This is a genomic window from Caballeronia choica (assembly GCF_001544535.1).
Classification (GTDB): domain Bacteria; phylum Pseudomonadota; class Gammaproteobacteria; order Burkholderiales; family Burkholderiaceae; genus Caballeronia; species Caballeronia choica.
This window is the reverse complement of the sequence record NZ_FCON02000018.1, coordinates 57,672-100,712: the sequence shown is the minus strand read 5'-3', so window position 1 is coordinate 100,712 and position 43,041 is coordinate 57,672. Positions and strand designations below refer to the sequence as shown.

41 protein-coding genes (1 of these 41 cut by a window edge) are annotated in these 43,041 nt (G+C 63.4%); 7 read left to right on the top strand and 34 right to left on the bottom strand.

All coding sequences use genetic code 11. From position 1 onward, the window contains the following. Positions 1-667 precede the first annotated feature (667 nt). From AWB68_RS11220 to AWB68_RS11175, 10 genes are all read right to left on the bottom strand, one after another. Positions 668-1,525, bottom strand: coding sequence for a glycine betaine ABC transporter substrate-binding protein (locus AWB68_RS11220; protein ID WP_087644414.1), 858 nt, complete (start codon positions 1,523-1,525; stop codon positions 668-670). A 123-nt stretch (positions 1,526-1,648) separates the two neighbouring features. Beyond that, a complete protein-coding gene (locus AWB68_RS11215) occupies positions 1,649-2,827 on the bottom strand; it encodes an FAD-binding oxidoreductase (protein WP_087644420.1) in 1,179 nt (392 codons plus the stop codon). 35 nt (positions 2,828-2,862) lie between these two features. Next, the gene (locus AWB68_RS11210; RefSeq protein ID WP_087644413.1) at positions 2,863-4,176 is read right to left on the bottom strand and encodes an aromatic ring-hydroxylating oxygenase subunit alpha; all 1,314 of its coding nucleotides are present in this window, start codon (positions 4,174-4,176) and stop codon (positions 2,863-2,865) included. A gap of 68 nt (positions 4,177-4,244) precedes the next feature. Further along, positions 4,245-5,015 (bottom strand): drug:proton antiporter, encoded by a 771-nt coding sequence (locus AWB68_RS11205; RefSeq protein WP_087644412.1) that lies wholly within the window; start codon positions 5,013-5,015, stop codon positions 4,245-4,247. Then, entirely contained in the window at positions 5,012-6,172 is a 1,161-nt protein-coding gene (locus tag AWB68_RS11200) for an electron transfer flavoprotein subunit alpha/FixB family protein (protein ID WP_087644411.1), read from the bottom strand. The genes AWB68_RS11205 and AWB68_RS11200 overlap by 4 nt, the downstream gene beginning before the upstream one ends. Before the next feature lie 4 nt (positions 6,173-6,176). Next, positions 6,177-8,093, bottom strand: a complete 1,917-nt coding sequence (locus tag AWB68_RS11195; RefSeq protein WP_087644410.1) for a (Fe-S)-binding protein — start codon at positions 8,091-8,093, stop codon at positions 6,177-6,179. A gap of 2 nt (positions 8,094-8,095) precedes the next feature. Beyond that, positions 8,096-10,159: an NADH:flavin oxidoreductase gene (locus AWB68_RS11190; protein WP_087644409.1), complete on the bottom strand. Its 2,064-nt coding sequence runs from the start codon at positions 10,157-10,159 to the stop codon at positions 8,096-8,098. Positions 10,160-10,195: 36 nt separating this feature from the next. Next, positions 10,196-10,732: a DUF5943 domain-containing protein gene (locus AWB68_RS11185; protein ID WP_087644408.1), complete on the bottom strand. Its 537-nt coding sequence runs from the start codon at positions 10,730-10,732 to the stop codon at positions 10,196-10,198. Between the two features lie 30 nt (positions 10,733-10,762). Next, entirely contained in the window at positions 10,763-11,734 is a 972-nt protein-coding gene (locus AWB68_RS11180) for a dipeptidase (RefSeq protein WP_087644407.1), read from the bottom strand. A gap of 17 nt (positions 11,735-11,751) precedes the next feature. Further along, positions 11,752-13,026: a serine hydroxymethyltransferase gene (locus AWB68_RS11175; RefSeq protein ID WP_087644406.1), complete on the bottom strand. Its 1,275-nt coding sequence runs from the start codon at positions 13,024-13,026 to the stop codon at positions 11,752-11,754. Positions 13,027-13,445: 419 nt separating this feature from the next. Between AWB68_RS11175 and AWB68_RS11170 the strand changes: the two genes are divergently transcribed. Further along, entirely contained in the window at positions 13,446-14,441 is a 996-nt protein-coding gene (locus AWB68_RS11170) for a GlxA family transcriptional regulator (protein WP_087644405.1), read from the top strand. An 816-nt stretch (positions 14,442-15,257) separates the two neighbouring features. On the opposite strand, the gene AWB68_RS11165 is transcribed toward AWB68_RS11170, so the two are convergent. The 8 genes from AWB68_RS11165 to AWB68_RS11130 form a co-directional block, all read right to left on the bottom strand. Then, on the bottom strand, positions 15,258-15,542 hold the full coding sequence (locus tag AWB68_RS11165; RefSeq protein ID WP_087644404.1) for a hypothetical protein: 285 nt from the start codon (positions 15,540-15,542) through the stop codon (positions 15,258-15,260). Then, positions 15,523-15,966: a dihydroneopterin aldolase gene (locus AWB68_RS11160; RefSeq protein ID WP_087644403.1), complete on the bottom strand. Its 444-nt coding sequence runs from the start codon at positions 15,964-15,966 to the stop codon at positions 15,523-15,525. Before AWB68_RS11160 ends, AWB68_RS11165 begins: the two co-directional genes overlap by 20 nt. Continuing rightward, positions 15,963-16,619: a sarcosine oxidase subunit gamma gene (locus AWB68_RS11155; RefSeq protein ID WP_087644402.1), complete on the bottom strand. Its 657-nt coding sequence runs from the start codon at positions 16,617-16,619 to the stop codon at positions 15,963-15,965. Before AWB68_RS11155 ends, AWB68_RS11160 begins: the two co-directional genes overlap by 4 nt. After that, on the bottom strand, positions 16,609-19,611 hold the full coding sequence (locus AWB68_RS11150) for a sarcosine oxidase subunit alpha family protein (protein ID WP_087644401.1): 3,003 nt from the start codon (positions 19,609-19,611) through the stop codon (positions 16,609-16,611). The genes AWB68_RS11155 and AWB68_RS11150 overlap by 11 nt, the downstream gene beginning before the upstream one ends. Continuing rightward, the gene (locus tag AWB68_RS11145; RefSeq protein ID WP_087644400.1) at positions 19,608-19,907 is read right to left on the bottom strand and encodes a sarcosine oxidase subunit delta; all 300 of its coding nucleotides are present in this window, start codon (positions 19,905-19,907) and stop codon (positions 19,608-19,610) included. Before AWB68_RS11145 ends, AWB68_RS11150 begins: the two co-directional genes overlap by 4 nt. A gap of 100 nt (positions 19,908-20,007) precedes the next feature. After that, positions 20,008-21,252: a sarcosine oxidase subunit beta family protein gene (locus tag AWB68_RS11140; protein WP_087644399.1), complete on the bottom strand. Its 1,245-nt coding sequence runs from the start codon at positions 21,250-21,252 to the stop codon at positions 20,008-20,010. A 64-nt stretch (positions 21,253-21,316) separates the two neighbouring features. Continuing rightward, positions 21,317-22,711: an L-serine ammonia-lyase gene (locus AWB68_RS11135; RefSeq protein WP_087644398.1), complete on the bottom strand. Its 1,395-nt coding sequence runs from the start codon at positions 22,709-22,711 to the stop codon at positions 21,317-21,319. A 239-nt stretch (positions 22,712-22,950) separates the two neighbouring features. Beyond that, on the bottom strand, positions 22,951-23,361 hold the full coding sequence (locus tag AWB68_RS11130) for a hypothetical protein (protein ID WP_125482912.1): 411 nt from the start codon (positions 23,359-23,361) through the stop codon (positions 22,951-22,953). A gap of 133 nt (positions 23,362-23,494) precedes the next feature. On the opposite strand from AWB68_RS11130, the gene AWB68_RS50775 reads away from it, so the two are divergent. From AWB68_RS50775 to AWB68_RS11120, 3 genes are all read left to right on the top strand, one after another. Continuing rightward, positions 23,495-23,623 carry a hypothetical protein gene (locus AWB68_RS50775; RefSeq protein ID WP_268810922.1) on the top strand — a complete coding sequence of 43 codons (129 nt, stop codon included), beginning with the start codon at positions 23,495-23,497 and terminating at the stop codon, positions 23,621-23,623. A 162-nt stretch (positions 23,624-23,785) separates the two neighbouring features. Beyond that, on the top strand, positions 23,786-24,865 hold the full coding sequence (locus tag AWB68_RS11125) for a GlxA family transcriptional regulator (RefSeq protein ID WP_087644396.1): 1,080 nt from the start codon (positions 23,786-23,788) through the stop codon (positions 24,863-24,865). Positions 24,866-24,966: 101 nt separating this feature from the next. Continuing rightward, positions 24,967-25,737 carry a class II aldolase/adducin family protein gene (locus AWB68_RS11120; RefSeq protein ID WP_087644395.1) on the top strand — a complete coding sequence of 257 codons (771 nt, stop codon included), beginning with the start codon at positions 24,967-24,969 and terminating at the stop codon, positions 25,735-25,737. Positions 25,738-25,816: 79 nt separating this feature from the next. Here the strand turns inward: AWB68_RS11120 and AWB68_RS11115 are convergent, their stop codons facing one another. The 7 genes from AWB68_RS11115 to AWB68_RS11090 form a co-directional block, all read right to left on the bottom strand. Further along, positions 25,817-26,752: a choline ABC transporter substrate-binding protein gene (locus tag AWB68_RS11115; RefSeq protein ID WP_087644394.1), complete on the bottom strand. Its 936-nt coding sequence runs from the start codon at positions 26,750-26,752 to the stop codon at positions 25,817-25,819. A gap of 144 nt (positions 26,753-26,896) precedes the next feature. Then, positions 26,897-27,889 carry a GlxA family transcriptional regulator gene (locus tag AWB68_RS11110; RefSeq protein ID WP_087644393.1) on the bottom strand — a complete coding sequence of 331 codons (993 nt, stop codon included), beginning with the start codon at positions 27,887-27,889 and terminating at the stop codon, positions 26,897-26,899. Between the two features lie 9 nt (positions 27,890-27,898). Further along, positions 27,899-28,801 carry a choline ABC transporter permease subunit gene (gene choW, locus AWB68_RS11105; protein ID WP_087644392.1) on the bottom strand — a complete coding sequence of 301 codons (903 nt, stop codon included), beginning with the start codon at positions 28,799-28,801 and terminating at the stop codon, positions 27,899-27,901. After that, complete coding sequence (locus tag AWB68_RS11100; protein WP_087644391.1) at positions 28,794-29,972, bottom strand: quaternary amine ABC transporter ATP-binding protein; 1,179 nt, start codon at positions 29,970-29,972, stop codon at positions 28,794-28,796. The genes choW and AWB68_RS11100 overlap by 8 nt, the downstream gene beginning before the upstream one ends. A gap of 297 nt (positions 29,973-30,269) precedes the next feature. Then, a complete protein-coding gene (locus tag AWB68_RS11095; protein WP_087644390.1) occupies positions 30,270-30,887 on the bottom strand; it encodes a flavin reductase family protein in 618 nt (205 codons plus the stop codon). 290 nt (positions 30,888-31,177) lie between these two features. Next, positions 31,178-31,330 (bottom strand): hypothetical protein, encoded by a 153-nt coding sequence (locus tag AWB68_RS48845; RefSeq protein WP_200828673.1) that lies wholly within the window; start codon positions 31,328-31,330, stop codon positions 31,178-31,180. A gap of 377 nt (positions 31,331-31,707) precedes the next feature. Next, entirely contained in the window at positions 31,708-32,391 is a 684-nt protein-coding gene (locus tag AWB68_RS11090; protein WP_087644389.1) for an MgtC/SapB family protein, read from the bottom strand. Between the two features lie 166 nt (positions 32,392-32,557). Between AWB68_RS11090 and AWB68_RS11085 the strand changes: the two genes are divergently transcribed. Together AWB68_RS11085 and AWB68_RS11080 are read left to right on the top strand one after the other, a co-directional pair. Next, on the top strand, positions 32,558-33,667 hold the full coding sequence (locus AWB68_RS11085) for an AGE family epimerase/isomerase (RefSeq protein ID WP_087644419.1): 1,110 nt from the start codon (positions 32,558-32,560) through the stop codon (positions 33,665-33,667). A gap of 126 nt (positions 33,668-33,793) precedes the next feature. Next, entirely contained in the window at positions 33,794-34,231 is a 438-nt protein-coding gene (locus tag AWB68_RS11080) for a PaaI family thioesterase (protein WP_087644388.1), read from the top strand. A 91-nt stretch (positions 34,232-34,322) separates the two neighbouring features. Here the strand turns inward: AWB68_RS11080 and AWB68_RS11075 are convergent, their stop codons facing one another. Then, positions 34,323-35,090: a transporter substrate-binding domain-containing protein gene (locus tag AWB68_RS11075; protein ID WP_087644387.1), complete on the bottom strand. Its 768-nt coding sequence runs from the start codon at positions 35,088-35,090 to the stop codon at positions 34,323-34,325. Then, positions 35,087-36,268: an amidohydrolase gene (locus AWB68_RS11070; protein ID WP_087644386.1), complete on the bottom strand. Its 1,182-nt coding sequence runs from the start codon at positions 36,266-36,268 to the stop codon at positions 35,087-35,089. The genes AWB68_RS11075 and AWB68_RS11070 overlap by 4 nt, the downstream gene beginning before the upstream one ends. A gap of 100 nt (positions 36,269-36,368) precedes the next feature. Between AWB68_RS11070 and AWB68_RS11065 the strand changes: the two genes are divergently transcribed. Then, positions 36,369-37,262 carry a LysR family transcriptional regulator gene (locus AWB68_RS11065; RefSeq protein WP_160109996.1) on the top strand — a complete coding sequence of 298 codons (894 nt, stop codon included), beginning with the start codon at positions 36,369-36,371 and terminating at the stop codon, positions 37,260-37,262. A gap of 36 nt (positions 37,263-37,298) precedes the next feature. On the opposite strand, the gene AWB68_RS11060 is transcribed toward AWB68_RS11065, so the two are convergent. The 7 genes in view from AWB68_RS11060 to AWB68_RS11030 are tightly spaced (at most 51 nt apart) and all read right to left on the bottom strand, a layout consistent with a single transcriptional unit that may run on beyond the window. Beyond that, a complete protein-coding gene (locus AWB68_RS11060) occupies positions 37,299-38,147 on the bottom strand; it encodes an ureidoglycolate lyase (RefSeq protein WP_087644384.1) in 849 nt (282 codons plus the stop codon). A gap of 50 nt (positions 38,148-38,197) precedes the next feature. Then, complete coding sequence (locus AWB68_RS11055; RefSeq protein ID WP_087644383.1) at positions 38,198-38,941, bottom strand: SDR family oxidoreductase; 744 nt, start codon at positions 38,939-38,941, stop codon at positions 38,198-38,200. Positions 38,942-38,992: 51 nt separating this feature from the next. Further along, positions 38,993-39,835, bottom strand: a complete 843-nt coding sequence (locus tag AWB68_RS11050) for an amidohydrolase family protein (protein WP_087644382.1) — start codon at positions 39,833-39,835, stop codon at positions 38,993-38,995. Next, positions 39,832-40,881: an aldo/keto reductase gene (locus AWB68_RS11045; RefSeq protein WP_087644381.1), complete on the bottom strand. Its 1,050-nt coding sequence runs from the start codon at positions 40,879-40,881 to the stop codon at positions 39,832-39,834. Before AWB68_RS11045 ends, AWB68_RS11050 begins: the two co-directional genes overlap by 4 nt. A gap of 10 nt (positions 40,882-40,891) precedes the next feature. Next, on the bottom strand, positions 40,892-42,181 hold the full coding sequence (locus tag AWB68_RS11040) for a UxaA family hydrolase (protein WP_087644380.1): 1,290 nt from the start codon (positions 42,179-42,181) through the stop codon (positions 40,892-40,894). A gap of 49 nt (positions 42,182-42,230) precedes the next feature. After that, entirely contained in the window at positions 42,231-42,545 is a 315-nt protein-coding gene (locus tag AWB68_RS11035) for a UxaA family hydrolase (RefSeq protein WP_374729568.1), read from the bottom strand. Positions 42,546-42,555: 10 nt separating this feature from the next. After that, on the bottom strand, positions 42,556-43,041 hold the end of the coding sequence (locus AWB68_RS11030; protein WP_087644378.1) for an ABC transporter permease. It continues 555 nt past the right edge of the window; the window shows 486 of its 1,041 coding nt (coding positions 556-1,041); the start codon falls outside the window, past its right edge — the gene reads right to left on this strand; its stop codon occupies positions 42,556-42,558.

The following is a 43,041-nucleotide window of genomic DNA, read 5'->3' as shown; positions in this document are numbered from 1 at the left end:
CCCCTGTCCGGGGCGGGACTCACTTTCTTTGCTGCTGCAAAGAAAGTAAGCAAAGAAAGCAGCTTCCCACCGCCAATCCTTGCCATGCGCCTCCAGACCGCGCCCTCGGAGTGGTCCAACCGGGGGAGTGTCCTTAGCGGGGTTTCATCGTTGTTGGCATGTAGAAAAGGCGCGCACATCGCACCGCTACAGGGAGGGGAACAGCAGTCATTCATCCGTCATGGCACTTCGTGCCCGACGACAGGTTCGCTAAGCGGTGAATTGAAGCATGTGGCAAGCACGAACGCGGGATGTAGATGTGGCGACGGTTTCGGGTTTCAATTTTGCCTGACGGGTGAGTGCGTAGCGCGAAGCCGGATGTATGACTGCTGGTCCACTCCGTATTGCGGTGCGATGCCCGTGCCTGTTCTACATGCCAACAACGGGGAAACCCCGCTAACGACACTCCCCCGGTTGGACCACTCCGAGAGAACGGGCTAGCGGGGCATGGCAAGGATTGGCGGTGGAAAGCTGCTTTCTTTGCTTACTTTCTTTGCAGCAGCAAAGAAAGTGAGTCCCGCCCCGGACAGGGGCAGAGCTAATAAACCAAAAACAAAACAAGTTCCATAGAAGCACAAGCGCATCAAACGGCGTAAACACCCCAACCGCAATCCCAAGCGCCAGCGACTTATTTAACCCAGCTATCCACCCGATCCGTATGCGCGCCAATCCACGCATCGGCCGCGGCGGTCGGCTTCTCTCCATTCTGCGTTGCAAGCATCACACTATCGATCTCGCCCGGCTTCCACTGGAACTTCTTCAGGAACGCCACCACCGGCGGTGCCTTCTTTTCCAGTTCTGGATTCACCACGCTGTCCACATGCTCCGCTTCACCGAACACCTTCTTCGGATCTTCGAGGAACTTGAGCTTGTACTTCGCGAACATCCAGTGCGGCTTCCAGCCCGTCACGATGATCGGCTTGCTCGCCGCTTCCGAGCGCGCCAGTTCCGCCGTCATCGCGCTGCCCGAACTCGGCATCAACTGATAGTCGAGCTTGTAGGCCTTGATCGCCTCGCTCGCCTTCTGCATGACGCCCGCGCCCGCATCGATGCCGACGATGCGCGAGCCGAACTCCTCCTTCTTGGCCTGCAGATCGTCGAGGCTCTTCACGTCGACGTTGTCAGGCACGATCAGCCCAATCTTCGCATCGTTGAAATTCGGCCCGAGGTCCACGACCTTGCCCTTGAAGTTGTTCCAATACGCGCCGTGCGTCACCGGCAACCACGCGGACAGCGTGGCGTCGAGGTCGCCGCGCGCCACGCCCTGCCACATCACGCCGGCCGCGACCGGCACGAGTTGCACCTGATAGCCGAGGCGCTTCTCGATGATGCGCGCCGCCACGTTCGACGTCGCGACGCTGTCGTCCCATCCTTCCACATAGCCGATCTTGATGGTCGGTTTGGCATCAGCCGACACACCCACGCTCGTTGCAGCCAGTGCCGCGCTCAATGTGCTCAACACCAGTAATTTTTTGATCAGTCTCATCGTCGATCTCCCTTTCGCGGTCCAAGCCGTTGAGCACTCAGAATCGCCAGCCACAATTGGCGTGTAGCGTTGAATTACGACATCGAGTTGTCAGGATGCGACCTCCGACCCCGACCACTCGTCTTACTTATCGACGACGAGATCGCTCAACGGCTTGCTGCAGCACAGCAGCACCATGCCCTGATCGATTTCGCGCTGACGAATTCCGCCCGCATGCTTCATGTCCACTTCGCCCGACACCAGCTTGACCTTGCAGGTGCCGCACATGCCCTGCGTGCACGATGCGGCAAGCCGCACGCCGGCTTTCTTCGCGGCGTCGAGCACATGCTGGCCGCCGCCGCATTCGATCTCGCGATTGCTCTTGGCGAAGCTCACCTTGAACTTCGTCTCGACCGGCGCGGGCGCGAAACCGACCGTGGCTTCCTCGATGTGACCGTTGCCCTGCAACGCGTCCGCGACATGAGCGGTCGTCAGTTGCGCGGCGACTTCGGCAATCGTCTCGAACGAAAAGCTCTCTTCGTGATAGTGCTTGCGATCGAACCCGCCTTCGTCGAGCAGGTCGCGCACCGCCTTCATGTACGGCGCCGGACCACAGGTGAAAATCTCGCGTTCGAGGAAATCCGGCGCGATCAGCTTGAGCAGCGGCAGGGTCAGAAAGCCGGTGATGCCCGGCCAGTTCGTGCGCGCGCCCACCCGTTCGCACACGAATGCCGTGCGGAAATTCGCCTGGTTCGACGCGATCAGATCGAGTTCGCGGGCAAAGATGATGTCGTCGGGCGTGCGGGCGCTGTGCACGAACATGATGTCGCTGTCTTCGCCGAGTTCGTGATGCGCGCGGCTCATCGACATCAGCGGCGTCACGCCCGACCCCGCCGACAGGAACAGGAACTTGCGCGCCGGATGGCGCGCGCAGGTGAATTCGCCGGACGGCCCAAGCACGCGAACCTTCGAGCCCGGCCGCAGGTTGTCATGCAGCCAGTTCGACACCTTGCCGCCCGGCACGCGCTTGACGGTGATCGAAATGGTATGAGGACGCGTCGGCGGCGAGGAGATCGTGTAGCAGCGGTTGATCGTCTCGCCGTCGATCTCGAGTTCCAGCGTGATGAACTGGCCCGGCTCGAAGACGAACGCGCGTTCGCCCGGCGCGCGAAAGAAAAAGCTCTTCACGTCGTGCGTTTCCTGCCGCACCTGACAGCAGACGAGCGTGTCGTCGGTATCGCTGTCCCAGCGCGCGGGCAGCGTCCCCCAGAATTGCGGCTGGGTGACACGGCTCGTGCTCTCGAAGACCGCCTGATCGCGCATCATTTCTCTCTCCCGCTCATGGTTCAGGCGGCGCGTCAGCGCATGAAGGACACGACTTTCTCGCCGTGCGATGCCGGCGCTGCGTCGTTCGTCGCTTGGGTGTCGGGCGTATCGGCGTAGTCGGCGAGACGTGCGATGTACCACTCGCAGAATTTTTCGACGAGACCTTCGGTGAACGGCGAATACGGACCCGGCTGATATGCGCTGCTCGTGGCGCCGCGCTGCGAGTACTCGACGAGCGTGCGGTCCTGGTCGTTCGTCGCGCGCCATACGGCGGTGAGGTTGTTCACGTCGTAGTCGATGCCTTCGCGCGCGTCCTTGTGCACGAGCCACTTCGTGCGCACGAGCGTCCTGCCGGCCGCGAGCGGGATCACGCAGAACGTGACGATGTGATCGCTCATGAAGTGATGCCACGAATTGGGCTGCGTCCAGAACGACAGCCCGCCGAGATCGGCTTGCTCGAAACCGCCGAGCAGTTTCTTCGACGCGACTTTCGCGTCGAGCGTCTGCGATTCTCCGTCGCGGTCGAGCGGCAGGCGTTGCGTGCGAAAGCCGGTGACGAGATCGGCGAGCCGCTCGATTTCCGCCGACGGCAGGTTCATCGCTTCCCACTGCGCCGTGCGGCGCGCGACCGTCTCTTCGAACGCGGCCATGCCTTCTTCATTGGCGGGCGTGCGTTGATAGCCGAAGCCGTATTCGTAGAGGGAAATCGTGAGTTCGGGATGGTTCGCGACGCAGTGATAGCACTCGCGATTGTTCTCCATCGTGAGCTTCCAGTTGCCTTCCTCCACGATGTCGATCGATGCCGCAATCTTGCAGTCGGTGAGGCCGTGCGGCAGCATGTACGGCTCCATCGCGGCGCGCATCACGCCGAAATCGGCGGGCGGATTTTCCGCGAGGCAGATGAAGATCAGGCCCGCCAGATTCTCTACGTGAACGCGCTTGAGGCTGTGCTTGCAGCGGTCGAACTGGTCGCCCATGTGCTCGGCGAACATCAGGTCGCCGTTCAGGTTGTAGGTCCAGCTGTGATACGGACACACGATGTTGCCAAGCGACCCTTTTTCGGCGTTGCACAGGCGCGCACCGCGATGGCGGCAGACGTTGTGAAACGCGCGGATCTGCATGTCGTCGTCGCGCACGATGAGAATCGAGTCGTTGCCGATCTCGACGGTCACGTAGTCGCCCGGTTCGGGCACGTCGGGTGCCACCGCGACCTGAATCCAGTGCTGCCGGAAAATCGCGTCGAGATCGAGCGCGTGGATTGCCTCGCTCGTATAGAACGGCGCTTCGAGCGTGTAGCCCTTTTTGCGGCGTTCGACCATCGCGCGAACGTCTGCCGAAACTTTCATCGTGTGCTCCGTTGTGCCTGGGTGACCCGCGCGCGCACTTTTGCCGGCAGGTTTTTCGATCGGAAAAATCAGTAGTCGATGAGTTGATGCTCGCGCAAATAGGCGAGAATCACTTGTGCTTTTTCGACGGAACTCCCTTCAATTACGACGCTGCCGCCGCGGCTCTCGGTCGTCGTCGCGGAAAGCATGCGCGCGTGGCCCGAGCGCTTTTCGGCGGCAGCGAGGCGCACGGGTTTGGCGGTCGCGGGCTTCACGGTCCATTGGAGGTTTTCCGCATCGGCCGGGGCGCGCGTGACGACCGGGGCGATCGTGCCTTCGCGCAGGCGTGCGTAGGCGTAGCGCGGCGCGGCATTCGCCATCGGATGCACGGCGACGAGCGCGGGCAGCGACGCCTGCACGCGGCGGCGCAGTCCCTTTGGCATGAACTGCCGGACTTCGACATCGCCGTCCTTTACCGCGACGTCGACGGCCGAGCCCACGAGCGCGATGCCGAGCGCATCGGCGAGACGATACGGCAGCATGCCGCTGTCGAATGCGCCTTCGGCACGCGTGCCGGACAGCACGAGGTCGTAGCCTTTCAGGCGCGCGGCCAGTGCCGCGATCGCGTCGCCACCGCCGTTGCCGCCCATGTCGAGCACTTCCACCCGCGCGGCACCGAGCGCGAGATATTCCTGCAGCGCCGGATTCGACGGGTCGCCCGCATGCAGCACGTCGAGCGTGGCGCGGTGTTCCTTCGCGATCGCGAGCGCCATCGTCAAAGCGGCGGCGTCGTTGCGGCTGTAGCGCGCGGTGCCGCTCACCGGATGTCGTCCGATGGAAACGAGTACGGCAATCTTCATGCGAGTGCTCCTTCTGCAACGGGCGCTGAATTCAGCAGCGCAGCGCCTCTGCCGCGCGAACCGCGCGCGGCGGCCGCCGCGTCGGTCAATGCCGCGATCGTCTCCGCTGTGTCCGCGACGATCGTCAGGTTCGCGCGCTTGGCGATAGGCGCGCTGGCGTCGAGGTTCACGGCGATCACATGCCGGCAATCCTTGATGCCCTGCAAGTGCTGCACCGCGCCCGAGATACCGAACGCAATGTAGACGCTCGCATCCACGGTCTTGCCGGTTGCGCCGATCTGCTTGTCGCGCGCGAACTTGCCGTCGTCCACGGCAACGCGGCTTGCGCCTATCGCGGCGCCGAGTGTTTGAGCGAGGCGTTCGAACGAAGCCACATCGGCGACACCATTTCCCGCCGATACGATGAAATCCGCTTCTTCGAGTGCGACTTGGGCAGCGTCGATCTCCTCGATGCCGAGATCGCGGTAAGCCCCTTTCGACGCCGCGAGTCCGATGCCCTCGACACGCTCGCCCGCGCCCACGAACGGCAGCTTCGGATCGACCGCGTTCGGCGCGAGAAGAATCACTTCGGGCAGGGCGCGCACTGCGTACGCCTTGCCGCCTTGAACATGAACCGAGACGTGCTTCGCATCGATCTCGACAACATGGGTGGCGACGCTCGCATTCGCTCGCGCTGCGTATCGGCGGCCGAGGTCGCCGTCGCCAGTTGCGTTGTCGGGCAGGAAGAGGTGCGCCGGCGCATACGCGGCGACGTAGGCCGCGAGCGCGTTCAATTCGTCTTCCGGCGCGAAGCTGCGCCGGTCGAATGCGGGCAGTGCGACCAGCCTGTCGGCGCCGAGTGCCGCCGCGTCGTCGTTGAATTCGCCGAAGACGAGCAGCACGACTTCGGTCTGCGCATCCGCGATCAGCGCGGCGGCGGCGAGCGTCTGGCGCGCGTGGTCATCGAGCGCGCCTCGATCCGTGTGCGCCGCGACCAGCAGCGTGCGTTGTGGCGCGGCCGTCGTGCGGCGCGGCAACGCGTGCTCGCGATGGCCTCCAGCCACCACGAACGCCATCGTCCCGCCCCCGCCCGTTACGCCGAGCGTGATGCGCCTGAGTCCTTCGGACGTGATCGTGAATGGCCGGCGCGGATCGATTCGTTTGATGTTGTCGTTCATCGCGTCACTCCAGCGCCGCAGCAACGAGTTCGGCCACGTCGAGCACTTCCGGACGCGGACCCACGACGCCTTCCAGCATCGCCGTGCAATTCGGGCAACCGACCGCGACGATCTCCGCGTTCACCGCACGCGCATCGGCGATGCGGATATCGGGAATGCGCTGTTTGCCGGGGATATCGGTAAGCGGCGCGCCGCCGCCACCGCCGCAGCAGCGTCCGCGCATGCCGCTGCGTTCCATCTCGATCACCTTGATGCCGATGGTCTTCAGCAACTGGCGCGGTGCTTCGGTCTCGCCGTTATAGCGGCCCAGATAGCATGGATCGTGATACGTGATCTTCTTCTCGGCGAGCGCGGCGGCGGCACGCGGAGAGAGTTTGCCGCTCGCGACGATCTCGGCGATCAGCGACGTGTGATGCTGCACTTCGTAGAACCCGCCGAGCGCGCGATACTCGTTGCGCAGGCTGTGCATTACGTGCGGATCGGCGGTGACGATCTTCCCGAACGAATACTGCGAAAGCGTGCCGATCAGTTGCTTCGCGAGTTGCTGGAACGTGGCTTCGTCGCCGAGACGCCGCGCCGTGTCGCCGGTATCCGTCTCCACGCCGCCGAGCACGGCGTAGTCGATGCCCGCCTTGTTCAGCACTTTCACCAATGCGCGGAGCGTGCGCTGATAACGCATGTCGAACGCGCCTTCGCCCGCGATCAACAGCACGTCGACCGGCCTTCCCGGCTGCGCCACCTGCACTTGCAAATCGACCGCCCAGTCATAGCGCGCGCCGATGTCATAGCCATTCGAACTGCCCGTTTCGCGCAGGTTCGCCAGCGTGATCGGCCCCTTGCCCGGCACGATGCCTTCGACGAGCGTCTGGTTGCGCCGCATGTCGACGATCGCATCGACGTGCTCGATCAGCATCGGGCACTCCTGCACGCAGGCGCGGCAAGTCGTGCAGGACCACAGCGTATCGGCTTCGATCAGGCTGGAGATCAGCGGCTTGCCCGGTGCGCCGCCGTGCTTGCCCAGCGGAATTCCAGGCGTCGGGCTGCCGGCATACGCGGCATCCGTTCCGCCGACCATGCCCGTCACGAGATCCTGGATCAGCTTCTTCGGATTGAGCGGCTGGCCCGCCGCGAACGCCGGACAGGCCGCTTCGCACTTGCCGCACTGGACGCAGGCATCGAAGCTCAGCAACTGGTTCCAGCGAAACTCCACCGGCTTGCCGACGCCGTATTCCTTGGCATCGAGCGCGGGCATCTTGAGCGCCGTCGGGGGCACGACGTCATGTTCGTGGCTCTTGCCCGTGAAGCGCTCCTGACGCGGATGGAACGCGAGATGCAGCAGACCTGCCATCGCGTGCTTCATCGGACCGCCGCGCGCCGCGCCAAAGGTCATCGTGAACGCGCCCGCCGCGATCAGCAACGCGATGATGATGGCGAACGCACCCGACATCGCGCCGGCCGGCAGCGCGACGAACAGCGCGAGACCGAGCGCGAACGATCCGAGCAACAGCGGCAGGCTGTCCCACGGGCCGCGCGAGAGCCGCGCGGGCACGGCCTTCGCACCATGCCGGCGGCGCCAGACGAACACCGCGCCGACGAGCATGATCAAGGCAGCGAGAAAGATCAGCTTGTCGAGCCACGGCGAGTAGATCGCGAGGCCGTAGTTGACGAACACGAGCGCCATCGCGAGGATCGCGCCGCCCGCCGTGGCGACGTGCGTCTTCGCGATATACGGATCGCGCGCAACCACATGATGCAGGTCGACAAAATAGCGCTTCGGGATCGACAGCAGGTTGGCCCAGCCGTAGGCGCCCGCGGCGGTGGCCCGTCCTTCGCGCCAATACGCCGCCCGCTTCGCGACCGCAAAGGCGAGTCCGGCCACCGATACCCACAGCAAGACGGTGATGACAAACACGGGGCTCATCGTCAAAAGTCCTTGCAAAGACGCAGCGCGTCGTAGATCGCGCCGTGGATGTTGTGCATCGAGATGCAATCGCCCACGCGGAAAAGGAGGAAGCGGCCATTGCCGAGCGTTTCACTCAGCGACGGCTGCGGCTCGGAAGCAAACAGCTTGTGCACGTCGACTTGTCCGCGATTGACCGACTCGCCCTTCAGCTTCCAGTACAGCTCGTCATTCGGCGTGCTGCCGTTCTCGATCACCACCTGGTCGACCGCGCGCTCTTCCTGCTCCTCCGTGTACTCGTTGCGGATCACGGCGATCTTCTTGCCGTCTTCCTCGTACACCTTGTCGAGCCAGTAATTCGGCGTATGAATCACGCCCTGCGCATAGAGGCGCCGATAGAAGATCGGGAAAGTCGTGCCGCCGACATCGTCCGCGACCTTCACGTCCGGCGTCACGATCTCGACATTCGAACCACGGCTCGCCATGAAATCCGCGACGCCCGCGCCAGCGTGCGTGCTGACGCCGTCGTAGACCAGCACGTTCTTGCCCGGTTCGACCTTGCCCGACAGGACATCCCACGCACTCACGGCGAGCCCCTGATCGACGCCCCACGCCGGCACTTGCGACGTGAACGCCGAACCACCGGTCGCGAGCACGATGATGTCGGGCTTCTCGGCCATGATGGTCTTGTCGTCGGCGGCGACACCGAGGCGCCGGTCCACGCCGAGGCGCTTCGTCTCCATGTCGAACCAGCGCACGATACCGGCCATCTGCTCGCGCTGCGGCGCCTTGGCGGCCAGCATGATCTGCCCGCCGACGTAATCGTTCTTCTCGAACAGCACGACATCGTGACCGCGCGACTTCGCCACGCGCGCCGCTTCGAGACCTGCCGGGCCCGCGCCGACCACGACCACCTTGCGCTTCGGCCCGCGCGTCTTTTCGATCACATGCGGCATCGTCTCTTCACGCGAGGTCGCGGCGTTCTGCACGCACAGCACGTCGAGCCCGTTGTACTGCCGGTCGATGCAATAGTTCGCGCCGACACACTGCTTGATCTCGTCCTCGCGTCCGTCGCGAATCTTGATGACCATGTGCGGATCGGCGATCTGCGCGCGCGTCATGCCGACCAGATCGATCATGCCGCTCGCGAGCAAACGCTCAGCCTGCCCCGCGTCGCGAATGCTTTGCGCGTGCATCACCGGCAGCTTCACCACTGACTTGATGCCGGCTGCAAGATGCACGAACGGCTCGGGCGGCAGCGCCATCGGCGGCATGCAGTTGGCGAGCGTGTTGTGCGTGTCCGCGCCCGAACCGATCACGCCGACGTAATCGATCAGCCCCGACTCCGACATCGCCTGCGCAATCTCCTTCAGTTGCTCGTGATCGAGGCCGTCTTCATGGAATTCGTCGCCGCACATGCGCAGGCCGACGCAGAAGTCCGCGCCCACCGCTTCACGCACGGCGTTCAGCACTTCAGTGCCGAAGCGAAGCCGGTTTTCGAGCGAGCCACCCCATTCGTCGGTGCGGAAGTTCGTGCGCGGGCTCCAGAACTGGTCGATCAGATGCTGGTGCGCCGCTGAAATCTCGACGCCGTCCATGCCTGCATCTTTCACGCGTTTCGCGGCAGCCGCGAAGTCGGCGATGATGCGGCGGATCTCTTCCACTTCGATGATCTTCGCATTGCCGCGATGCACCGGCTCGCGCACACCCGACGGCGACATCAGGTGCGGCCAGCTCTCGCCGTGCCACGCGGAACGGCGGCCCATATGCGTCGCCTGGATCATGATCTTCGCGCCGTGGCGATGCATCGCTTCGGCAAGACGCGACAGCGGATCGATGATCTTGTCGGTCGAGAGATTCACCGACTTCCACCAGCCTTGCGGACTGTCGATCGACACCGGGCTCGACCCGCCGCACACGGCGAGGCCGACGCCGCCCTTCGCCTTCTCTTCGTAGTAACGGATATAGCGGTCGCCCGGCAGGCCGCCCGGCTCCGCATACACCTCCGCGTGCGCGGTGCTGACGATGCGGTTGCGCAAGGTCAGCTTGTTCAGCGTGAGAGGTTTGAAAAGGTTGGGGTAACGCATCGCGATCGACCTCGGATTGAATGGCTTGACGTGCTGTTAAGACGCGAGCGGCGACACTTCGAACACGCAGTGGTCATGGCCTTCAGCGGCGCACTGCGTTTCGATGGAATGCGAGCGCGGGCCTTGCTTCGCTTCGGGCGGCGCCGTGTCGTTGACCCAGTCCATCGCGCCCGCGAACCAGCCGGCGAACATGTAGCAGAGTTTGCCCTCTTTGCCCGGCTGCGCGAGCACGAACGACGAATGGTGCAGTTCGATGCGCGCGTGCGACGTCGAAGGATCGGATTCGGTGATCGTGAAGATGCCCCAGCCGCGTTGCGAAAGGCGCTTCAGGTAGTGCTCGAAAACGGCCATGCCGGCGAGGCCATGCTGCTTCGCTTCCTTGTCGCACCAGTGGTACGCCGACTTGTAGCCGGCCTTGTAGAGAATCTCGGCGTAGACATCGCGGCCGAGCGCTTCCTCGACCGCCGTGTGGTTGTTCGTGAAGAAATGACGCGGGACGTAGAGCATCGGCAGCGCGTCGGTGGTCCATACGCCGGTGCTGGGATCGACGTCGATAGGCAGTTGGGGTTGCATCGTGGAGGCTCCGTATTTTTATGGAAGAGTTCAGACGTTCCAGACTTCGCCGAATACGCGCACCCAGTTCTCGCCCATGATCTTCTTGATGCGCGTCTCGCTCCAGCCGGCGCGCTCCATCGCAGCAGTCAGATTCGGGAACTCGCCGATCGTGCGGATACCTTCCGGATTCACGACCTTGCCGAAGTTCGTCAACTGGCGATAACGGCCCTTGTCGTGGGTGATCCAGTCGAAGAATTCGGTGCTGTAGCCTTGCGTGAAATCGGTGCCGATGCCGACCTGGTCTTCACCGATCAGGTCCACCACATACTCGATCGCTTCGAGGTAGTCCTCGACCGTGGCGTCCGCACCGCGCTTCAAGAACGGCGCAAACATCGTCACGCCGACGAACCCGCCCGCATCGGCGATCTCTTTCAATTGCTCGTCGGTCTTGTTGCGCGGATGTTCCTTCAGGCCCGAAGGACAGCAGTGGGAATAGCAAACCGGCTTCTTCGATGCAGCGATCGCTTCCGACGACGTGTTGCCGCCCACATGCGAGAGATCGACCATGATGCCGACGCGGTTCATCTCCTGGATGACTTCGCGTCCATAGCCCGACAGTCCGCCGTCGCGTTCATAGCAGCCGGTGCCGACCAGGTTCTGCGTGTTGTAGCAAAGCTGGACCACGTTCACGCCCAGGTCCTTGAACGCCTCGATATAGCCGAGGTTGTCCTCGAACGCATGGGCGTTCTGGAAGCCGAAGATGATGCCGGTCTTGTTCTCTTTCTTTGCGCGCAGGATGTCGTCGGTCGTGCGCACGAGCGTCAGGATCTCGCTGTATTCGCGGATCTGCTGCTTCATTTCCGCGATGTTGTGGACAGTCTTCTGGAAGCTCTCCCAGACCGATACCGTGCAGTTCACCGCCGTCACGCCGCCCTTGCGCATGTCCTCGAATACGGAGCGCTCGAACTTCGAAATGTTCAGGCCGTCGATGATGATGCTGTTTTCGTGCAGGTTGCTCATCTCTTGCTCCAGGACTCTCAGTAGATGGGGAAGCGTTCGCAAAGCGCGAAGATCTCGCGGCGCACGCGTTGTTCGGTGGCGGCATGGCCTTCCGGGTGGTCGCGCAATGCGTCGAACACTTCGACGATCAGGCGCCCGATGTCGCGGAACTCGTTCACGCCGAAGCCGCGCGTCGTGCCGGCCGGAGTTCCCAAGCGAATGCCGGAGGTGACCGTCGGCTTCTCGGTATCGAACGGGATGCCATTCTTGTTGCACGTGATGCCCGCGCGTTCCAGCGCCTGCTCGACCTGGTTTCCCTTGAGACCCTTCGGACGAAGATCGACGAGCAGCAGATGGTTGTCGGTGCCGCCCGTCACGAGATCGACGCCGCCTTGCTTCAGCACTTCGCCGAGCGCCTGCGCGTTGGCGAGCACGTTGTCGATATAGGTCTTGAAGCCCGGTCGCAGCGCTTCGCCAAATGCAACGGCCTTGCCGGCGATCACATGCATCAGCGGGCCGCCCTGAAGACCGGGGAACACGGCCGAGTTGATCTTCTTCGCGATGTCTTCGTCGTTGGTCAGCACGAAACCGCCGCGCGGGCCGCGCAGCGTCTTGTGCGTCGTCGAGGTCACGACGTGCGCATGATCGACCGGATTCTGATGACGGCCCGCGGCGATGATGCCGGCGATGTGCGCCATATCGACCATCAGTTTCGCGCCGGCGTTATCGGCGATGGCACGCAGGCGCGCAAAGTCGAGCTTGCGCGGATAAGCGGAGAAACCCGCGATCAGCAGAGTCGGCTTGTGCTGTTGCGCCAGTTCCTCGATCTGGTCGTAGTCGATCAGCAGCGTGTCCCGGTTCACGCCATACTGCACCGCGTTGAACCACTTTCCCGAGAGCGCGGGCTTGGCGCCGTGCGTGAGATGACCGCCGGCATCGAGCGACATGCCGAGCACCGTATCGCCCGGCTTCGCCAGCGCGAGCATCACCGCGCCGTTCGCTTGCGCGCCGGAATGCGGCTGCACGTTCGCGAAACCGGCGTTGAAGAGCTGCTTGATGCGATCGATGGCGAGCGTTTCGATTTCGTCGGCGAATTCGCAGCCGCCGTAATAGCGCTTGCCCGGATAGCCTTCCGCATACTTGTTGGTCAGCACCGAACCCTGCGCCTCGAGCACCGCGCGCGACACGATGTTTTCCGACGCGATCAATTCGACTTGCGACTGCTGGCGCTCGAGTTCCTTCAGCACGGCGCCGCGCACGGCGGCGTCGCGCGTCGCGAGCGACTCTTCAAAGAAAGGATTCGGATTCGACATGGGGGAGGTCCGTGGGTCAGGGAAATGGATCGTTTCCGAGGCGCCGGGCGTGGCTTTGAAGGCCGTTCGATACCGCGCTTCGATGGGTCTATTCTTGACTTGTGTCCCTCGTGTCAATTTATGAATTCAGACGCGTTCTTGGTCTTTTCCGACATGCGCGTCCTTTTTCGACAAGTGGCCCGGTGCGATTTGAGGTATTGGACGCGCGTGCTGCACTGCAGCGGAGCGCCGATGCCCGTGGAGCGTGCGTTTGATGCCCGGATGCCGTGCGAAGTGGCTCGAAAGCCAAGCGCAGGCTGAGTGAGCGTCAGGGTTTAGCCTTATGGCATGGTAGTTGCACAAGTAATCAAAATGGATAAGCCGCACTCCCCACGACGGCGTCAAACCAAAGATATAGATTCGAAGGAATCACGGCTCTCATGTCCCCCGATCGCACGGCGTCGCTGTCGCATTTCGCATTCATGCCGCTTCCCAACTTCACGATGATCGCGTTCTCCAACGCAATCGAAGTGCTGCGCATGGCGAACTATCTGACGGGGCAGCCGCTGTATCGCTGGTCGATCGTCAGCCCCGATGGCGGGCCCGTCACGGCGAGCAATGGTTTATCCGTCGATACGGGGCCGGTCGAATGTGTCGGGCAGCCGGATATCGTGTTCGTGGTGGGCGGCATCGACGTGCAGCGCGAGACCAAGCCTGAGCATCTGGTAGCGCTGCGCCGCTTCGCGCGACTCGGCAGTGTGCTTGGCAGCCTGTGCACCGGAACCTATGCGCTCGCGCGCGCCGGTTTGCTCGCGGGCTACGCTTGCGCGATCCATTGGGAGAACATGTCGGCGCTCAAGGAGGAGTTTCCTGACACGCGCTTTCTGAAGGAGCTGTTTGTCGTCGATCGTGATCGTGTGACGTGCACGGGGGGCGTCGCGCCGCTCGACATGATGTTGAATCTCATTGCCGCGCGCGTGGGAACGGCACGCGTCACGCAGATTGCGGAGCAGTTCATCGTCGAGCATGTTCGCGATACGAATGCGCAGCAGCGGATGCCGCTCGTCGCGCGTTTGGGGTCGGCGAACAAGTCGCTCTTCGAGGTGATCTCGCTGATGGAAAACAATATCGAGGAGCCTTTGTCGCGGGAAGAACTTGCGCGGCTCGCCGGGATGTCACAGCGACAATTGCAGCGGCTCTTTCGCGAGCATCTTGGCATGACGCCGACGCATTACTATCTGACCTTGCGGTTGCGGCGCGCGCGGGAATTGCTGCTGCAAACCGATATGTCGATCATGCATATCACAATGGCTTGCGGGTTTCAGTCGGCTTGCCATTTTTCCAAGAGCTATCGCGATGCGTTCGGGACCGCGCCGACGCGCGAGCGCAGGAAGCAAGCGCCTTCGTTGGTTTCGTTGCCGGTTATGGTGGCTTGAGGTTTTCGCTGGCGCTTGGGTGGGGTGGGGTGTTGTGTACACCGTTTGATGTTTTTGCGCTTCTATGGAACTTGCTTTGTTTTTGGTTTATTTGCTCTGCCCCTGTCCGGGGCGGGACTCACTTTCTTTGCTGCTGCAAAGAAAGTAAGCAAAGAAAGCAGCTTCCCACCGCCAATGCTTGCCATGCCCCGCTAGCCCGTTCTCTCGGAGTGGTCCAACCGGGGGAGTGTCGTCAGCGGGGTTTCATCGTTGTTGGCATGTAGAAGAGGTACGGGCATCGCACCGCTATACAAAGTGGACCAGCAGTCATTCATCCAGCCTCGCGCTACGCGCTCACCCGTCAGGCAAAACTGAAACCCATCGCCACATCGCTCGTTCGTGCTTGCTGCAAGCTTCAATTCACCGCTTAGCGAACCTGGCGTCGGGCACGAAGTGCCAGGACGGATGAATGACTGCTGGTCCACTCCCGAAAGCGGTGCGACGTGCGCGCCGTCTCTACATGCCAACAACGCAAAAACCCCGCTAACGACACTCCCCCGGTTGGACCACTCCGACATAACGGTCTGGAGGCAACTGGCAAGCATTGGCGGTGGGAAGCTGCTTTCTTTGCTTACTTTCTTTGCAGCAGCAAAGAAAGTGAGTCCCGCCCCGGACAGGGGCAGAGCAAATAAACCAAAATCAAAACAAGTTCCCTAGAAGCCCAAGCACATCAAACGGTTGAAGCCCGACCCGAACCTCGACCCCAAGCGCTAGCGATCACCCGGGGCAGCGCGAATAAACCACTAAGAAAACAAGTTCCATGGAAGCGCATAAACATCAAGCGGTGTAAACAACAACCCCACCCCCGCGCCGAGTCCGCGCGGCCTCCGCCACTCTCGCCAGCGCCTCCCCACTCAACCGCGCCGCGATCCTCTCGACATACTCATGATGCCGCGCCTGAAGCGGCGCCTCGAGATATTGCGCATGCAGATAACGAATCAACGCAATACGCCGATGCCGCAGCGCAATGCTTTGATCGAGCAACGCAACGGCCGCATGCGCAGCGCGTTCCTTGCACGCGAGTTCGGAAAGCCGCAACGTCTCAACACGCGCCGACGGCATGATGTGTATCAGCACGCATGCGCCATGCATCATAATCGGCCCGGCGCCAGTCCAGTTCAATCCCGACCCGCCGCGTGCCCTCGCGAATCTTCGGCTTGTAAAGCAGCAGCGTAACGGCATCGAGCGCCGGCCATTCATCGAACGAGAGCGCCGCGATTTCAACCGCAAGCACTTCAAGCAAACGCGTATGCGGCTTCGCCTCAAGAAACGAAGTCACGCGCTCGCACCAGGCTTCATAGTCGACCAGCTCATGCGCGCTCGCCTCGCCCGGCACGCCGCGATACATCAGGCTCGCATCGATCGCGACCGGCTGCGGCGCACGATATTCATGCGCATGCAGGCCAATGCGCGTCGCCACGACCAGCTCATCGACCACGATGCGCCAGCCGCGTCCTCCGGGAGACAACGGTTCGAACGGCTTCACGACATCAGCGGCTCGGCCGCATCGAGCATCATCTTCACGAAGTAGTCGGCGAAGCTGCGGCGCACGACGAGTTCGAAGCTGTCGTCGCCAATGGGCAAGAGCGTCAGCGACGACTTGAAGTAATGGCTCTGCGCGCATTGACCCTTGCCGAACAGCTTCGGATGCAGGTCGAGCGGGCAGCCGCGCGACAGCACTTCGCGCGTGCGCGTGCCGCTGATCTCGAGCACCGTATAGCCGCTGCCGATATCCACCGCCGACGCGAACACACCCTTGAACGCGGCGATCAGCTTCGCCTGCAGCGGCGCCGTTTGCGCGGCGTCGTGCGCGGTGGCCGAACGCACGAGCCATTCGTCAGGGCCGAGCCACAACATGTCGTAGCCGTTGCCCTGCGCCGTCGTGTTCGGCTTCTCGGGCGGCCGGCAGCCGATCACGGCCTCAACCGCACGCACGAACGCGGCGTCGCGCGTATCGCCGCGCACGTTCACGAGTTCGAGGAACGGCCGCTCCGTCATTCGAAACGCTTTCGACGACGTTGCCTGATGCTTCTTCAGCAGCCCGTCCACGCCCACCAGCGGCGACTCCTGCCACACACCCGCCTGCCCGACGATGGCGCGATCCACGATCGACGACGTACCTCTAGTTTCATTCCACATGTTGACGTGCTCCTTCGCTGTCGTAGAACACCGAGCTGGTGATTTTTGCCGCGACCTGCTTGCCGCCCGCGAGCGGGATCGTGACCGATTCGCCGATCTTGTCGAGGCCGCCCTTCACCACGGCCATCGCAATCGAACGCTTCAAAATGGGACTGTAGTAACTCGACGTGACGTGACCGAGCATCGGCGCGGTGTCGCCCTGCACGGGTCCCGCGCAGATCTGCGCGCCCTCGGGAAGGATGATCGACGGATCGTCGGAAAGCAGGCCGACGAGCTGCTTGCGTCCCGCCTTCGCCGTGTCCGAGCGCGTGAGCGAGCGCTTGCCGAGAAAGTCCTTCGACTTCGCGACGAGTCCGCCCATGCCGAGGTCGTAGGGCGTCATCGAGCCGTCCGTGTCCTGGCCCACGATGATGTAGCCCTTCTCCGCGCGCAGCACGTGCATCGTTTCCGTGCCGTACGGCGTGATGTCGAACTCGGCGCCGGCCACCATCAGCGCTTCCCACACCGCGCGTCCGACATTCGCCGGCACGTTCACTTCGTAGGCGAGTTCGCCCGAGAAGCTGATGCGCATCACGCGCGATGCGGCGCCCGCCACCGTGCCTTCGCGATAACTCATGAACGGGAATGCGGCGTTCGCGAAGTCGATGTCCTGACAAACCTTCTGCAATACCTTGCGGCTGTTTGGGCCGACCACAGCGAACGTCGCCCAGTGATCCGTCACCGAAGCAAGCCGCACGCGCATGTCGGGCCACTCCGTCTGCAGCCAGCGTTCGAGCCACGTCAGCACGCGCGCCGCGCCGCCGGTGGTCGTCGTCATCATGTAATGCTGGTCGGCGAGGCGGACGGTCACGCCGTCGTCGAAGATCATGCCGTTCTCATCGAGCATCAGGCCATAGCGGCACTTGCCGACTTCCAGCTTGCTCCACGGGTTCGTGTAGACCCAGTTCAGCAGCTTCGCCGAGTCGGGGCCCTGGATGTCGATCTTGCCGAGCGTCGAGGCATCGAGAATGCCGACGCTCTGGCGCACCGCGAGCGATTCGCGCGCGACTGCCGCGTGCAGGTCCTCGCCTCCCTTCGGGTAGTACCACGGACGTTTCCAGTTGCCGACATCCTCGAATGCCGCGCCGTTCTCGACGTGCCATTCGTGCACCGCCGTCTTGCGCACCGGGTCGAGGAACTCGCCGAGTTCGCGGCCCGCGAACGTGCCGAACGTGACCGGCGTGTAGTTCGGGCGGAACGTGGTCGTGCCGGTCTCGGGAATCGTCTTGCCGAGCGCCTGCGCGAGAATCGCCATGCCGTTGATGTTGCCGAGCTTTCCTTGGTCGGTGCCAAAGCCCATCGCGGTGTAGCGCTTCACGTGCTCGACGGATTCGAAGCCCTCACGCGCCGCGAGGAAGATATCCGCCGCCGAGACGTCGTTCTGGAAGTCGATGAACTGCTTCGGACCGCGCGTCGCCAGTTCGCGTCCGCCGACGAGCCACAGGGGTTGCATCGGTGCTTCGGTGATCTCGGCCACCTGCACCGGATTCGGACGCGCGACGATGAAGCCCGCCGCGCGCGCCGCGTCGACACCCGCGTCGACCGCGAAGCGAATGCCGCGCGCCAGCGTGAATTCACCGGCGCACGCGCCGACGCTGCTTTCCGCCTGCATCGCCTTGCCGGGTACGAAGCACGCTTTCTCGTCGTGCCAGTGCGCCTTGCCGCCCGACTGCGCGAACAGATGCAACACCGGGCTCCAGCCGCCCGACATCGCGACGAGATCGCACGCCACGTCCGCTTGCTTCGCGCCGACCTGCCCGTCCGCATACGCGGCCACTTCAACCGACGCCACGCGCGTCTTGCCGTGCGCTGCCGTCACGACCGCGCCGTTCATCACCTTCACGCCGTGACGCCGTGCAAGCGCGGGCAACGTGCCCTTCGATTGGCCCGCGCGCGGATCGATGACGGTCACTTGGGCGCCCGAGGCCTTGAGGTCAAGCGCGCACTGATAGCCATCGTCGTTGTTCGTGAACACGACGGCATTGCGCCCCGGCAGCACCGCATAGCGATGCAGATAAGTCGACACCGCCGACGCCAGCATCACGCCCGGCAGATCGTTGTTGCCGAACACGATGGGGCGCTCGTGCGCGCCGGTCGCGAGAATCACGCGTTTCGCGCGCACCTTCCACAGCAGTTCGCGCGTCCCCTTGCGCATCGACACAGGCAGATGCTCGGTCAGCTTCTGCGTGATCGTGACGAGGTTGTGGTCCTGATAACCGAACGCGTTGCTGCGCGAAAGGATCTTCACTTCCGGCATCTTGCGCAGTTCGGCTTCGATCTTCTGCACCCATTGCAACGCCGGCTTGCCGTCGATTTCCGCGCGGCACGACAGGAGCGAGCCACCGAGTTCCGGCTGATCGTCGACGAGGATCACGCGCGCGCCCGACAGGCCCGCCGCATGCGCCGCCGCCAGACCCGAAGGCCCGCCGCCGACCACCAGCACGTCGCAATGCGCGAAGCACTTGTCGTAGCGATCGGCGTCGAGATGCTCGGGCGCCTTGCCGAGACCCGCTGCATCGCGGATCACTTCCTCGTACTTCGGCCAGAACTTGCGCGGCCACATGAACGTCTTGTAGTAGAAGCCCGCAGGAATGAAGCGCGCGAACTTCTGGTTGATCGCCATGCGATCGTTCTCGATGTTCGGCTTCGCGTTCACGCTCGTGGCGACGAGTCCCTGATACAGCTCGACTTCCGTCGCGCGCGCATTCGGCACCGTGTACGCGCCGGTTTCGAGCTGCACGACTGCATTCGGCTCTTCGACACCCGCCGTCACGATGCCGCGCGGCCGGTGATACTTCCAGCTGCGCGCGACGAAGTGCTGGCCGTTCGCGAGCAGCGCGGAGGCGAGCGTGTCGCCCTGATGGCCCTGATACGTGCGGCCGTTGAACGTGAAGGTCAGGGCAATCGCGCGGTTGATGCGCCCGCCCGTGGCGAGTCGGTCTTTCTGGCTCATTTCGTCGTGCCCTCGTTGCTATCCGTGACGGCCAGCGGACGGTCGAACGTCTCGTAGCCCTGAATCTCGTAGCTCACCGTGTCGCGTTGCGCCTTGAACCAGCGGCGGCAACCTTGCGTGTGCATCCATTGCTCGCGATGCACGCCGCGCGGATTCTTGCGCATGAAGAGGTAGTCGCCCCATTCCTTGTCGGTGAGCTTCTCGGTGTCGAGGGGACGAGCGATGTCCGCTTCGCCACCGCATGAAAATTCGCTTTCGGCGCGCGGTCCGCACCAGGGGCATTCGATCAGTAACATTTGTTTTCTCCTGTCGACCAGAGATGGCGCTGTCGACCAGAGTTAGCGCTTAAGCGCTTACTCTGGTCCCATGCGCCTTACTCTGGTCCCATGCGTGGCGTTAGTGCGCGACGGCGGCGGCGCCGTGCTCGTCGATCAGATGACCGGTATAAAAGCGATCCAGCGAGAACGGCGCGTTGAGCGCATGCGGCTCGTCGTGCGCGATGGTGTGCGCATAAGCCCAGCCCGATCCCGGCGTCGCCTTGAAGCCGCCCGTGCCCCAGCCGCAATTGAAGTAAAGGCCCTTCACGTCGGTCTTGCTGATGATCGGGCACGCATCCGGCGACACGTCCACGATGCCGCCCCACTGCCGGTTCATCCGCACCCGCGAGAACACCGGGAACATTTCGACGATGGCTTCGAGCGTGCCTTCGATGATGTGAAAACTGCCACGCTGGCCGAACCCCGTGTACTGATCGACGCCCGCGCCGATCACGAGATCGCCCTTGTCGGACTGGCTGATGTACGCGTGCACCGCGTTCGACATCACCACCGTGTTGACGACCGGCTTGATCGGTTCGGACACCAGCGCCTGCAACGGATGGCTTTCGAGCGGCAGGCGGATGCCCGCCATGTCGGCGAGCGTCGATGTATTGCCCGCCGCCACGATCGCGACCTTCTTTGCCTTGATGAAACCCTTCGTCGTATCGACGCCGGTCACCTGGCTGCCGTCGCGGCGAATGCCGGTGACCTGGCAGTTCTGCACGATATCGACGCCCGCCTGGTCCGCGCCGCGCGCAAATCCCCAGGCCACCGCATCGTGACGCGCAACGCCGCCGCGACGCTGGATCGAGGCCCCCAGCACCGGATAGCGGCTGTTGAGGTTGATGGTCGGCTCGAGTTCCTTGATCTGCGCGGGCGTGAGGAATTCCGCATCGACGCCGTTGAGCCGGTTCGCATTCACGCGACGCTCGGTATCACGCACGTCCTGCAGCGTATGCGCGAGGTTCATCACGCCGCGCTGGCTGAACATCACGTTGTAGTTGAGATCCTGCGAAAGCCCTTCCCACAGCTTCATCGCCTTCTCGTACAACGCGGCCGACTCGTCCCACAGATAGTTCGAACGCACGATGGTCGTATTGCGCGCCGTATTGCCGCCGCCGATCCAGCCCTTCTCCAGCACCGCGATGTTGCGCACGCCGTGCTCCTTCGCGAGGTAGTACGCGGTCGCGAGACCGTGCCCGCCCCCGCCGACGATCACGACGTCGTATTCACGCTTGGGCTCCGGGCTCTTCCACTGGCGCTCCCAGTTCTCGTGATACGACATCCCGTTGCGCAACAGGCTGAATATCGAATAGCGGCTCATGGTGTTTCCTTTTCCTTCGTGGCGTTCGTGGCTTTCGTGGCTTTCGTGAAATTCGTGGCGTGGTTCAGCACTCGATGACGTTCACGGCGAGACCACCGCGCGACGTCTCCTTGTATTTCGTCTTCATGTCCGCGCCGGTTTCGCGCATCGTCTTGATTACGTTGTCGAGCGAGACGTAGTGCTGGCCGTCGCCCTTCATCGCCATGCGCGCGGCGTTCAGCGCCTTGATCGCGCCCATCGCGTTGCGTTCGATGCAGGGAATCTGCACGAGGCCGCCCACCGGATCGCAGGTCATGCCGAGGTTGTGCTCCATGCCGATCTCGGCGGCGTTCTCGACTTGCGTCGGCGTGCCGCCCATCACGGCGGCGAGCGCGGCGGCCGCCATCGAGCACGCGACACCGACCTCGCCCTGGCAGCCGACTTCGGCGCCCGAGATCGATGCCGTCTCCTTGTAGATGATGCCGATCGCCGCCGCCGTCAGCAGGAACGTGACGATGCCGTCGTCGTTCGCGTTGTGCATGAACTTCACGTAGTAGTGAAGCACCGCCGGGATCACGCCGGCAGCTCCATTGGTCGGCGCCGTGACGACACGCCCGCCCGCCGCGTTTTCCTCGTTGACGGCCATCGCGTAGAGATTGACCCAGTCGAGCATCGAAAGCGGATCGCGCAGCGACTCTGCCGAATGCAAACGCAGTTGCGCGCACAGATCGGCCGCGCGGCGCTTCACGTGCATCGGGCCGGGCAACTCGCCGTGCGTCTTGCATCCGCGCTCGACGCACGCGGACATCGTCCGCCAGATCGCTAGCATGCCGTCGCGCACTTCCTGTTCCGTGCGCGACGCGCATTCGTTCTTCATCGTGACCTGCGCAATCGAAAGGCCCGTTTCGCGGCAGACGCGCATCAGGTCGTCGCCGGTGCGAAACGGATGCGGCGCTTCAGCGGCCGCGCGCAATCCGTTCACGCGATCGCCTTCGCGATTGATCACGAAGCCGCCGCCGACCGAGTAATACTCCTTCTCGACAAGCAACTGGCCGTTTTCATCGAAGGCCTGAAAGCGCATTCCGTTCGGATGCACGATGCTCGACCCCGGCGCGCCCGGCATCAGCTTGCGAAAGAAGCCGAGATGCTCGCGCTCGTCGAATCGCACGACGTGCTTGCCGAGCAACTCGAGCTGCTTTGTTGCGCGGATCGCTTTCAGGCGCGGTTCGATCTGGTCGGGATCGATGAGGTCCGGCAGGTTGCCTTCGAGGCCGAGCAGCACGGCCTTGTCGGTGCCGTGGCCCTTGCCGGTGGCGCCGAGCGAGCCGAACAGGTCGACCCGGACGCCGCGCACGAACGCGAGCAGGTTGGCGTCCTCGATGTGCGATGCGAAGCGGCACGCCGCGATCATCGGACCGACGGTGTGCGAACTCGACGGACCGATGCCGACCTTGAACAGATCGAAGACGCTTACGTTCATGGCTTGCCTTGTCGGTTGCGATGCGTTGTGGTTTTGGTACGGACTCATTGGACCAAACCCATAATCTGGCCGATAGAACAAAAACGGCATGCGAATGGGATAGCGGCGTCAGGCGGCGGTCGGTGACGAATTTACGGTGGCTTTTGACGTTTTCGCGAAAGTAAGCAAGCGCCGGGGAGTCCGGCGGCATGCGGTTCCACGACCGGGAAAGGCGAAGGCGCTTCAGGCGCGCCCGACGATCATCGCCAGCCGGGCTGCCGTGGCGGCTTGAGCATGAACGGAGCGAGAAGTCCGCGCGCGGGAATCGACAGCGCCTCCGGATAGGTCGCGAAGATTCCCTCCAGTCCGCCGATCAACGCGCGCATCGGATCGTGCTCGTAAGCGGGTGATGCGTGCAGCACCAGTGTTTCGGCTGCCGCAACCGGGCCGGTGGCGGCCAGTGCAAGCAGCAGGAAGCTGTACGGCCGGGCGAACAGCCCGCGCCCAAAACTGCGCACGAATAATTCGACGATGTGTGCTGACACCGGCACGAACGCCGGCGCTGCGCACAGCAATTCGAATTGAGCGGTAGTCGGCCCGGACTGGACGTCGAATTGACGCGCATTCTCGATATCGCGGGACAAACGGTTAATCGGTGCCGAGTGGGCCATGATAATCGCCTTCACGCGCTCACAAAGCATCTGGATTTCATTTTCTTCAAGTTCTATTTGATCTCTCAAAACCGGCCTCTCTTCGGTTGATTATCCCGTTGTTCAGGATTTTTATTAAAGCGCCGGAATGATAATGAAGATTGCCGTCGTTGTGCGATCCGTCCGGCGTTATCCGAATAGTGGTTCCAGGCTGTGGGTCGATATGAAATTTATTCCAGCCATTAAAACGGCTCAGCCGGAAAAACCCGGCGCGCCGATTTAATTCCCGTGAAAAAGATAAAGCCAAATCGATTTGAGCGACAACACCTTACTTTTAGCCGTTTCCGCAAATCGCGCGCGCCGTCCGGGATTATTCAGGCGACGCGCAATCCCGCCGCGAACGCGAGTGATATGCTTGTCGCGACCCTTCTCACTGGCTGCGTGCATGAATCCCGCTGAACCGCTTCCTCCCCAATCCATCGACGGCAAATCGAAAGAACGCATTCGCTTCGGCATCATCCTGTTGCCGAACTTCACACTGACGGCGTTCGCGGGCTTCGTCGACCTGTTGCGACTCTCGGCCGACGAAGGCGACTTCAGCAAGCCCGTGCGCTGCTCGTGGAGCGTGATTGGCGAAACGCTGGCGCCGGTGCGCGCGAGTTGCGGCATCCAGATCACGCCGTGGGAAACCTTCGAGAACGCCGAATCCTTCGACTACGTGGTCGTCGTCGGCGGCTTGCTGCATTCGGGACCGGCCGCGAGCGACGCCACGCTGCAATTCATCCGCCGCGCCGCCGCGACCGACGCGACGCTCGTCGGCATGTGCACCGGCGTGTTCTCGCTGATGCGCGCGGGCGTGCTCGACGGCCATCGCATCTGCGTGAGCTGGTTTCACTACTGGGATTTCGTCGAGCGATTTCCGGGCGTCGATGAACAGGCGCTGATCGCCGACCGGCTCTTCGTGATCGACCGGCGGCGCATCACGTGCTCGGGCGGCCGCGCGTCGATCGACGTGGCTGCTGCGATCCTCCTGCGCCACTTCGAAACGGCAACGGTGCAAAAGGCGCTGCGCATCCTGCTCGTCGACGATATGCAGAAGGGCAACGCGCCACAGCCGCATCCGCCGGGCCTGGCTCCGGCCACACACCCGAAGGTGAAGCGCGCGATCCTGCTGATGGAGCAGCACGTCGGCCGCTCGCTCTCGCTCGACAAACTCGCGCACAAGCTCGATCTCTCGACGCGCCAGCTCGAGCGGCTCTTCAAGGCGGAAACCGGCAAGGCGCCGCAGGCCTACGCGAAGCAGGTGCGCCTGCGCACGGCCGCGTGGCTGCTGACGAGTTCGGACAAGACGGTCGCGGACATCGCGTCGAGCTGCGGTTTCTCCGATGCGTCGCACCTCGGCCGCGAATTCCGCAAGCAGTTCGGCCTGCCGCCGATGATGTATCGCGAGCAGCGCGGCACGGCGGAAGCGGAAGAGGCCGCCGAGTACGACGAGACGTTTCCGGGCCGCGCCCAGGCCATCTGAGCGTCATCCCCGCTCGTTCACAAACGCCAATGCCGGATAAACGGGGTGCCTCCAGATGAACCCCGCCGTGCGCCACATTTGAACTCGAAGGAACCCTCGACATGACACACGACACCCACCGTTACTCGACCGAAGAATGGGCCGTGCGCTGCGAACTTGCCGCGCTGTACCGGCTCGTCGCGCACTTTCGCATGACCGACATGATCGACACGCACATCACGGCGCGCGTGCCCGGTCCCGAGCATCACTTCCTCATCAACCGCTATGGCGTGCTGTTCCATGAGATGCGCGCGTCGGATCTCGTGAAGATCGATAGCGCGGGGCGCGTCGTCGACCCTGACGCGGCCGATCATCCCGAGCGCTATCGCGTGAACGCGGCCGGCTTCACGATTCATTCGGCGGTTCACATGGCGCGACCCGATCTGGTCTGCGTGATTCACACGCATACGTCGGCGGGCTCGGCGGTATCGGCGCAGCGGCACGGCCTACTGCCGATCAGCCAGCACGCGCTGAAGTTCTACGAGCACCTCGCGTATCACGATTACGAAGGCATCGCGCTCGATCTCGGCGAACGCGAACGGCTCATCGCCGATCTCGGCCCGCACAACGCGATGATCCTGCGCAACCACGGCTTGCTCGTCGGCGGTTCGTCGATTCCGGCGGCGTTCCAGGACATTTATTTTCTCGAACGCGCATGCGAGATACAGGTGCGCGCGCTCGCGGGCAACGCGGAGCTGTCGATGCCGCCGGAAGCCGTGCGGCGTCTCACCGCGGAACAGTTCCAGCGCGACGAGTCGGACAACATCGTCAGCCTGCAATGGCAAGCGGCGCTGAGGCTGATCGAAAACACCGGATCGGATTACCGAAGCTGAATCACGAATGACGGCAATCGTTTTGCTGAGCGACGGCCACGACATGACGCCCGTCGCCGGGCCTTCGCTCAGTGAGCTGCTATTTCCCCGCCACGTAGGCCTTCACCGCAGGCAACCCATCCTTGCCATCGAACGTCTTCACGCCCGCGAGCCACTTGTCGAGCACCGCCGGGTTCGCCTTCAGCCATTCGCGCGCGGCCTTGTTCGCGTCGGTCTTGTTCATGATCGGCACCATCACGTGGTTCTCGATGTCGGTCGTGAACTGCAGGTTCGACACGAGTTTCGCGACGTTCGGGCAACGCGCCGCGTAGTCGGTCGGCGTGACGGTCAGCACTTTGGCCTCGCCGTAATTCGGGCCGAACACGTCGTCGCCGCCGGACAGGTAATCGATCTTCATCTGCACGTTCATCGGATGCGGCTCCCAGCCCAGAAACACGATGGGCTTCTTGTCGCGGATCGCGCGGCCCACTTCGACCAGCATGCCCGCCTCGCTCGATTCCACCAGCTTGAACTTGCCGAGCCCGTACTGGTTGGTGTCGATCATCTTCTTGATGAGCGCGTTGCCGTCGTTGCCTGGTTCGATGCCGTAGATCTTGCCGTCGAGCTTGTCGAAGTTCTTGGCGATGTCGGTGAAGGATTTCAGGCCCGCGTTATAGACATAGTCGGGCACGGCGAGCGTGTATTTCGCGCCGGTGAGATTCGGCGTTGCGAGCACCTTGACCTGGCCGGCCTTCTTGAACGAATCGATCATCGGGTCCATGGTCGGCGACCAGTAGCCGAGGAACACGTCGATCTGCTTGCTCTTCACACCCGCGAACGTGATCGGCACGGAGGCGATCGTTTTCGTCGGCTTGTAGCCGAGGCCTTCCAGCACGGTCGAGGCGAGGCCGGTGGTGGCGGCAATGTCGGTCCAGCCGACGTCGGCGAAGTGGACGGTCTGGCACGTGGCCGGGTCGGCGGCGTACGCCGTGGATACTGCGAGCGCGCACAGGGACGCGGACCACATGTGTTTCATGGAGTTCATTTTCGCGGACGCTTTGGAGTTGAAGAGGGTTTGAGGATGAGGCTTTGACCGTTTGATGCGCTCAGGCTTCCATGGAACTTGTGTTGGTGTTGGCTTATTGGCTCTGCCCGTGTCGGGGCGGTGCAGGATGTCCCGTCAACCCAAAACCCTTCGCTCAACGCTAGGCGCATGTCCAAACTGCGCGCGGTACGCTTTACTAAAATGGCATGGCGAATGAAACCCGCACACAGCGGTAACCCGAGCGATCGACGCATCCGTATTGCGCAGCAATTCACGCGCGCGCCGCAACCGCAGGGTCAGGTAATAATGCGTCGGCGAAACGCTCAGGAACATCTTGAACATGCGCTGCAAATGACGTTGCGACAAACGCACGAGCCGCGCGAGTTCATCCAGTGACAAAGGCTCCTCGATATTCGCCTCCATCAGCCGCACGACTTCGATCAGTTCCGCACGCGAGAAGCCCACCCGTGCATCGACCGGAATATGCTGATGATCGGTCGACCCGCGAATCCGCTCGACGATGAACTGCTCAGACACCTGCGCCGCATGCGACTGCCCAAGCCGCATGCCGACGAGATTGAGCATCAGGTCAAGCGGCGCAGTACCACCAGTACACGTCACACGATCACGATCGATCACGAACAACTCATCGGCGAATCGCACGTGCGGATAGCTCTTGTGCAGCGGCGACATATCCTCCCAATGCACCGTGCACCGATAACCATCGAGCAGGTTCGCCGCGAGCAACGCGTAAGGCCCCGTGCAGATGCCCCCGAGCGGCACGCCTTGCGCCGCAACCTCCTGCAGCAGCGTAATTACTTTTTCATCGACGTAATCGCGCACATGCCACCCCGCGCAGACGATCAGCACATCGGGGATGCCGGCTTCAGCAAGCGTCGTCGTCGGCTTGACGGTGATGCCGTTGCTCGCGCGCGCCGGTTCGCCATCGGGCGTGATCACCGACCACGTGTAGTGCTGCGCGCGGCCGACATAGTTCGCCATGCGCAGCACCTCGACCGCGCTCGTGAACGCGATCATCGAGAAGTTCGGCAGCGTGAGGAAGCCGAAGTGAGCCAACTTCGATAACGGCGAATCGCTCGTGACAGGCGTGATCGCGTCGCGTTTCATGGGTGCAGGTCAGCCTTGCTGTGCCGCCGGCGCGCGACGCACCCGCATCACGCTGCGAATACCCGAGAGCAATGGTGCGCGCGCCATGCCAGGCGAACGGCCAAAGCTTTCCGTGATGCGGTCGAGAATGATCGCGAGCAACACCACCGACAAGCCGCTTTCAAAGCCAAGCCCGATATCGAGCCGCTGGATACTCGCCAGCACGTCGTTGCCAAGCCCGCCCGCGCCGACCATCGACGCGATGATCACCATCGACAGCGCCATCATGATCGTCTGGTTCACGCCGGTCATGATCGACGGCAGCGCGTTCGGGAACTGCACCTTGTAGAGCAGTTGCCACGGCGTGCAGCCGAACGCCTGCCCCGCTTCCACGATCTCGCGGTTCACATGCTTGATGCCGAGCGACGTGAGGCGCACAGCAGGCGGCATCGCGAAGATGACGGTCGACAGAATCCCCGGCACGCGGCCCAGGCCGAACAGCATCGCCGCCGGAATCAGGTAGACGAAGGCCGGCATCGTCTGCATCAGGTCGAGCACGGGGCGCACCGCCATCTCGACGTACTTGCTCTTCGCGGTCCAGATGCCGAGCGGCACGCCGAGCAACAGGCTGATCAGCGTCGACGAAAGCGTGAGGCCGAGCGTGATCACCATCTGGTCCCAGAACCCGGTGCCGTAGATGAGCAGCATCGAGAGCAGCGTGAAGAACGCGAAGCGCCAGCCGACGCGCCACAAGCCGATGCCGACGAAGAACGCCATCAGCGCCCACATCGGGATGGATTGCAGGCCGTGTTCGATCAAGGCGGCGAAGCTCTCGATGACCTTGCCGATGGAGTCGAAGGTCTTGGCGTCGTGGTCGAGCAGATAGTGGACGCCGTGATCGACCCAGCTACCGAGCGGAATCATTTCAGACATGGGAACCTCGATGGCGCGTAAGGACTTGCAGCACGTTCGTCTTGTTGACCGAACCACAATAGGAACCGTCCGCCTCGACGACCGGCAGCGGGGCGCGGCTTGCAACCACGCGCGAGACGACATCGTCGAGCGGCGTCGTGCGATGAATGCATTCGATCTGATTCACTTGCGGCGACGCGCTGCCCATCGCGTCGCGGCAGACGAAGCCACGAATCCTGCGCTCGCTGTCGAGCACGAACGCGTAGTCGGCGCTGCCGTTGAGCGTCGCGGCCACCGACGATGCGTCGATCGGCGGCGAGTGCTTCATCAGCGGCACGGCGTCGGTCTGCATCAGGTCGCCAGCGGTGAGATAGCGGCTCGTGTCGATGCCTTCGAAGAACGCCCGCACGTAGTCGTCGGCGGGGTTCGTGATGATTTGCTGCGGCGTGCCGATCTGCACCACGCGGCCGCCTTCCATGATCGCGATGCGCGTGCCGATGCGCATCGCCTCTTCCAGATCGTGCGACACGAAAAGGATCGTGCGCTGCTGCTCGCGCTGCAACTCCAGCAGCACGTTCTGCATTTCCTTGCGCTTCAACGGATCGAGTGCGGAGAACGCTTCGTCCATGATCATCAGCGACGGGTTGACCGCCAGCGCCCGCGCCAGCCCCACGCGCTGCTGCATGCCGCCCGACAGCTGCGCCGGCAGTTTCTGCGCGAACGGCGCGAGGCCGACTTGTTCGAGCACCGTCATCGCGCGCTTCTCGCGCTCCTTGCGCCCGACGCCCGCCACCTCCAGCCCGAACGCGGCGTTCGACAGCACCGTGCGTTGCGGCATCAGCGCGAACGACTGGAACACCATGCTCATGTCCTTGCGGCGCAGCGCGGTGAGTTCCGAGCGCGGCACCGAGGCGACGTCGCGCCCGTCGATCAGCACCTTGCCGGCTGTCGGCTCGACGAGGCGGTTGATCAGGCGGATCAGCGTCGACTTGCCGGAGCCGGAGAGGCCCATCAGCACGAAGATCTCGCCTTCCTTCACTTCGAACGACACGTTATGGACGCCGACTATCTGGCCTGTGCGCGCGAAGACTTCTTCTTTCGTCGCGCCGCCTGCCAGCATGTCGATCGCTTGTTTCGGGCTGGTGCCGAACACCTTGCATAGCCCTTCGACCACGACCTTGGGGGAATTCATTGAATGCTCTCCTAGCGTGGCGGACGTGCGTCCGCGCTGTGCATACATAGTTGCTAGAAAAAAGTGCGCCTAGCCGACTATTTGCGACAACCACATGAGGAAATACGACACTGGAATTTGGAGCGCAATTGGCTTCGGCGCGGCGAGCGTTCTGCGACAAGGGTTTGCGCCCATGTTTGGGCGAAAGTGCGGGTTTTTTGGCGTGTCGCGTTAGTGCAAGTCGAGGCGTTTTTTTCGGCAATAAGCGAACGCCCGGACGTAATCAGTTGAAAGCTCCTGGTTTTAAACAATGCCGGGCTACGACGTCGGACGAATCATCTCGAACATCTCGCCGATCTCCGCGTAATCCCCGCGATAACCCGCACGCATGATCGGTCTGGCGGCCGCGGTATCGAAGAGGCCGTCCTTCAGAAACGTCTTGCGGATATGCACGCCGACCACCTGTCCGAGCGTCAGCCAGTTGTCCATCGGCTCGCCGTCGAGATTCTTCAGGCGCACGATCTGCAGCAGCCTGCATTCGAGCGCCGCCGGCGATTCCGCCACGTGCGGCACGCTCACGTTGCGTCCCGGCGCCTTGGTGAGCCCGGCAAGCTCGAATTCGTCGACTTCATGTGCGACCGGCGCCGACGTCCGGTTCATCCGCTCGGCAAGGTCGCGGCTCGACATGTTCCACACGAATTCGCCGGTCGCCTCGATGTTCCGGATGCTGTCCTTAAAGCCTTCGCTGGAAAAGCCGATGATGGACGGGAAGGTGGCGAACGCGCCGAAAAAGCTGTACGGCGCGAGGTTCACGCGGCCGTCGGCGTCGCGGCTCGAAATCCAGCCGATCACGCGGGGCGCGACAATCGCCTTGAACGGATCATGGCGCAGGCCGTGGCCTTCTTCGGGGCTGTAGAAATGGACGTCGTCGGTCATGGTGGTCGTTCGGCTCTCGCGCTGCCTGGTTGGAGTCCAAGGATAGCGCAGGGCGCGGCAAGACGCGTCGGCGGGGGCAGGAAGCGAGCAGGCAAAAAAATAGCGCCGAAGGGCGCTCACAACGGACGTCGACGGATTGCCGTCGAGTAATGGAAGTCGCGTCGATGCGGAAAACGCGATGTTGAAGCTAGAAAAACTACATTTCAAACAACGAGAAAGCGGGCGGAAAGCAATACGAAACGGCTTTGTTCAATGCTGATGTTTCTGTTCCGCGCCGCTTTCATTCAAGCTCACAGACGAATTCCGAATGCGGTGCCACGTGACTTGCGGACGCGCTCGGCTTCGCGGTGACGGGCTTGGTAGGAGTAGTCCGAGTCCATCGGAAGGTGTGGCGACTCGAACAGCGAGGCAAATTTTTGCAGCAGGGCGAAGAGGTAGCTCATGTCAGACTCCGGTTGGTTGTGCAGGGTTTTCCCTTAAGACGAATTATAGGGTTTCCCCTTAGAAATTTCTAGTGCAATGCAGCATTTCACTATAAAAATTTGGTAGTTTTTCTACATAAGAACGTTTCGGAATGCCGTCGCAGATTTGGGGGCGGGTCGGAAATGACCGTCTGACGGGCAAAGTGGCCGAAAACTCGCCGTGGCGCGACGCGCGTTCGGGATGTCGCGCGGCCGTCAAATACGAAACCGCGATGACCACGCAGTGCAAATGGAGATTTGCGGCCCGGACCGGCCCGCGTCCCACTCAAAGGGCCATTGCGCCGTTTTTGCGACGCGCGGCCTTCGAACGGCATCGGTGCGCGCGTCGCAGCCAGCACTCAAGTCACGTCGTCTTCCCTGAATTCGCGCACGCTTTCCAGCAACCGCAGCCGATCGCAGATCGACTTGTATTCAGGCGCCGACACACGCGACAACACGATCTGCACCTCATCGAGCTCCGACGAATCCTCGCTTTGCTGCACGACGAACTGCTTCACGCGCACGCTGCCCGGCCCCAGTATCTCGTGCAGCGCGTGAAAGCTGAGTGCGCCACGCTCGACGAGCAGCGTCAACTGCCGGCGCTGCTTCACCGAAATGAAGCGCCGCTCGAGCGGCTTGATGCCCGCGAGGATGATCAGGATGATGGCGGTCGCCGCGATCGATGCCGTGTACAGCCCGCCGCCGACCGCGAGCCCGATTGCCGCGACGGACCAAAGGCTCGCCGCCGTCGTGAGGCCGCGCACGATCTCGTTGCGCAGCAGGATCGAGCCGGCGCCGAGAAAACCGATGCCGGACACGACCTGTGCAGCCATCCGCGACGGATCGAGTACGGTGTGATCGCCGTGGAGCGCATCGGCGAATCCGAATGCCGACACGATCATGATCAGCGTCGAGCCGACGCACACCAGCATGTGCGTGCGCAATCCGGCCGCCCACGAGAGCCGCTCGCGCTCGAAGCCGATCACACTGCCGAGCGCTGCGGCCATCACGAGCCGCGCAACGAGTTCGAGATTGCCTAACATGGTTGTCTGTTCTCCTTTTTGCTGTTGATCGACGGATGGCGGCTTCGGCCCAGGCGCCGAAGCGGGTTTGCTATGCTTGGGCCCGCGCAGTCCGGGTTGCGCGGAGCACGCAGATTCGATGCCGGACGGCGCCAACCCGAACGTTTACACCACCAAAGAACCGCGTATGCACGACCACCACCCGGATGCCTTGTCGATCACCCCCAGCGCCGCGCTGCGCGATCACTACGCACGCGTCGTGCTGCCGGTCTGGCGCGGCCCCGGATTCAACGCGGCGCTCGGGCTCGCCTACGAAGCGGTGTCGCCGGACCGTCACGCGCCGTTGCCGGTGTCGCGTTACCGGGCGATGGCCTGCGCGCGCCAGTTGTTCGTGTTCGCCAACTCGGGCGAACTCGCGCATGCGGAGACGCTCTTCGCGTCGTTGCGACACTATTTTCAGGACAAGGAAAATGGCGGTTGGTTCTACAGCGTCGACGCGAACGGCGGGCCATTCGAGCGACAGAAGGACCTGTACACGCACGCGTTCGTGATCTTCGCGTGCGCGGAATACGCACAGCGCAGCGGTTCCGCCGACGCCATCACGATCGTGAACGAGACCTCCGCGCTCGTCGAGCAACGCTTCGCGGCGGGGCACGGCGGATTGAACGCGGTGTTGTCGGAAGACTTTGGCGGCGTGCTGGAGACGCCCTTGCAGAACCCGCTGATGCATCTGACCGAAGCGTGGCTCGCCGCGCGCGATGCCACGGGCGACAGTGCGTTCGACGTCCGTCTCGAAGCACTCGCACGCGATATCGCGCGAAATTTCGTGCATCAGGAAAGCGGCTGCATCGCCGAATTGCCGCTGGGCTCGGCGGGCAATCGGCTGGAGCCGGGCCATCAGTTCGAATGGTTCTTTCTCGTGGAAGGCAGCCGTCACCCGGCGTTCGACGCAGCCGGCCTGCGCGAACCGCTCGCGCGCGCATTCGATTTCGCTCGGACGTACGGCGTGGATGCGACGACGGGCGGCGTCGCGGCCGCGCTCGACGAAAGCGGCCGCGTGCTGGACGCGACACAGCGCATCTGGGCGCAGACCGAATACCTGCGCGCGCTCGCGACACACGACAGCGACACCGTGCGCGCCGAATTGCCGTTGCAGATCGAGCGCTTTCGCCAGCGCTTCCTGCATGCGCGCGGCTGGATCGAGTGCCAGTCGGCGGAGGGCGTGGTGACGCGCGCCGACATGCCTTCGACCACGCCCTATCATCTCGCGACCGCCTACGCTTCACTGCCGGGTTGAGCTTGGCGCAATCTGAAATCACGATGAAATAATTTCAGCGGGTTTTGGCGAACTTCCTTGCAGAGTGGGCGAACGCTACCTACAGTCTTTGCAGGACGGCACCGAACCCACCCAAGGAGTGTCCGAATGGCCGAAATCGTCGATATCGCACGCGGGGCGCTGAACGCGCAACCGTTCAGCGCTTTGCTGGGCACAAAACTGATGCAGGTCGATTCAGCGAGTCTCACGCTGTGTCTGACCATTCGCGACGATCTGAGGCAACAACACGGTTTCGTGCACGGCGGCGTAGTGAGTTATCTCGTCGACAACGCGCTGACCTTCGCAGGCGCGCTGCGGCTCGGTCCGAAGGTGGTGACGGGGGAATACAAGATCAACTATCTGCGGCCGGCGGTGTCCGGCACGTTGATGGCGCGGGCGCGCGTGATTCACGCCGGCATGACGCAGGCGACCTGCCAGTGCGATGTCTACGTGACCGACGGCAACGCCGAGCGGCTGGTCGCGGTGGCGCAAGGCACGATCAACCGCATCGGCGAAGGCGCCTCGGAGCCGATGTTCAACGCCTGAGATCGCCCGTTCGTCCGCCGGGCGGGGCTCGGTTGATCGTCGGAAAAACCTCGCTGCGGCGAGGTTTTTCATTCCGGCACGGACATCGCCGTCAGTTGGACGTGCGCACGTCGCCCAGATGCTTGTGCATGAGCCTGTCTATCGTGCCGTCGTCGCGAAGCTGCTTTAGCGCGGCGTCGAGCATGTCACGCGTTTTCGCATCGTTCTTCCTTACGCCGATCACCGCGCCGGCCGCCCGGATCGCCGGATCGTCGACGCGCGGCCCCGTCAGTTCGAAATTCGCGCCCTGCGGCTTGTCGAGAAAGCCGCTCCGCGCCGCGGCGCCGAGCACGAGCGTCGCGTCCAGCCGGCCGTTCGCGAGATCGGCGTACACGGCGTTCTGATCCGCGTATTCATCGACGGCGACGCCGTTCTTCGCCCAGTTGGCCTTCGCGAAGGCCGCCTGCACCGAGCCCTGCAACACGCCCACATGCCTGCCCGCGAGCGACTTCGCATCCGGCCGCAAGCCGCTGCCTTTCTTCGCGACGAGGCGGATGTCGGCGGGATAGAGTGGCGCGGTGAAGTCCATCACGGCGCGGCGCGCGTCGGTGGCCGCGAGCGCGGAGTTGATCGCATCGAACTTGCGCGACTGGAGGCCCGCGATCATGCCGTCGAAGCTGTTCTCGACCCACACGCATTTCACCCTCGCGGCGGCGCAGAGCGCGTTGCCGATGTCGATGTCGAGGCCCGCGAGGCGGCCGTCGGGCAGCTTGTATTCGTAGGGCGGGTAGGCGGCGTCGGTGCCGAAGCGCAGGTCGGTGGCGTGGGCCGTCGTGGCGATGGCAAGTGCTGCGAGTGCGCCGGTCAATTTCAGCGTCATTGTGTGTCTCCCTGGTGAGCGAGCCGCGCAAGCGCCAGCCCGACGAAAAAGCGCACGCCGAGCGGCAATACGTCGTCGTTGAAATCGAATTCGGGATGGTGGCAATACACCCCGCCCTGTCCGAGCAGCACGTATGCGCCGGGCTTGTGCAGCAGGAATTCGGAGAAGTCCTCCGAGCCGTTGAGCGGCGCGAAATCGCGCAGCACGTTTTCAGCGCCGAACACATCGACGGCAGCCAGCGCCGCCGCCTGCGCCTGTTCACGATGATTGACCGTCGCCGGCGAGCTCCCGTAAAAGCTCACGTCAATGGCGCATTCGGTCGTCATCGCCATCCCCGCGCAGATCGTTTCGATGCGCGCTTTCGCCCGCGCGCGGATGGCTTCGTCGAAGGTGCGCAACGTGCCGAGCAGTTCCGCATGCGACGGAATCACGTTCGACGTCGTGCCCGCGTGAATGCTGCCGATGCTCAGCACGGCCATCGCACTCGGATCGGTCGAGCGGCTGACCACGGTCTGCAATGCGCAGATGAGTTGCGCGGCGGCGCTGATCGGGTCCTTCGTCTTGTCCGGCGACGAGCCGTGTCCGCCGACGCCGCCGATCCTGATCTTCAGTTCGTCGCAGGAGGCGAGCATCGCGCCGTCGCGCACGCCGAACGTGCCCGGCGCGAAGTGCGGCGCGTTGTGGAGCGCGTAGATTTCGTCGAAGGGAAAGCGGGCGAGCAGACCGTCAGCGAGCATCGCGAGGGCGCCGCCGCCGGTTTCCTCGGCGGGCTGGAAGATCAGCAGGATCGTGCCGGCGAAATCGCGCCGCTGGCTGAAATGCCGCGCGACGCCGAGCAGCACCGCCGTGTGCCCGTCGTGACCGCAGCCGTGAAACGCGCCTTGTTTGAGCGACCGATGGAGCGGACGGCCCTCTTCTTCCATCGGCAAGGCGTCCATGTCGGCACGCAGCGCGATCGTCCGCCCGGGTCCGCGCGCGCCGCGCACCACGCCGACGACGCCGGTCCTGCCGACGCCCGTATGCGTTTCGATATGCCACGCGCGCAATTTGGCGGCGACGAGTTCGCTCGTGCGCGCTTCCTCGAACGCGATCTCCGGATGCGCGTGGATGTCGCGCCGCAAGGCGACGAGCTCGTCGAGGTCGAGGTCGAGGTCGAGGTCGATTGTTTCGGTGTGCATGGGTCTCCCTGTATGCTTTACGCCGCCCACATGCTAGCGGCGCGGCCGGCGCGTCAATTTCCAATTTCTCATGGCCATAGCGAATGCTTATGAACGCGCGATGAAGACCCGACAATTGCAGACGCTCGTTGCGATCGCCGAGCGCGGCACGCTCATGGCAGCCGCCGAGGCGTTGTGCATCTCGCAGCCCGCCGTCACGAAAAGCATCAAGGAACTCGAGACGCAGCTTGGCCTGCAACTGCTCGTGCGAAGCGGCGCGGGCGTGCGGCTGACGCCATACGGCGAAGTGCTGGTGCGGCGGGCACGCACCGTGATCGCGGAGATCGCGCGCGCCGGGCAGGAACTGGAGGAGATGAGGACGTCGGCCGATCCGGCACTTTCGATTGGCGTGTCCTTGCTGGCTGCATCGGCGGGCATGCCGGATGCGCTCCGCGCATTCCGGCAGCGCTTCCCCGCTGCGCAACTAAACGTGTACGAATGCCAGCCGGCGCAGATCGTCGATGGCCTGCGCGATGGTTCGTTCGACCTGTGCGTGGCCTTCGTCGCCGATACGGATGTGACCGCCGAATTTCGCGTGACGCCGCTTGGGAGCGTGACGCAATCGCTCGCGGTTTCAAGCGGCGACGCGCTGGCGAAGGAGCCGCTGCTGTCGACATTGCGCGACGCGCATTGGCTCTACAACTTCGCGCGGGAAAGCGTGCCGGCGTTCTGGTCTGCGTTCTGCGGGGCGCGCGAACTGGCGCGTCCGCGACGCATCAGCGTGTGCACGTCGCAGCGGCTCTATGCGGACCTGGCGAGCGAGCCGGGCGTGGTGAGCGTGTGGACGGATTTCCTGCTGGATGAGTACGTTGCGCGCGGCGTTCTCGCGCGACTCGACGTCGATGCTTCGTTGCCCCGGCTCACGCTCGGCCTGATGCATCGGAAGGATCTGGTGTTCAGCGCAGCGGCGCAGTATTTCGTCGAGTGTGTCGAGCGCGCCGGGTTGCACGACTGAGAAGGCCGTTGCCATGAGCAACGGCCCATGCACGGCTTATTTCGCGGCAACCGTCTTCTGCTGCTGCTCGCCCAGGCCCTGAATGCCGAGGCGTATCGTCTGGCCTGCCTTCAGGTACACCGGATTCGGCTTCACGCCCATGCCGACGCCCGGCGGCGTGCCGGTCGAAATGACGTCGCCGGGTTGCAGGCTCATCGTCTTCGACAGGTACGACACCAGTTGCGCGACGTTGAACACCATCGTGCGCGTGTTGCCGTTCTGATAGCGATGACCGTCGATTTCGAGCCACAGGTCGAGCTTCTGCGCATCGGCGATTTCGTCTTTCGTGACGAGCCACGGACCCAGCGGGCCGAACGTGTCGAATCCCTTGCCCTTGTCCCATTGCGTGCCGTGTTCGAGCTGCCACTCGCGCTCGGAGACGTCGTTGATCACGCAGTAGCCCGCGACGTAGTCGAGCGCGCTCGCTTCATCGACGTACTTGGCGTGCCGGCCGATCACCACGCCCAGTTCGACTTCCCAGTCGGTCTTTCTGGAATCGCGCGGAATCTCGACGTCGTCGTTCGGGCCGCAGATCGCGCTCGTCCACTTGCCGAAGATCACCGGCTCGGTCGGCACCGGCAGGTTCGATTCGGCGGCGTGATCGGCGTAGTTCAGGCCGATGCACACGAACTTGCCCACGTGCCCGACGCACGGGCCGATGCGCGGCTCGCCCGCGACCGCCGGCAGCGACGCCGGATCGATGGCGCGCAGTTTCGCCAGACCGGCGTCGGTGAGCGTGTCGCCGGCGATGTCGTCGACGACGCCCGACAGATCGCGAATCTTGCCGTCCGCGTCCAGCAGACCCGGTTTTTCCTGACCCTTCGGCCCAAAACGAAGCAGTTTCATCTGGTTTGATCCTCGTATTTCAAAAGGTACTCGGTGGGTACCTGGTTGCTTTAATTCGACCAGCCGCCATCGATGAGATGAATCTGGCCGGTCGTAAACGACGACTCATCCGACGCGAGATACAGCGCCAGCGCCGCGATTTCCTCCGGCTTGCCGACCCGCCCCATCGGCTGGCGCGCGACGAACGCCGCGTGCACCTGCTCGACGCTCGCGCCCTGCGCCGCCGCCTGCTCCGCGATGCGCTGCTGCAGCGACGGCGAATCGACCGTGCCCGGACAGATCGCGTTGCAGCGAATGCCGCGCGTGACGAAATCGGCGGCGATCGCCTTGGTCAGCCCGATCACGGCCGCCTTCGACGCACCATACGCGAAGCGGTTCGGCACGCCCTTCACGCTCGACGCCGCCGACGACATGTTGATGATCGAGCCGCCACCGTTATCGAGCATCGCCGGCAAGAAGGCGCGAATCGTACGGAACATCGCCTTCGCATTGAGGTTGAAGGCGAAGTCCCAGTCTTCCTCGCTCGTCTCCAGGATCGAGCCGGCATGCACGAAGCCGGCGCAATTAAAGAGCGCATCGACTGCGCCGAGTTCCTTCGCCAGTTCGTTGACCGCCGCAGTGTCGAGCACGTCGAGCGTGCGCACTTCGAACGGCTTGCCTTCCAGCGAGTCCGTGCGGATGTCGGTCGCGATCACGCGCGCGCCCTCGGCCGCGAAACGCTCGGCCGTCGCGAGTCCGATTCCCTGCCCCGCCGCGGTGATCAGCACCGTCTTGCCTGCCAGTCTTTGTATCATCTACAGCTCCCGTCGAAAGTATTTTTGAGACATGTCGGGTATTTCGCGCCTTCAGAGGCGATAGAACGTGCGGGCATTTGCGCCGAAGATTGCGTCTTCATCCGTCTTTTTGAGATCTGGATGGTGGGCGCAGAGGGTGCGGGCCGCGTCATGCCAGCCGGCGTAGTCGCCGTTCAGGTTCAGCACCGGCCAGTCGCTGCCCCACATCAGACGTTGTGCGCCGAAATGTTTTAAAAGATGTTCGACGTAGGGTTTCAATATCTTTTCGTCGCATTGCGGCGCGGCTTCGGTCACGAGGCCCGAAAGCTTGCAGGACAGCTTCTGCGGCAGCGCGGCAAGTTGCTCGATGCCGTCGGCCCATGGTTGCCGGCCCGCGTCGCCATCGCGGATCGGCGGCTTCGCGCCATGATCGATCACGATCCGCAATTCAGGATAACGCGTCGCGAACGTCACGAGCGAAGGAATGTGGCGCGCGAAGATCAACGCATCGAATGCGAGATCGCGTTCGATCAGCTTGCGGATCGCCGGTTCGATCGATGCGGTTTCGATCCAGCGGTCATCGGCGAGGTCTTGCAGCATCGGACGCACGCCTTTGAACTTCGGCTCGCGCGCGAGTTCGTCGATCAGATCGGGCGCGCCCGGCGCATCGAGCGGCACCCAGCCGACCACACCCGCAATCGATTCCTCCGCCCGCGCAAGGTCGAGCAGATAGCGGGTTTCATCGACGGTCGGCGCCGCCTGAACCACTACCGTGCGTTCCACATTGACTGCCTCGCGCAACGGCTTCAAGTCGCCCGGCCCGAACACGCGATACAGCGCCTGCATCTCCGGCTTCAGCCAGCCGTAGTCGCCGCGCGCGGGGTCCCAGTAATGCTGATGCGCGTCGATTTTCATGCTGGCACCGGCGCCGCTTGATGCAGCAAGCCGTTGGCACGCAACGCATCCCACAGCGCGGCGGGCAGCGGTTGCGCGAACGAAGCCGCGTTCTCGTGCACTTCGTGAGCGCTGCGCGCGCCCATCAGCACCGTGGCAATTACTTTATGCGCATAAGGAAATTGCAGGGCGGCGCTCGACAGCGCGACGCCATGTTCGCGGCATACGCGCTCGAGCCGCGCGACCTGCTCCACGATCGGCTGCGGCGCATCGCCGTAATTGAATTTGAGGTCGCCTTCGGCCTTTGAAGCGAGGCCCCGCGCGAGAATGCCCGAATTGAACGCGCCGCCGAGCAGGATGCTGACTTCGCGTTTTTCGCAGGCGGGCAGCAAATCATCGAGCACCGCTTGTTCGAGCAGCGTGTAGCGGCCCGCGAGCAATGCGCAGTCGATGTCGAATTCGGCCATCGCTTCGAGAATCGCCGCGCCTTCGTTCACGCCGAGACCGACCGCCTTTACGCCGCGCGTCTTGCGCAGTTCGTCGAGGGCGCGAAAGCCGCCTTCGTTCGTGAGTTGCCGCCAGTAATGCGCGTTCTTTTCGCCGTGCGTGTAACGGCCGATGTCGTGGACCAGCACGATGTCGATGTCGACGATGCCGAACCGTTGCTGGCTGTCTTCGAACGATCGCAGGATGCCGTCGTAGGTGTAGTCGTAGATGGCTTCGAACGGCAGCGGATTCGCCCAGCCTTCGCTGCCGTCGTACGGTGTCGTGCGCGGCACGAAACGGCGGCCGACTTTCGTCGACAGCACATAATCCGCGCGCGGATAGCGGCGCAGCGCGTCGCCGAGCCGGTGTTCCGCCTTCGTGTGGCCGTAGTGCGGCGCGGTATCGAAGAAGCGGATGCCGCTGTCCCACGCGGCGGCCACGGTCGCGAGCGCCGCTTCCTCCGACAACTCGTGATACAGCCCGCCAAGCGGCGCGCTGCCGAGCGACAGCGCCGTGACTTCCAGCGCCGTGCGGCCGATCTTGCGGCGACGCGCCACGGCGTCGTATGTTCCAGGGTTCATCTGCGTGACCTCATTGCAAGGCAATTTCCACGACATTACGCGCCGACGCAGTCCGCGGCAAACACGCCGGCCCGACCGGCTCGAAAGTCTTGTAAGTCAGGATGAATTCCTGATGCCCGAGCGACTCCGACTTCGACGCCGCGCCGGCCGCGACCGCCACCGTCACGTCGAACACCTCGCGGCCGACTTCGTCGAGTGTCGCGCGGCCTTCGAGGATGCGGCCGGCGTCGACGTCCATGTCGCCCGAGAGGTTGCGGTACGTCGCCGGATTCGCGCAGACCTTGATGACGGGCGAGATCGCCGAGCCGACCACCGAGCCGCGTCCGGTCGTGAACAGGACCACGTGCGCACCGCACGCAATCAGTTCGACGATTTCGGCGTTGTCGCTGATGTTGGGGAAGCCGAAGCGCGGTTCGCCGTCGGGGACGACGTCGAGCAGGTACAGGCCGCCGGTGGGGGGAATATCGCCCGGCTTGACGATGCCCACGATCGGCGACGCGCCGCTCTTCGCATATGCGCCGAGCGACTTTTCTTCCTGCGTCGTGAGGCCGCCGTCCGCGTTGCCGACGGCGAACGAGCCGTGTCCGAGAATCGAGTAGTAGCGCGCCGCCTTCGCCACGCACGCGACGATTTCGGCGCCGAGTTCCGGCCGCGCCGCGCGTTTTTCCATGTGATATTCGCAGCCGACGAGTTCGCCGGTTTCCTCGAAAATGCAGGTGGCGCCGGCGTCGATCAATGCGTCGAACGCGCGGCCGACGGCGGGGTTCGCCGTGATGCCGCTCGTGCCGTCCGAGCCGCCGCAGATCGTGCCGACGATGAGTTCATCGAGCGCCATCGGCACTTTTTGTTGACGGGCGAGTTTTGCGCGGGTTTCGCGGACCCAGTCGAGGCCGTTCTGGATCGTGCTGCGCGTGCCGCCATTTTCCTGGATCGTCAGCACATGCGCCGGGCGGCCGCTCGCGCGCACCGCATCGACGAGATGGTGCTTGTTCATGCTCTCGCATCCCAGCGAGATGAAAAGCACCGCGCCGACGTTTGGATGCGTCGTGAGGCGCTCCATCATCGTTTCGGCGTAGGTGTTCGGGTAGCAACCCGGGAAGCCGATCAGGTGGACGGGGGGTTCTTGCTCTTGTTCGTCGGGTTGCGTCTGGTCGAAAGCGTCGAACGCCGGGCGGAACTGCGCGACGATCTCACGCGCGACGTGATGCGCGCACTCGACCAGATACGCCACCGCGATGACGTTACGGATGCCTTTGCGGCCATCGGCGCGGAGGTAGCCTTGCAGGCTGGGCTTTTTCATCGGGGTTCTCGGTGGGTTGGGGAGAGGTCGGGGTCGGGTTGGCTGCGCCTCACCGATGCACGAACTCCTGCCCCGCCTCGTGCGTATACGTCGGCAGATAATCGCTCGCGAGATTGTGCGTATGAAGGTGCTCGCCCTTGCCGACGTCACTGGTCGCGTGCCCGATGATCGCGCCGTAGCGCAGCACTTTGTCACCCGCCTTCAACGCGCGCCGCGCAACCTTGTGTCCCAGCTCGATGGCCTTGTCGAGCGTTACACCCTCGCCGCCGATCATCAGCGTCTCGACCGCTTCAAGCCGCGCCCCCGCGACCAGACAATTGTCGTCAGGGCTCAATAAAATCAGGCGCCGATCGGTGTCGTTCATGTCACTCATCTCAATCCTGCCCCTCGCCGCCCGCGAGCCGCGCCACCATCAGCGAACCAAGGATGATCGCGCCATAGATCGCCTGAATCCAGAACGACGGCACCTGTGCAAGCGTCAACAGGTTCTGTACGACCCCAAGCAGCAACACGCCCGACAGCGCGCCAAGCATCGTGCCCTTGCCGCCGTCGAGTGAAATGCCGCCGATCACCGCCGCCGCGAACACCGTGAAAATCATGCCGTTGCCCTGGTTCGCGTTGATCGCGCCGACATAGCCGGTCACGACCAGTCCGCCAATCGACGCGAGCACGCTGCCGAGCACGAATACGCCCCACGTGATGCGCTCGACGCGAATCCCCGCCGCGCGCGCCGCCTCCGGGTTGCCGCCGATCGCATACAGCGCGCGGCCGAGCCGGTGATAACGCAGCATGAACGCGGCAATGCCGAACGCCACAGCCGCAAGCCACACCGAAACCGGCAGGCCGAGCACCAGCGCGGT

Bases quoted from the DNA above. Each gene is read 5' to 3' on its own strand.
- AWB68_RS11200 (WP_087644411.1), bottom strand. From the start codon at position 6,172: ATGAACGACAACATCAAACGAATCGATCCGCGCCGGCCATTCACGATC.
- AWB68_RS11140 (WP_087644399.1), bottom strand. From the start codon at position 21,252: ATGAGCCGCTATTCGATATTCAGCCTGTTGCGCAACGGGATGTCGTAT.
- AWB68_RS11150 (WP_087644401.1), bottom strand. From the start codon at position 19,611: ATGAGCCAGAAAGACCGACTCGCCACGGGCGGGCGCATCAACCGCGCG.
- AWB68_RS11155 (WP_087644402.1), bottom strand. From the start codon at position 16,619: ATGTGGAATGAAACTAGAGGTACGTCGTCGATCGTGGATCGCGCCATC.
- AWB68_RS11145 (WP_087644400.1), bottom strand. From the start codon at position 19,907: ATGTTACTGATCGAATGCCCCTGGTGCGGACCGCGCGCCGAAAGCGAA.
- AWB68_RS48845 (WP_200828673.1), bottom strand. From the start codon at position 31,330: ATGAGCTACCTCTTCGCCCTGCTGCAAAAATTTGCCTCGCTGTTCGAG.
- AWB68_RS11165 (WP_087644404.1), bottom strand. From the start codon at position 15,542: ATGCCGTCGGCGCGTGTTGAGACGTTGCGGCTTTCCGAACTCGCGTGC.
- AWB68_RS50775 (WP_268810922.1), top strand. From the start codon at position 23,495: ATGAAGATTGCCGTCGTTGTGCGATCCGTCCGGCGTTATCCGAATAGT.
- AWB68_RS11175 (WP_087644406.1), bottom strand. From the start codon at position 13,026: ATGTCGAATCCGAATCCTTTCTTTGAAGAGTCGCTCGCGACGCGCGAC.
- AWB68_RS11190 (WP_087644409.1), bottom strand. From the start codon at position 10,159: ATGCGTTACCCCAACCTTTTCAAACCTCTCACGCTGAACAAGCTGACC.
- AWB68_RS11050 (WP_087644382.1), bottom strand. From the start codon at position 39,835: ATGAAAATCGACGCGCATCAGCATTACTGGGACCCCGCGCGCGGCGAC.
- AWB68_RS11220 (WP_087644414.1), bottom strand. From the start codon at position 1,525: ATGAGACTGATCAAAAAATTACTGGTGTTGAGCACATTGAGCGCGGCA.
- AWB68_RS11185 (WP_087644408.1), bottom strand. From the start codon at position 10,732: ATGCAACCCCAACTGCCTATCGACGTCGATCCCAGCACCGGCGTATGG.
- AWB68_RS11180 (WP_087644407.1), bottom strand. From the start codon at position 11,734: ATGAGCAACCTGCACGAAAACAGCATCATCATCGACGGCCTGAACATT.
- AWB68_RS11080 (WP_087644388.1), top strand. From the start codon at position 33,794: ATGGCCGAAATCGTCGATATCGCACGCGGGGCGCTGAACGCGCAACCG.
- AWB68_RS11070 (WP_087644386.1), bottom strand. From the start codon at position 36,268: ATGCACACCGAAACAATCGACCTCGACCTCGACCTCGACCTCGACGAG.
- AWB68_RS11065 (WP_160109996.1), top strand. From the start codon at position 36,369: ATGAAGACCCGACAATTGCAGACGCTCGTTGCGATCGCCGAGCGCGGC.
- choW (WP_087644392.1), bottom strand. From the start codon at position 28,801: ATGTCTGAAATGATTCCGCTCGGTAGCTGGGTCGATCACGGCGTCCAC.
- AWB68_RS11215 (WP_087644420.1), bottom strand. From the start codon at position 2,827: ATGCGCGATCAGGCGGTCTTCGAGAGCACGAGCCGTGTCACCCAGCCG.
- AWB68_RS11090 (WP_087644389.1), bottom strand. From the start codon at position 32,391: ATGTTAGGCAATCTCGAACTCGTTGCGCGGCTCGTGATGGCCGCAGCG.
- AWB68_RS11100 (WP_087644391.1), bottom strand. From the start codon at position 29,972: ATGAATTCCCCCAAGGTCGTGGTCGAAGGGCTATGCAAGGTGTTCGGC.
- AWB68_RS11045 (WP_087644381.1), bottom strand. From the start codon at position 40,881: ATGAACCCTGGAACATACGACGCCGTGGCGCGTCGCCGCAAGATCGGC.
- AWB68_RS11040 (WP_087644380.1), bottom strand. From the start codon at position 42,181: ATGAAAAAGCCCAGCCTGCAAGGCTACCTCCGCGCCGATGGCCGCAAA.
- AWB68_RS11035 (WP_374729568.1), bottom strand. From the start codon at position 42,545: ATGAACGACACCGATCGGCGCCTGATTTTATTGAGCCCTGACGACAAT.
- AWB68_RS11195 (WP_087644410.1), bottom strand. From the start codon at position 8,093: ATGAGCCCCGTGTTTGTCATCACCGTCTTGCTGTGGGTATCGGTGGCC.
- AWB68_RS11085 (WP_087644419.1), top strand. From the start codon at position 32,558: ATGCACGACCACCACCCGGATGCCTTGTCGATCACCCCCAGCGCCGCG.
- AWB68_RS11125 (WP_087644396.1), top strand. From the start codon at position 23,786: ATGAATCCCGCTGAACCGCTTCCTCCCCAATCCATCGACGGCAAATCG.
- AWB68_RS11055 (WP_087644383.1), bottom strand. From the start codon at position 38,941: ATGATACAAAGACTGGCAGGCAAGACGGTGCTGATCACCGCGGCGGGG.
- AWB68_RS11115 (WP_087644394.1), bottom strand. From the start codon at position 26,752: ATGAAACACATGTGGTCCGCGTCCCTGTGCGCGCTCGCAGTATCCACG.
- AWB68_RS11110 (WP_087644393.1), bottom strand. From the start codon at position 27,889: ATGAAACGCGACGCGATCACGCCTGTCACGAGCGATTCGCCGTTATCG.
- AWB68_RS11095 (WP_087644390.1), bottom strand. From the start codon at position 30,887: ATGACCGACGACGTCCATTTCTACAGCCCCGAAGAAGGCCACGGCCTG.
- AWB68_RS11205 (WP_087644412.1), bottom strand. From the start codon at position 5,015: ATGAAGATTGCCGTACTCGTTTCCATCGGACGACATCCGGTGAGCGGC.
- AWB68_RS11210 (WP_087644413.1), bottom strand. From the start codon at position 4,176: ATGAAAGTTTCGGCAGACGTTCGCGCGATGGTCGAACGCCGCAAAAAG.
- AWB68_RS11060 (WP_087644384.1), bottom strand. From the start codon at position 38,147: ATGAAACTGCTTCGTTTTGGGCCGAAGGGTCAGGAAAAACCGGGTCTG.
- AWB68_RS11075 (WP_087644387.1), bottom strand. From the start codon at position 35,090: ATGACGCTGAAATTGACCGGCGCACTCGCAGCACTTGCCATCGCCACG.
- AWB68_RS11135 (WP_087644398.1), bottom strand. From the start codon at position 22,711: ATGAACGTAAGCGTCTTCGATCTGTTCAAGGTCGGCATCGGTCCGTCG.
- AWB68_RS11130 (WP_125482912.1), bottom strand. From the start codon at position 23,361: ATGGCCCACTCGGCACCGATTAACCGTTTGTCCCGCGATATCGAGAAT.
- AWB68_RS11170 (WP_087644405.1), top strand. From the start codon at position 13,446: ATGTCCCCCGATCGCACGGCGTCGCTGTCGCATTTCGCATTCATGCCG.
- AWB68_RS11120 (WP_087644395.1), top strand. From the start codon at position 24,967: ATGACACACGACACCCACCGTTACTCGACCGAAGAATGGGCCGTGCGC.